At 60.4% G+C, this 54,998-nt stretch carries 57 protein-coding genes (1 of these 57 running past the window's edge); 21 read left to right on the top strand and 36 right to left on the bottom strand.

Annotation, left to right across the window (positions count from 1 at the left end; translation table 11 throughout):
- The 6 genes from ACEUCR_RS19005 to ACEUCR_RS18980 all read right to left on the bottom strand — a co-directional run.
- Positions 1-655: the 5' portion of a hypothetical protein gene (locus ACEUCR_RS19005; protein ID WP_041996004.1), read on the bottom strand. 131 nt of this gene lie to the left of the window's left edge; 655 of the gene's 786 nt are visible here — the first part of the coding sequence; it begins with the start codon at positions 653-655; its stop codon lies beyond the left edge, outside the window.
- A 437-nt stretch (positions 656-1,092) separates the two neighbouring features.
- Positions 1,093-2,255, bottom strand: a protein-coding gene (locus ACEUCR_RS19000; RefSeq protein ID WP_408791852.1) for an IS3 family transposase whose coding sequence is annotated in 2 segments (ribosomal slippage) — positions 1,093-2,000 and positions 2,000-2,255 — 1,164 coding nt in all. Because the reading frame shifts where the segments join, the coding sequence is not laid out codon by codon here.
- Between the two features lie 8 nt (positions 2,256-2,263).
- Positions 2,264-2,590 (bottom strand): hypothetical protein, encoded by a 327-nt coding sequence (locus ACEUCR_RS18995; RefSeq protein ID WP_408791851.1) that lies wholly within the window; start codon positions 2,588-2,590, stop codon positions 2,264-2,266.
- A 96-nt stretch (positions 2,591-2,686) separates the two neighbouring features.
- Entirely contained in the window at positions 2,687-3,349 is a 663-nt protein-coding gene (locus tag ACEUCR_RS18990) for a hypothetical protein (protein ID WP_408791850.1), read from the bottom strand.
- 542 nt (positions 3,350-3,891) lie between these two features.
- A complete protein-coding gene (locus ACEUCR_RS18985; protein WP_408791848.1) occupies positions 3,892-4,485 on the bottom strand; it encodes an MliC family protein in 594 nt (197 codons plus the stop codon).
- Between the two features lie 201 nt (positions 4,486-4,686).
- On the bottom strand, positions 4,687-5,049 hold the full coding sequence (locus tag ACEUCR_RS18980) for a DUF2061 domain-containing protein (protein ID WP_041992061.1): 363 nt from the start codon (positions 5,047-5,049) through the stop codon (positions 4,687-4,689).
- 182 nt (positions 5,050-5,231) lie between these two features.
- Between ACEUCR_RS18980 and ACEUCR_RS18975 the strand changes: the two genes are divergently transcribed.
- Entirely contained in the window at positions 5,232-5,450 is a 219-nt protein-coding gene (locus tag ACEUCR_RS18975; RefSeq protein WP_408791846.1) for a hypothetical protein, read from the top strand.
- A gap of 78 nt (positions 5,451-5,528) precedes the next feature.
- On the opposite strand, the gene ACEUCR_RS18970 is transcribed toward ACEUCR_RS18975, so the two are convergent.
- The 3 genes from ACEUCR_RS18970 to ACEUCR_RS18960 are packed head-to-tail and all read right to left on the bottom strand — an operon-like array spanning position 5,529 to position 8,741.
- Complete coding sequence (locus ACEUCR_RS18970; RefSeq protein WP_408791844.1) at positions 5,529-6,398, bottom strand: 23S rRNA (adenine(2030)-N(6))-methyltransferase RlmJ; 870 nt, start codon at positions 6,396-6,398, stop codon at positions 5,529-5,531.
- Complete coding sequence (locus ACEUCR_RS18965; protein WP_041992076.1) at positions 6,392-6,823, bottom strand: DUF2390 domain-containing protein; 432 nt, start codon at positions 6,821-6,823, stop codon at positions 6,392-6,394. The genes ACEUCR_RS18970 and ACEUCR_RS18965 overlap by 7 nt, the downstream gene beginning before the upstream one ends.
- 4 nt (positions 6,824-6,827) lie before the next feature.
- Positions 6,828-8,741 carry an ABC transporter ATP-binding protein gene (locus tag ACEUCR_RS18960; RefSeq protein ID WP_041992052.1) on the bottom strand — a complete coding sequence of 638 codons (1,914 nt, stop codon included), beginning with the start codon at positions 8,739-8,741 and terminating at the stop codon, positions 6,828-6,830.
- A gap of 222 nt (positions 8,742-8,963) precedes the next feature.
- Between ACEUCR_RS18960 and ACEUCR_RS18955 the strand changes: the two genes are divergently transcribed.
- Positions 8,964-9,374 (top strand): CBS domain-containing protein, encoded by a 411-nt coding sequence (locus ACEUCR_RS18955; protein WP_392443847.1) that lies wholly within the window; start codon positions 8,964-8,966, stop codon positions 9,372-9,374.
- A gap of 86 nt (positions 9,375-9,460) precedes the next feature.
- Here ACEUCR_RS18955 and ACEUCR_RS18950 read toward each other — a convergent pair whose 3' ends face one another.
- Both ACEUCR_RS18950 and ACEUCR_RS18945 read right to left on the bottom strand, forming a co-directional pair.
- Positions 9,461-9,916, bottom strand: a complete 456-nt coding sequence (locus ACEUCR_RS18950; protein WP_408791841.1) for an NfeD family protein — start codon at positions 9,914-9,916, stop codon at positions 9,461-9,463.
- Positions 9,913-10,827, bottom strand: coding sequence for an SPFH domain-containing protein (locus ACEUCR_RS18945; protein ID WP_041992042.1), 915 nt, complete (start codon positions 10,825-10,827; stop codon positions 9,913-9,915). The genes ACEUCR_RS18950 and ACEUCR_RS18945 overlap by 4 nt, the downstream gene beginning before the upstream one ends.
- A gap of 190 nt (positions 10,828-11,017) precedes the next feature.
- On the opposite strand from ACEUCR_RS18945, the gene cysG reads away from it, so the two are divergent.
- From cysG to cysC, 5 genes are all read left to right on the top strand, one after another.
- Positions 11,018-12,436 (top strand): siroheme synthase CysG, encoded by a 1,419-nt coding sequence (gene cysG / locus ACEUCR_RS18940; protein ID WP_408791839.1) that lies wholly within the window; start codon positions 11,018-11,020, stop codon positions 12,434-12,436.
- A gap of 103 nt (positions 12,437-12,539) precedes the next feature.
- The gene (cysD, locus tag ACEUCR_RS18935; RefSeq protein WP_266139794.1) at positions 12,540-13,448 is read left to right on the top strand and encodes a sulfate adenylyltransferase subunit CysD; all 909 of its coding nucleotides are present in this window, start codon (positions 12,540-12,542) and stop codon (positions 13,446-13,448) included.
- A 24-nt stretch (positions 13,449-13,472) separates the two neighbouring features.
- Positions 13,473-14,894 (top strand): sulfate adenylyltransferase subunit CysN, encoded by a 1,422-nt coding sequence (cysN, locus tag ACEUCR_RS18930; RefSeq protein WP_111873250.1) that lies wholly within the window; start codon positions 13,473-13,475, stop codon positions 14,892-14,894.
- Positions 14,895-14,898: 4 nt separating this feature from the next.
- Positions 14,899-16,623 (top strand): SLC13 family permease, encoded by a 1,725-nt coding sequence (locus ACEUCR_RS18925; RefSeq protein WP_392443840.1) that lies wholly within the window; start codon positions 14,899-14,901, stop codon positions 16,621-16,623.
- A gap of 41 nt (positions 16,624-16,664) precedes the next feature.
- Positions 16,665-17,255, top strand: a complete 591-nt coding sequence (gene cysC, locus ACEUCR_RS18920) for an adenylyl-sulfate kinase (protein ID WP_408791836.1) — start codon at positions 16,665-16,667, stop codon at positions 17,253-17,255.
- Between the two features lie 76 nt (positions 17,256-17,331).
- Here cysC and ACEUCR_RS18915 read toward each other — a convergent pair whose 3' ends face one another.
- Complete coding sequence (locus ACEUCR_RS18915) at positions 17,332-19,083, bottom strand: GmrSD restriction endonuclease domain-containing protein (protein ID WP_408791834.1); 1,752 nt, start codon at positions 19,081-19,083, stop codon at positions 17,332-17,334.
- A gap of 134 nt (positions 19,084-19,217) precedes the next feature.
- Between ACEUCR_RS18915 and ACEUCR_RS18910 the strand changes: the two genes are divergently transcribed.
- The gene (locus ACEUCR_RS18910; RefSeq protein WP_408791832.1) at positions 19,218-20,168 is read left to right on the top strand and encodes a transposase; all 951 of its coding nucleotides are present in this window, start codon (positions 19,218-19,220) and stop codon (positions 20,166-20,168) included.
- Positions 20,169-20,396: 228 nt separating this feature from the next.
- Here the strand turns inward: ACEUCR_RS18910 and ACEUCR_RS18905 are convergent, their stop codons facing one another.
- The 11 genes from ACEUCR_RS18905 to ACEUCR_RS18855 all read right to left on the bottom strand — a co-directional run bounded on the left by ACEUCR_RS18905 (position 20,397) and on the right by ACEUCR_RS18855 (position 28,980).
- Positions 20,397-20,894, bottom strand: a complete 498-nt coding sequence (locus tag ACEUCR_RS18905) for a DUF2867 domain-containing protein (protein ID WP_408791830.1) — start codon at positions 20,892-20,894, stop codon at positions 20,397-20,399.
- Positions 20,895-21,064: 170 nt separating this feature from the next.
- Positions 21,065-22,027: a phosphotransferase family protein gene (locus tag ACEUCR_RS18900; RefSeq protein ID WP_408791828.1), complete on the bottom strand. Its 963-nt coding sequence runs from the start codon at positions 22,025-22,027 to the stop codon at positions 21,065-21,067.
- A 74-nt stretch (positions 22,028-22,101) separates the two neighbouring features.
- Positions 22,102-22,353 (bottom strand): hypothetical protein, encoded by a 252-nt coding sequence (locus ACEUCR_RS18895; RefSeq protein ID WP_408791826.1) that lies wholly within the window; start codon positions 22,351-22,353, stop codon positions 22,102-22,104.
- A 618-nt stretch (positions 22,354-22,971) separates the two neighbouring features.
- The gene (locus ACEUCR_RS18890) at positions 22,972-23,823 is read right to left on the bottom strand and encodes a TIGR03899 family protein (RefSeq protein WP_408791824.1); all 852 of its coding nucleotides are present in this window, start codon (positions 23,821-23,823) and stop codon (positions 22,972-22,974) included.
- Positions 23,824-23,936: 113 nt separating this feature from the next.
- On the bottom strand, positions 23,937-24,413 hold the full coding sequence (locus ACEUCR_RS18885) for a DUF3299 domain-containing protein (protein ID WP_041992019.1): 477 nt from the start codon (positions 24,411-24,413) through the stop codon (positions 23,937-23,939).
- Between the two features lie 20 nt (positions 24,414-24,433).
- Positions 24,434-25,681 (bottom strand): ABC transporter permease, encoded by a 1,248-nt coding sequence (locus ACEUCR_RS18880; RefSeq protein ID WP_408791822.1) that lies wholly within the window; start codon positions 25,679-25,681, stop codon positions 24,434-24,436.
- Between the two features lie 58 nt (positions 25,682-25,739).
- The gene (locus ACEUCR_RS18875; protein ID WP_041992014.1) at positions 25,740-26,426 is read right to left on the bottom strand and encodes an ABC transporter ATP-binding protein; all 687 of its coding nucleotides are present in this window, start codon (positions 26,424-26,426) and stop codon (positions 25,740-25,742) included.
- Between the two features lie 4 nt (positions 26,427-26,430).
- Positions 26,431-27,015 carry a DUF2796 domain-containing protein gene (locus ACEUCR_RS18870; RefSeq protein WP_408791895.1) on the bottom strand — a complete coding sequence of 195 codons (585 nt, stop codon included), beginning with the start codon at positions 27,013-27,015 and terminating at the stop codon, positions 26,431-26,433.
- A gap of 40 nt (positions 27,016-27,055) precedes the next feature.
- Entirely contained in the window at positions 27,056-27,340 is a 285-nt protein-coding gene (locus ACEUCR_RS18865) for a hypothetical protein (protein WP_408791820.1), read from the bottom strand.
- A gap of 37 nt (positions 27,341-27,377) precedes the next feature.
- The gene (locus ACEUCR_RS18860) at positions 27,378-27,920 is read right to left on the bottom strand and encodes a YtfJ family protein (protein WP_041992006.1); all 543 of its coding nucleotides are present in this window, start codon (positions 27,918-27,920) and stop codon (positions 27,378-27,380) included.
- Positions 27,921-28,101: 181 nt separating this feature from the next.
- A complete protein-coding gene (locus ACEUCR_RS18855; RefSeq protein ID WP_041992073.1) occupies positions 28,102-28,980 on the bottom strand; it encodes a hypothetical protein in 879 nt (292 codons plus the stop codon).
- A gap of 152 nt (positions 28,981-29,132) precedes the next feature.
- Here ACEUCR_RS18855 and ACEUCR_RS18850 point away from each other — a divergent pair, with 152 nt between their 5' ends.
- Positions 29,133-29,444 (top strand): hypothetical protein, encoded by a 312-nt coding sequence (locus ACEUCR_RS18850; protein WP_408791818.1) that lies wholly within the window; start codon positions 29,133-29,135, stop codon positions 29,442-29,444.
- 84 nt (positions 29,445-29,528) lie between these two features.
- Here the strand turns inward: ACEUCR_RS18850 and ppa are convergent, their stop codons facing one another.
- Entirely contained in the window at positions 29,529-30,059 is a 531-nt protein-coding gene (ppa, locus tag ACEUCR_RS18845) for an inorganic diphosphatase (protein ID WP_041992003.1), read from the bottom strand.
- A 243-nt stretch (positions 30,060-30,302) separates the two neighbouring features.
- Between ppa and mpl the strand changes: the two genes are divergently transcribed.
- Together mpl and ACEUCR_RS18835 are read left to right on the top strand one after the other, a co-directional pair.
- Positions 30,303-31,682, top strand: coding sequence for a UDP-N-acetylmuramate:L-alanyl-gamma-D-glutamyl-meso-diaminopimelate ligase (gene mpl / locus ACEUCR_RS18840; protein WP_408791816.1), 1,380 nt, complete (start codon positions 30,303-30,305; stop codon positions 31,680-31,682).
- Positions 31,679-32,293, top strand: a complete 615-nt coding sequence (locus ACEUCR_RS18835) for a flavin prenyltransferase UbiX (protein ID WP_408791814.1) — start codon at positions 31,679-31,681, stop codon at positions 32,291-32,293. Before mpl ends, ACEUCR_RS18835 begins: the two co-directional genes overlap by 4 nt.
- A gap of 65 nt (positions 32,294-32,358) precedes the next feature.
- Here the strand turns inward: ACEUCR_RS18835 and ACEUCR_RS18830 are convergent, their stop codons facing one another.
- A complete protein-coding gene (locus ACEUCR_RS18830) occupies positions 32,359-32,970 on the bottom strand; it encodes a TetR/AcrR family transcriptional regulator (RefSeq protein ID WP_111873266.1) in 612 nt (203 codons plus the stop codon).
- Between the two features lie 199 nt (positions 32,971-33,169).
- Between ACEUCR_RS18830 and hpt the strand changes: the two genes are divergently transcribed.
- The 3 genes from hpt to ACEUCR_RS18815 all read left to right on the top strand — a co-directional run bounded on the left by hpt (position 33,170) and on the right by ACEUCR_RS18815 (position 35,477).
- Positions 33,170-33,700 carry a hypoxanthine phosphoribosyltransferase gene (gene hpt / locus ACEUCR_RS18825; RefSeq protein ID WP_041994787.1) on the top strand — a complete coding sequence of 177 codons (531 nt, stop codon included), beginning with the start codon at positions 33,170-33,172 and terminating at the stop codon, positions 33,698-33,700.
- An 89-nt stretch (positions 33,701-33,789) separates the two neighbouring features.
- The gene (locus ACEUCR_RS18820) at positions 33,790-34,707 is read left to right on the top strand and encodes an ABC transporter ATP-binding protein (RefSeq protein WP_041994784.1); all 918 of its coding nucleotides are present in this window, start codon (positions 33,790-33,792) and stop codon (positions 34,705-34,707) included.
- Positions 34,704-35,477, top strand: coding sequence for an ABC transporter permease (locus ACEUCR_RS18815; protein ID WP_041994781.1), 774 nt, complete (start codon positions 34,704-34,706; stop codon positions 35,475-35,477). Before ACEUCR_RS18820 ends, ACEUCR_RS18815 begins: the two co-directional genes overlap by 4 nt.
- Positions 35,478-35,535: 58 nt before the next feature.
- Here ACEUCR_RS18815 and ACEUCR_RS18810 read toward each other — a convergent pair whose 3' ends face one another.
- The 9 genes from ACEUCR_RS18810 to thpR all read right to left on the bottom strand — a co-directional run bounded on the left by ACEUCR_RS18810 (position 35,536) and on the right by thpR (position 42,614).
- A complete protein-coding gene (locus ACEUCR_RS18810) occupies positions 35,536-35,883 on the bottom strand; it encodes a putative quinol monooxygenase (RefSeq protein ID WP_408791812.1) in 348 nt (115 codons plus the stop codon).
- Between the two features lie 13 nt (positions 35,884-35,896).
- Positions 35,897-36,754, bottom strand: a complete 858-nt coding sequence (gene panC, locus ACEUCR_RS18805) for a pantoate--beta-alanine ligase (RefSeq protein WP_041994775.1) — start codon at positions 36,752-36,754, stop codon at positions 35,897-35,899.
- 98 nt (positions 36,755-36,852) lie between these two features.
- Entirely contained in the window at positions 36,853-37,647 is a 795-nt protein-coding gene (gene panB / locus ACEUCR_RS18800; protein ID WP_111873269.1) for a 3-methyl-2-oxobutanoate hydroxymethyltransferase, read from the bottom strand.
- Positions 37,648-37,658: 11 nt separating this feature from the next.
- On the bottom strand, positions 37,659-38,156 hold the full coding sequence (gene folK / locus ACEUCR_RS18795; RefSeq protein WP_408791892.1) for a 2-amino-4-hydroxy-6-hydroxymethyldihydropteridine diphosphokinase: 498 nt from the start codon (positions 38,154-38,156) through the stop codon (positions 37,659-37,661).
- On the bottom strand, positions 38,156-39,628 hold the full coding sequence (gene pcnB / locus ACEUCR_RS18790) for a polynucleotide adenylyltransferase PcnB (protein WP_041994769.1): 1,473 nt from the start codon (positions 39,626-39,628) through the stop codon (positions 38,156-38,158). The genes folK and pcnB overlap by 1 nt, the downstream gene beginning before the upstream one ends.
- A 127-nt stretch (positions 39,629-39,755) precedes the next feature.
- Positions 39,756-40,652, bottom strand: coding sequence for a tRNA glutamyl-Q(34) synthetase GluQRS (gluQRS, locus tag ACEUCR_RS18785; protein ID WP_408791810.1), 897 nt, complete (start codon positions 40,650-40,652; stop codon positions 39,756-39,758).
- A gap of 131 nt (positions 40,653-40,783) precedes the next feature.
- Positions 40,784-41,233 carry an RNA polymerase-binding protein DksA gene (dksA, locus tag ACEUCR_RS18780; protein ID WP_041994763.1) on the bottom strand — a complete coding sequence of 150 codons (450 nt, stop codon included), beginning with the start codon at positions 41,231-41,233 and terminating at the stop codon, positions 40,784-40,786.
- 102 nt (positions 41,234-41,335) lie between these two features.
- Positions 41,336-42,094, bottom strand: a complete 759-nt coding sequence (gene sfsA, locus ACEUCR_RS18775; RefSeq protein ID WP_041994760.1) for a DNA/RNA nuclease SfsA — start codon at positions 42,092-42,094, stop codon at positions 41,336-41,338.
- Positions 42,084-42,614 carry an RNA 2',3'-cyclic phosphodiesterase gene (gene thpR, locus ACEUCR_RS18770; RefSeq protein ID WP_041994757.1) on the bottom strand — a complete coding sequence of 177 codons (531 nt, stop codon included), beginning with the start codon at positions 42,612-42,614 and terminating at the stop codon, positions 42,084-42,086. Before thpR ends, sfsA begins: the two co-directional genes overlap by 11 nt.
- An 87-nt stretch (positions 42,615-42,701) precedes the next feature.
- On the opposite strand from thpR, the gene hrpB reads away from it, so the two are divergent.
- From hrpB to ACEUCR_RS18750, 4 genes are all read left to right on the top strand, one after another.
- Positions 42,702-45,167: an ATP-dependent helicase HrpB gene (gene hrpB, locus ACEUCR_RS18765; protein WP_408791807.1), complete on the top strand. Its 2,466-nt coding sequence runs from the start codon at positions 42,702-42,704 to the stop codon at positions 45,165-45,167.
- Positions 45,168-45,290: 123 nt separating this feature from the next.
- Positions 45,291-47,603, top strand: a complete 2,313-nt coding sequence (mrcB, locus tag ACEUCR_RS18760; protein ID WP_408791805.1) for a penicillin-binding protein 1B — start codon at positions 45,291-45,293, stop codon at positions 47,601-47,603.
- Between the two features lie 44 nt (positions 47,604-47,647).
- Positions 47,648-48,046: an SMU1112c/YaeR family gloxylase I-like metalloprotein gene (gloA2, locus tag ACEUCR_RS18755; protein ID WP_408791803.1), complete on the top strand. Its 399-nt coding sequence runs from the start codon at positions 47,648-47,650 to the stop codon at positions 48,044-48,046.
- A 174-nt stretch (positions 48,047-48,220) separates the two neighbouring features.
- Complete coding sequence (locus ACEUCR_RS18750; RefSeq protein WP_408791802.1) at positions 48,221-48,895, top strand: START domain-containing protein; 675 nt, start codon at positions 48,221-48,223, stop codon at positions 48,893-48,895.
- A 526-nt stretch (positions 48,896-49,421) separates the two neighbouring features.
- Here ACEUCR_RS18750 and ACEUCR_RS18745 read toward each other — a convergent pair.
- Both ACEUCR_RS18745 and hemL read right to left on the bottom strand, forming a co-directional pair.
- Positions 49,422-50,183, bottom strand: a complete 762-nt coding sequence (locus ACEUCR_RS18745; RefSeq protein ID WP_041994742.1) for a hypothetical protein — start codon at positions 50,181-50,183, stop codon at positions 49,422-49,424.
- 248 nt (positions 50,184-50,431) lie between these two features.
- Positions 50,432-51,721, bottom strand: a complete 1,290-nt coding sequence (gene hemL, locus ACEUCR_RS18740) for a glutamate-1-semialdehyde 2,1-aminomutase (RefSeq protein WP_408791800.1) — start codon at positions 51,719-51,721, stop codon at positions 50,432-50,434.
- Positions 51,722-51,929: 208 nt separating this feature from the next.
- Here hemL and clcA point away from each other — a divergent pair, with 208 nt between their 5' ends.
- The 3 genes from clcA (at position 51,930) to erpA (ending at position 54,542) form a co-directional block, all read left to right on the top strand.
- Positions 51,930-53,324: a H(+)/Cl(-) exchange transporter ClcA gene (clcA, locus tag ACEUCR_RS18735; RefSeq protein WP_041994736.1), complete on the top strand. Its 1,395-nt coding sequence runs from the start codon at positions 51,930-51,932 to the stop codon at positions 53,322-53,324.
- Positions 53,325-53,380: 56 nt separating this feature from the next.
- The gene (locus ACEUCR_RS18730; RefSeq protein WP_374704018.1) at positions 53,381-54,121 is read left to right on the top strand and encodes a DUF6776 family protein; all 741 of its coding nucleotides are present in this window, start codon (positions 53,381-53,383) and stop codon (positions 54,119-54,121) included.
- Positions 54,122-54,191: 70 nt separating this feature from the next.
- Positions 54,192-54,542: an iron-sulfur cluster insertion protein ErpA gene (gene erpA / locus ACEUCR_RS18725; RefSeq protein ID WP_041994731.1), complete on the top strand. Its 351-nt coding sequence runs from the start codon at positions 54,192-54,194 to the stop codon at positions 54,540-54,542.
- The last annotated feature ends 456 nt before the right edge of the window (positions 54,543-54,998 follow it).

The raw sequence follows: 54,998 nt of genomic DNA, 5'->3' as shown, positions 1-54,998 counted from the left end.
GGTTCAACCATTCCAATCCGCGGACATGTACGGGTCGCTGAATTCGATAGAGCTCCGATCGAAGTTCGCTCATGTGCGAAGCGAGTGGACCCCCCTTGACGTAGCGCTCTTCACAGACTCGACACACGCTCGGGTGGTCCAGCGAGTTCAGTATGTCTTGTTTGTTGTCGTTCCAGTCAAACAGGCATCCACGTGTGGGAGTGTGAGCGAGCTTCTCTTTGGTTGTGGGTGGGAGTGAATTCGACGAGGCGTGGAATGCAACCAGCAACTGGTACAGGTTGCGATACACGAAGGCGTTGAAGCTATATCCATGTTGAATTAACAGTGGGGCAATATCGTACACAGATATCACTACCCGATTTCCTTTGAGCCGACGCATGTAGTACTCATCTTCGAGAGGCGCATCTATGATGGCCACAAGAATGTCGTAATCGTCCGGCTTCGCGATAAGTTCATCTAAGTCATCGTCGCTGTAATTGGTACGGCCACATCCAGGTTCGGGTAAGGACAGCTCGTCGATCGCGGCAAGGTTCTCTATATCGAAAAAGTTGCTCTGCCACGGCTCCAGTCTTTCAACGTCAAGGCGCGGTCGTAGAGGCCCGAGAAATGTTACAGCGATCCTTAACTTCTTTGGTGACGAGACTTGGGAGATCATGCGGCTCCTTCGAGGAGTTTCAGGCTGGCTAACGCCTGAGTTAAGCCGACCAGCAGCGAGGTGGTGTCCAAGTGCGAATATAGCCGAAGGCACGCACTTTGGCGTCGCCCTGATGTGGGTTTGGATAGAGCGAATTGTTAGGTGCCAGGCGGAGAGGTCTGATCGTCGATGTCATAACTGATTGTGACAGGGGACATCAACCTTGTCAGACAAGTCTTCTATCTAGATGGTGGGCGTCCCAGATCTTCTCCGCTAGGCAAGCCGGCTATTGAGGAGGTGGGTGTCCTAGAATTTTGCGATTTTCCATAGGAAATCCATACACTCATAAAGCCCAGCCTAAGAGGCTGGCAACGCATTACAAACAACCCAATCATAACAACCGTAACCAACTCGGCCCGTTAGGACTGTAAACGCCACGAGTTGACAGTTTGTAGTGGTCAACTAAATCCGGACACTCGGTTAGGTCTATCTTCGGCTTTTGCTGGCGGTATCCCGTCATTGTGTTGATGTGGACGTCGCCAGTTGTAGTAATTCATCAGGTAATAACTGATATCCCGCTTCGCTTCCCGCAGGCTCATGTATCCCGTTGCCGGGAGCCACTCTGACTTCAAGCTCCTGAACAGTCGCTCCATTGGCGCGTTATCCCAACAGTTACCACGCCGGCTCATACTCTGGGTCATGCGATAGCGCCACAGTCGTTGCCGATATGCTCGGCTGCCATATTGGCTGCCCTGGTCGGAGTGAAACAGCACGCCGGACGGACAACCCCGCTGCTGATACGCCATCTCAAGTGCTTTCACGGCCAGCTCGGCATCTGGTTTATCTGACATCGCCCACCCCACACCCCGCCGGCTATGCAGGTCAAGCACCGCTGCCAGGTAATGCCAACGGCCACCTGCCCAGACGTAGGTGATATCGCCACACCACACCTGATTGGGATGCTGGACATCAAATTCGCGGGCCAGCAGATTGGGAATGTCCGGTCGTTCAGATTGTGCCACCTTATAACGGTGTGCGCTTGGCTGTTTGGATGACAGCCCGGCTTCCTTCATCAGGTTACGTACTTTGAATCGGCCAATCTGATACCCCAACTCCCGCATCATCGACATCAAGGCGCGGCTGCCTGCCGAGTCCCTGCTCGCTTTGAACAACCGGCGCAACTCACAGCGCTGCTGCATTCGCTCACGGTTAATCGTCCGTCTGCGAGTCAGATAATCGTAAAAACAGGAGGTGGGAACATCGAAAGCGCAGCAGACCAAGGTGATGGGGGCTTGCTCCCTTAATCGGTCTATCAGCGCGTACGTGTGAACTCGTCCGCCATCAAGAGAGCAGTAGCCTTTTTTAGAATGTCCTTTTCACGTTCGAGCCGGTTGATGCGGGCTTCCAGCTCCTGAATTTTTTGCTGCTCCGGAGTCAGCGCTTTGCCGATTGGGGTTGTGCCAGTTCGTTCGGATTGCAGTTGCTGAACCCAGCGGCGAAGCACGGTTTCACCGACATCCAGTGAACGGCTGGCTTCAGGGACAGAATATCCCTGGTCGAGCACCAGGGATGCGGCTTCGAGTTTGAATTCGGCAGTAAATGAGCGACGTAATCTTGTCATTGAACACCTCAGGTCATGGTGGCGACTGTACCACCTAAAATGGTGTCCGGGATGATTAGACCACTACATACTCGGCTTTCGGTTAAGCCTTTGGAAAGCGCACCTGATTCAAATAGCAACCAAGGCTTTTCTTGGTTTTCCTTTGTAACAAACACTACTCCAAAATTTGTATCCTTTAACTGCACAAATATCTCGTTGAGCCAAATTGCTCCACGATCAATGTCCTCGGACGAAACCCAAGGTTCTACAGCTTGAAGTACGCAGGGAAGCCAGTTTGAAAAAGCCATTGCAACCTGATGACTTTTGTTTCCAGACCAGCTAAAGAATGTTTTCATTCTAAAATTTCTCCTTGAGCCTTAACGTCGCCAACACGCGCAGCTTTTTAGTGTAGGCGAAGCCGCAACGAAGAAGTTGTCGCCGTGCTTGCCTGGTTATACATTTCTCGCTGCCCAGTACTCTGACTCTAACCAAGAGCAAAACGACTCAACGTTGAAAATAGCGTCCTGAATTTTTTCCTTAGTAGGAGATATAGTTGGCGGAAACAACCATGATTGTTCTTCTTGTTCTGAAGCTAGTGTCAACTCGGAGTCCTGTGCAAAGTATGGCTTGGGATGCTGACTTAAATCGCTCTTTGAGTGAGATATATTGATTGAAGTCAGGTGCTCAGGGTGTTGAACGCGATTTCTGACCAAGGGGATCTGCTCGATAATTTTCAAATTCGCTGGGCAGGCCGCCATGTCGAGGCCTACTTCCTTGAAGATTTCGTGATAACCGTTAAGCCATCCCTTCTTTTTGAAGTTAACCTCAAAAGTCATCCCATGGTACCTATCTAATCTATCGACCCATGCTTTCAGATATAGTTGAAGCGACGATGAGAGCATCGAAATAGCGTGATGCCCGCAAGTTTCCAAGCCAGATTTAGCGTCTAACCATTCGGATAGGAAAGGCGGCTCACCATCCTCGCTGTAAGGAGGTATATATGGCTCCACTTCATTCTCAATATCAGAAATGATTTTCGTAAACGGAGCAGAAGCTGTTCCATAGAAATAGCGAATAAACGTCGTACGCTCTTTAAGAAAAAACTCAATGTCCAAATTTACCACCTATATGCATAACAGTAATTAGATAGAAGGCGGTACTAAAACATGAATACCGCCTTCTATCTAACTCCGCTTTACTTCGGGTCAGGTTTCTATAAATGACATTTTAAATCAATGGCTTACTTATCTTCCTCTGAAGCCGATTGTATTTCTTTGCCCTCTTCTTTTTACGCAACCATGACGACGGTATAGAAAAGCAGTGTGACCTTGGTCATGGCAAACGCCGGCATGGCTACCGCACTGGATTTCAGCTTCCAGTCTGCTGCTTGTTATCTGCGAGAGGGCTGCCATGGTTCATGGGAGACTCCGACGAGGCGTATGTTGCCAATTGACTATATTAGCTGCCCGCCAGCGAAGGGAAAGGAGGAAAGGGTGAATTGCCGGGCAGGATCAACAAATGAGTGGCAGCCCATCAGGGATGGTGCCCGGGTTGGGAAGGGGATAGGGGAAGGGAAAACGGCGCGAGCGGTCACCTGCTGGTGAGCCTCCGCAGCTCCCAGAGGGAATGGTTGCCCGGCACCTGGCCGGGCAGGGGATCAGTTGCCCGGGATCTCCTTGCAGCTGAGGGTGGGCTCCCCATAGCGCTCCAGCTTGGCATCGCTCCCCTTGGTAAAGAGGGTGAGGTTCTGCCCCTCGTAGCGGGCGCCGCTGGCGCTGGGGGTCAGATAGGCGAGCACTTGCTGCTGGTTGTTCCCCTCGCTCAGGTTGATCATGGCGGCGGGCAGCTTGGCCTCGTTGTAGAAGTAGGTGGAGAGGGTGACATTGTTGGCGCACTGGTAGTCCACCGGGCTTGGTACCCTCAACTGGCCGCCTTTTATCTGCAACTCGGTGATCCGCAGCTGGTAGCTCTCCTCCACGCACTGGCGCAAGTCGCCCGCCTTCCAGCAGTCGTTGCGCCCCTTGATCCAGCCGCGCTGCATGGCACGCTCGCTCTTCTGCTGCTCGGGAGAGAACGCGGCAATCGCCTTGGGATAGAGGGCGGCCAGTTCGTTATCCAGCGCCGCCAGTCCGGCATCCTGGCAGATCAGGGTCTCGGCGGCGCCTTTCGCCTTGGCGCAATCGAAGGAAGGGGTGGCCGCAGCGGCCAGCAGGGGGGCAAACAGCAGGGTGCCAAGCAAGATCTTGTTCATCGTCAGGCTCCAACAATGGGGTGATACCCAGTAACCAGAGCTCACTTTACAACGCACGCTACAACACAAGCTAGAACGCACTCTAGAACTCACTCTGCAACGCACTTCACAACACAATGACGACGCCGGGCCGCCGAGTGCTTTCTTGCGATTCAGCGGCCCGGGATGAGGAAGCCGGTCTGATCCCTTGCTGCCTCTGGGTTATGCCAGGGCCAGGGAGTGGCGGGCGCGCCACAGCCGCTCGTGGAAGAAGAAAACCACGGTATTGATGGCGGGCTCTATCATCGCCATCACGCCGCCGGTGAGCAGCTCGCCGCTCAGCAGGTAGGCAACCCCGAAGGCGACGCTGAAATGCACGACCGCAAAGCTGCTGGTCTTGACCTGCAGGCTGTGGTTGGGCTTGAACTTGTGCCAGCCAAGGTCGTGGAAGTAGAAAGCGACCGTGTTGACGGCGGGCTCGATCAGGGCGATCAGGCTGGCGGTCAGCAGCTCACCGGTCAGCAGGTAAGCCAAGGTAAAGGCGACACCGAAGTGCAGGACGGCAAAGCTGATGGTCTTTTTCATGATGGTCACTCCCTCTGGCGATGAGTGCAGTATCGCCCAAACGCGGAGTAAATGAAAACCATTCTCATCTATCAACTAAATAGAAAAAGCCTATCGACCGAGGTCGAAACCACCAGATTGGGGACTTGCCTGGGGCCATGGCGGCACTAGAGTGTGCCTTTTGCCATGGAAAAGGCGCTTTCATGACCATCAATGCCAACATCTATGTGCTGTTCATCCTGCTGCTGATGATTGTCGTCGGCATCGTGGCCTGGCGACTTGCCCGCCGCAAGAGCAAGCATCCGGTGCTGATCACAGTGCTGTGCATGCTGCTCTGCCTGGCTCCCCCCGTCGCCCTGCTGGCGCTGCTCATTCTGGCGCTTTGGCGGGAGCTCCCCGCAGAGGTTGGCACCCGGCAATAACAGCCCCTCAAGCCGCAACTGCCGCAGTAATAGAAAAGCCCCTCGCGGGGCTTTGTCGTTTTTGTGGAGAATGAACGGTCAGGCCTCGGCCTTGTTCAGCCACTCCACCCTGTACTGGGCACCGGCGCCCTGGGCCAGCTTTGCGCACAGGGGTTTGAGGAAGGCTTCTATCTGTTCGTCCAGCAGCCAGGGGGGGCTGACGATCAGCATACCGGAGCCATTCATGCCCCAGTCGGCAGTCTGGCCGGCCACTTCCAGCTCGGCGACCAGCACGTTGCCGAAGTTCTCCCGCTTGATGGCGCGCAGCATGTCGCGGGACTTGTCCGCCTCTTGGCCCAGGATGGGATACCAGAGGGCATAGATGCCGGTGGCCCAGCGTTTTTGCGCTTTTTTAAGGGTCTCGACCACGGCGAAGTAGTCTTCCTTGAGCTCATAGGGGGGGTCGATCAGCACCAGGCCGCGGCGCGGGGTGGGGGGCAGCAGGGCCACCAGCCCCTCGAAGCCGTCCCTGTGATGGACGACGACGCGGGGGTCGTAACCCATGTTGGCGCGAAGATCCTCCACCTCGTTGTTGTGCAGCTCCATCAGGGCCAGCTTGTCCTGCTCGCGGATGAGGCGGCGCGACAGCTCGGGGGATCCCGGATAATAGTGCAGCTCGCCGCTGTTTCCTTCTTGAGCGGGATTCATCTCCTCGATGACACCGAGATAGGGGGCCATGGCCGCCCACTGGGTCCGCTCGTCCCACAGGCGGCCTATGCCGTCGGCGTATTCCGCTTTCTTCTGGGACCAGTCGCCGCGCAGGTCGTAGAGGCCGCCGCCGGCATGGGTGTCCAGCACGATGAAGGGTTTCTCCTTCTTCTTGAGAGACTCGATGATCAGGGCCTGCACGGCGTGTTTGAGGACGTCGGCATGGTTGCCGGCGTGGAAGGCATGGCGATAGCTCAGCATGTTAGGTCTCTCAAGGGGCCCGTCTCGGCGCCCAGCAAGGTCAGGTAATTCAACAGGTTGTGCCCTGGCTCCCGGCGTGGGGGATGGGCGCGCAGACTCTGCAGCAGCACCCCTTGCTGCAACTGTTCCAGCTCAAGCTCGTGGGCCAGCATGGCCTGATACTCGGCCTCGTCCAGCCGCGCCTTGGCGTTTTGGCGCAGGGTACGCCAGGGGGCGAGCACGGCCTCGGTCTGCACCAGGGCCGGTTGCAGCGCGGTCAGATCCGCGCTGAGGCTGGCCAGATCCAGCCAATGCAGCAGCAGGGCCAGGTTGACGTTGCCGCCCAGGCGCTGCACCTCTAGCCAGTCTCCGGGGCGGGCCCCGTAGGTCTTGCCGCTCCAGTGCCAGAAACCCAGGGGGCTGGGCAGGCCGCTGGCGTCTCGCATCAGATCATTGCTCAAGGAAGGCGGACTCCATGGTTTCCAGCTCTTCACTGAGGCTCATCCACTCCAGCTCCACCGCTTCCAGCTGCTCCTTGAGGGGGCCCTGGGACTTGAGCAGCTCGGAGAGCTTGCCCTTGGCGCTCTCTTCGTAGATGGCGGGGTCGGCCAGCTGGTTCTCGATGTCGGCAAGCTTGCCTTGCAGCTTCTCCATGCTGGCCTCGAGCTTCTCCAGCTTCTGGCGCAGGGGCCGGGTCGCTTGCCGAAACTCCGCCTCGCGCCGCTTCTGATCCTTGCGGGCCAGGGCGGAGTTGGCGGAGACGGCACCATCCGTCGGCTTGGCGTTGGCCTCTTTCTCCTGCTCGCCGAGCCACTTGTGGTAATCATCCAGATCGCCGTCAAAGGCTTCGACCCGGCCGCCGTGCACCAGATAGAAGTCATCCGTGGTGGTGCGCAGCAGGTGCCTGTCGTGGGAGACCACCACCATGGCCCCTTCGAAGCCTTGCAGCGCCATGGTCAGGGCGTGGCGCATCTCCAGATCCAGGTGGTTGGTCGGTTCATCCAGCAGCAAGAGGTTGGGCTTTTGCCAGGTGATGAGGGCCAGCACCAGCCGCGCCTTCTCGCCCCCGGAAAACGGCGCCACCTTGTCGAGCGCCTTGTCGCCGTGAAAACCGAAGCTGCCCAGATAGTTGCGCAGCTCCTGCTCGGGCTTGTCCGGCGCGAGGCGAGCCAGATGATCGAGGGGGGTATCGTCCAGGCGCAGGGTTTCGAGCTGATGCTGGGCGAAGTAGCCGATGCTGACCCCGGCGCTTACCTCCAGCTTGCCCGACAGCGGCGGATTGCTGCCCGCCAGCATCTTGATGAAGGTGGACTTGCCGGCGCCGTTGCGGCCCAAGAGGCCGATGCGCGACCCCGGCACCAGGTTGAGCTTGATCTTCTCCAGGATCACCTTGTCGCCGTAACCGGCGCTGAGGTTTTCCATGGCAATCAGCGGGGTCGGCAGGGCCGAGGGCTCGCGAAACTCGAAGCTGAACTCCGAATCGGCATGGGCGGGCAGTATCTTCTCCATCCGCTCCATGGCTTTCAACCGGCTCTGGGCCTGACGGGCCTTGGACGCCTTGTAGCGGAAGCGGTCCACATAGGCCTGCATGTGGGACATCTCCCGCTGCTGCTTCTCGTACATGGACTGCTGCTGGGCCAGCTGTTCGGCCCGTTGCAGTTCGAAGTCGGAGTAGCCGCCCGTGTACTCGTTGAGCTTGCCGTTCTCGATATGGATGATGCGACCTATGACCGAATCGAGGAAGTCGCGATCGTGGGAGATGAGTACCAGCGTGCCCTGATAGCCCTTGAGCCACTTCTCCAGCCAGATCACCGCATCCAGATCCAGGTGGTTGGTCGGTTCATCGAGCAGCAGCAGGTCGGAGCGGCACAAGAGCGCCTGGGCCAGGTTCAGGCGCATGCGCCAGCCACCGGAGAAGCTGCGCACCGGCGAGCCGAGCTGCTCGTCGGCAAAACCGAGGCCGTGCAAGAGTTCGGCGGCGCGGGCGCGGATGCTGTAGGCGCCTATGGTATCGAGTTTGCCGTGCAGCTCGGCCACCAGCAGACCATTGTCATCCTGCTCGGCTTTAGCCAGCTCGGCTTCCAGGGCGCGAAACTCCTTGTCGCCATCTATCACATAGTCCAGGGCCGAGCAGTCCAGGGCCGGGGTCTCCTGGGCGACGCCGGCTATCTGCCAGCCGACCGGCAGGGAGAAGCTGCCGTTGTCGAGGGTGAGCTCTCCTCGGATGAGGGCGAAGAAGGTGGATTTGCCGCAACCATTCTTGCCCACCAGGCCCACCTTGTGGCCCGGGTGTATGGTGGCGGAGGCGTTATCCAGCAGCTTGCGGCCGCCGCGGATCAGCTCGATTTGACTGGCAACTATCATGGGGGGTCTGCTTGCTCGAGAGTGAAGAAACACGGTGGCGCGCCGCCCGAAGGGGTCTGCGCGCTCGGGAACCGGGAACGAAACTGGCGGGATTTTACGTGAAATGGCGGCGCTTTGCACTGGAGCCGACTGGTGCGGCGCCGATAAAGATGTCATAACAGCAAGCATTATCGCCATCAGGCCGTCTCCTTTCGGGAGTGGCGGCCGGACAAGGAGTCTGCCATGCAGGTTGCAACCATCATGACCACCCGGGTCGTCACCGTCGAGATGGACGACAGGCTGAGCCTCATCAGGGATATCTTCAATCAAGCCCGCTTCCGTCACCTGATGGTGATGGAGGAGGGGGAGCTGCTCGGCATCATCTCGGATCGGGATCTGCTGCGGGCCCTGAGCCCCTATCTGGATTCCGCCGCCGAGCAGGCGCGCGATACCGAGACTCTCAATCGCCGCGCGCACCAGATCATGACCCGCCAGCCCATCACGGTCTCGCCCCACCAGACCCTGGCCTATGCCGCCCGCCTGATGCTGGACAAGAAGGTCTCCTGCCTGCCGGTGCTGGATCGGGGCACGCTGGTGGGGGTGCTGAGCTGGAAGGATCTACTCAAGGCCGCCGTCGAGGAGGGGGCCCTCTAGGGGGACGCCACCTGGGCACTGGCCGCAGCGGCATCATGAAAAAGGGCTCCGAGGAGCCCTTTTTCATGATGCTTGCCCGGCCCTGATTAGGGCAGGGGTTCCACCAGCAGGATATGGGAGTCCGTGCCCACCACCCTGACCCGGCTGCCCGCCTTGAGCGGCGTCTGGCAGCGCACCGTCCAGACGGTGTCATCCAGGCGGACCCGGCTCAGCCCCTGCACGGAGTCATCGAGCAGCACCAGCTCCCGGCCCAGGTAACCCTGCATCCGCTCGTTGATGGGGGCGGCCGCATCCCGGCTGGAGCGGTCGCGCTTGTGCTGCCAGCGCCACCAGGCCCAGGTGGTCACCAGGGATTGCAGGGCGAACAGCAGCAACTGCCACTGCCAGCCGAAGGGCCAGAGCAGCAGCAAGATCCCCACCTCGATCGCGGCGATGCCGGTCCAGAGCAGAAAGCCCACCGACCCCAGAACCTCGATGGCCAGCAGCGCGAACCCCAGCCCCAGCCAGTGCCAGTGGGTCAGCCCCTCCAGCAGGTCTGTCATTTTTTCTCACCCTTGTTGAACAGCTCGGCCATGCCCGCCACCGAGCCAATCAGGCTGCCTGCCTCCAGGGGCATCATGATGATCTTGCTGTTGGGCCCTTCGCCGATGCGGGCCAGGGCTTCCGTGTATTTCTGGGCCACGAAGTAGTTGATGGCCTGCATGTCCCCCTCGGCGATGGCCTGGGAGACCATGTGGGTCGCCTTGGCTTCCGCCTCGGCGGCCCGCTCGCGCGCCTCGGCGGCGAGGAAGGCGGCCTGGCGTTCCCCCTCGGCCTTTAGGATCTGGGACTGCTTCTCCCCTTCCGCTTTCAGGATCTTGGACTGGCGCACCCCTTCGGCTTCCAGCACCTCGGCTCGTTTCTGCCGTTCGGCCTTCATCTGGGCGTTCATGGCCTCCACCAGGGCGAGCGGCGGGCGCACGTCCTTGATCTCGATGCGGGTCACCTTGATGCCCCAGGGGGCGGTGGCGGCGTCCATGGTACGCAAGAGTTTCTCGTTGATGGTGTCGCGCTGGGAGAGCATCTCGTCCAGCTCCATGGCACCGAGCACGGTCCGCATGTTGGTCATGGTCAGATTGCGAATGGCGCTGGGCAGATCGTTGACCTCATAGGCCCCTTTGCGGGCATCCACCACCTGCACGAAGCTGATGGCGTCGATGGTGACGTTGGCGTTGTCCCGGGAGATCACCTCCTGGGCCGGGATGTCCAGCACCTGCTCCATCATGATGATCTTGTGGCCGACCCTGTCCACATAGGGGATCAGCAGGTTGAGGCCCGGGGAGAGGGTGCGGGTGTAGCGGCCGAAACGCTCCACGGTCCAGTTATAGCCCTGGGGCACTATCTTGATGCCTGCCCCCAGGGTGGCTATCACCAGGAAAACGAAAATCCCTAGCACTATCAGTGACTCATTCATGAATAGCTCCTTATGAAACTCGGGCGCTAGCCTATGCCCTGGCCGCAAACACCACAAGCTTAGGTTTGTTCCCGTTGCCAAGGGGATAGTTTTAATTACCAAAACGTCTTAAAAAGCATTTTTTATTATTTTGAGGGATAAGTAACCCTGCCTATAGTCGCCAAAGACAAGCGGTATCGAGAGGGACGAGATGGATTACTTACCTATGTTTGCCCGGCTGGAAGGGCGTCCCGTGTTGCTGGTGGGCGGGGGCGAGGTGGCACTGCGCAAGGCGCGTCTGCTGCTGGCGGCCGGTGCCAGGCTGACCCTGGTCTCCCCGGATATCGCTCCCGAATTTCAGGAACTGGCGGGTCGTTTCACCCATCTGCCGGTGCGCTTCACCCCTGGCCATCTGGCAGGGCAGATCCTGGTGGTCGCCGCCACCGACGATCCCGAGGTCAACGCCCTGGTCTACCAGAGCGCCACCGAGCTGGGTCTGTTCGTCAACCTGGTGGATGACCCGGCCCGCTCCAGCTTTATCTTCCCCTCCATCATCGATCGCAGCCCCATAGTGGTGGCCGTCTCCAGCGGCGGCAAGGCGCCGGTGCTGGTGCGCCTGTTGCGCGAGCGTCTGGAGAGCCTGCTGCCCCGCCATCTCGGCGGCCTGGCCGAGCTCTCCGGCCGGGTGCGGGTCAAGGCCAAGCGGGTGCTCTCATCCATTTCTGATCGTCGCCGCTTCTGGGAGCGGGCCTTTGCCTCCAACACCCTGGCCGGTCTGATCGAGAAAGAAGATTGGCAAGGTGCCGAGGGCTGGCTCAATGAGGGGCTGGACAAGGCCCAGACCGAAGTGGGCGAGGTGGTGCTGGTGGGGGCGGGCCCCGGGGACCCAGGCCTCTTGACCCTCAAGGCGCTGCAACAGATCCAGCAAGCCGAGGTGGTGCTCTACGACCAGCTGGTCTCCCCCGAGATCCTGGATCTGGTGCGCCGGGACGCCACCCTGGTGTCGGTCGGCAAGAAGGCCGGCGCCCACAGCGTGCCTCAGGAAGAGACCAATCGCCTCCTGGTGGAATACGCCAGGGCGGGCAACCGGGTGGTGCGCCTCAAGGGGGGGGATCCCTTCATGTTCGGCCGCGGCGGCGAGGAGCTGGAAGTGCTGGCGGACGAGGGCATTCCCTTCTCCGTGGTGCCCGGCATCACGGCCGCCGCCGGTGCCACCGCCTATGCGGGCATTCCGCTGACTCACCGTGACCATGCCCAGAGCGCCGTCTTCATCACGGGTCACTGCCAGAAGGAGGGCACCCAGCCCGACTGGCAGCAGCTCGCGGCCACCAACCAGACCCTGGTCATCTACATGGGGCTGATGCGCTCCGAGCACATCCAGCAGCAGCTGGTGGGCCATGGCCGCAAGGGGAGCACCCCCATCGCCATCATAGAGCGGGGCACCCAGGCCAGGCAGAAGGTATTGACCGGCACCCTGGACGAGCTGGCCACCCTGGCGGCGCAGGCGATGAGCCCGTCCCTTATCGTCATCGGCGAGGTGGTGGCCCTGCGAGATCGACTCGCCTGGTTTGGCGAGCAGGCAAGCGCCGGGGCAGGCAGCCAGGAGCTCAAGCTGGTGAGCCTGGCCTGAAGGGTGGCGACCCGAATCGATTTGACGCTGCCGCCAGCGGCAGCGAACTGAACCAACACAGCGTCCCGACCAGGCGCGATAGCAATGAACCGAGGACCCAGACATGGACCGTGAAAGATTGACCCACTTGCAACAGCTGGAAGCCGAGAGCATCCACATCATCCGCGAGGTGGCTGCCGAATTTGAAAACCCGGTGATGATGTACTCCATCGGCAAGGACTCCTCCGTCATGCTGCACCTGGCCCGCAAGGCCTTCTACCCGGGCAAGATCCCCTTTCCCCTGCTCCACGTGGACACCAACTGGAAGTTCAAGGAGATGATCAAGTTCCGGGACGAGACCGCCAAGAAGTACGGGCTGGATCTCATCGTCCACAAGAACCCGGATGGCCTGGCCATGGACATCAACCCCTTCGTGCACGGCAGCGGCAAGCACACCGACATCATGAAGACAGAGGGGCTCAAGCAGGCGCTCAACAAATACGGCTTCGATGCGGCCTTTGGCGGCGCCCGCCGCGACGAGGAGAAATCCCGTGCCAAGGAGCGGGTCTACTCCTTCCGCGACAAGTCCCACCGCTGGGATCCGAAGAACCAGAGACCCGAGCTGTGGCGCGTCTACAACAGCCAGGTCAACAAGGGGGAGAGCATCCGTGTGTTCCCGCTCTCCAACTGGACCGAGCTGGACATCTGGCAATACATCTATCTCGAGAACATCGACATAGTGCCCCTCTACTTCGCGGCCATGCGCCCCGTGGTGGATCGCGGCGGCATCAAGATCATGGTGGATGACGATCGCATGCCCATAGGCCCGGAAGATGAAGTGAAGCAGGAGCTGGTGCGCTTCCGTACCCTCGGCTGCTACCCGCTGACCGGGGCCATCGAATCCAATGCCACCACCCTGCCGGAGATCATTGAAGAGATGCTGATCACCACCTCGAGCGAGCGGCAAGGGCGGCTCATCGATCACGATCAGGCCGGCTCCATGGAGCAGAAGAAGCGTCAGGGCTATTTCTAAAAAAATGTTCTAAGGAATCGCAACATGAACAACCACATTCAGACCGCCATCAGCGAACAGGGCATTGAAGCCTACCTGCACGCCCAGCAGCACAAGAGCCTGCTGCGTTTTCTCACCTGCGGCAGCGTGGACGACGGCAAGAGCACCCTCATCGGTCGCCTGCTGCACGACTCCCAGCAGATCTATGAAGATCAGCTCAAAGCGCTGGAGTCCGACAGCCAGAAGCTCGGCACCACAGGGGAGAAGCTGGACCTGGCCCTGCTGGTGGACGGCCTGCAGGCGGAGCGCGAGCAGGGCATCACCATCGACGTGGCCTACCGCTATTTCTCCACCGCCAAGCGCAAATTCATCATCTCGGATACCCCGGGCCACGAGCAGTACACCCGCAACATGGCGACCGGCGCCTCCACCTGCGATCTGGCCATCATATTGATCGACGCCCGCAAAGGGGTGCTGGATCAGACCCGCCGCCACAGCTTTATCGCCAGCTTGCTGGGGATAAAACAGTTCGTGGTGGCGGTCAACAAGATGGATCTGGTGGAGTTCAGCCAGGAGGTGTTCGAGCGCATCAGTGCCGAATATCGCGAGTTCGCCAGGAAGCTCAGCGTCGACACCATCCACATAGTGCCGGTCTCGGCCCTGGACGGTGACAACGTGGTCAACCCAAGCGACAAGCTGGCCTGGTACCAGGGCGAGACCCTGCTCTCCTTGCTGGAAACCGCCGAAGTGGAGCGCGAGCTGGAGCGCCACCCGGTGCGCCTGCCGGTGCAGTACGTGAACCGCCCCAACCTCGATTTTCGCGGCTTCGCAGGCACGCTCGCTTCCGGCATCCTGCGGGTCGGCGACAAGCTTGCCGTGCTGCCCTCCGGCAAGGAGAGTACGGTGAAGCGCATCGTTACCTTCGACGGGGATCTGGACTATGCCCTGCCGGGTCAGGCCATCACCGTCACCTTCGCGGACGAAATTGACATCAGCCGGGGCGACCTGCTGGTGGATGCGGCGAAAAAGCCCCAGGTGACCCAGAACGTGCTGGCTCACATCGTCTGGATGGGGGAGGAGTCCCTGCAACCGGGCCGGGTCTATGACGTCAAGCTGGCCACCAAGAAGAGCCGCGGCCAGGTGGAGGCCATCCGCCACCGCATCGAGATCAACAAGCTGGACGAGCTGGCGGCGAGCGAACTCAAGCTCAACGAGATCGGCCTGTGCGAATTCAGCCTGACCGACCCGGTGGCGTTCGACCCCTATGCGGATATCCGCGACACCGGCAGCTTCATCCTCATCGACCGGCTGACCAACGTCACCGTGGGCGCAGGCATGATAGTGGAAGGGCTGGCGGCCAAGGCAGTGGCAGGGCAATACAGCGAGTTCGAAATCGAGCTCAACGCCCTGGTGCGCAAGCACTTCCCCCACTGGCAGGCGCTGACCATCGCCAACGACAAGGAATAAGCCCATGACCTGGCAACAATCCCTGGTGCTGGGTCTGCTGGCTACCCTCATCGTCCTGCTGATCCAGGGCAAACTCAGGCCGGCGCTGCTCTTCTCGGGCGCCGTGCTCGTCACCTATCTGAGCGGCCTGGCGGACATCAACGCCGTGGTCGGCGGCTATACCAACAGCTCGCTGCTGACCCTGGTGCTGCTGCTGCTGGTATCCTTGGCGGTGGAGAAGACCCGCATCATGAGCTGGTTCGCCAATCAGGTGGGCACCGGCTCCTTCAACAAGGTGCTGGTGAAGGTGTGGTTCTCCACCGCCTTCCTGTCGGCCCTGGTCAACAACACCGCCGTGGTGGCCTCCATGCTGGGGGCGGTCAAGCGCAATCCCAATCATGCGCCGTCCCGGCTGCTGCTGCCCATGTGCTTCGCGGCCACCTTTGGCGGTGTACTGACCCTGATCGGCACCTCCACCAACCTCATCGTCAACAGCTTCCTGGAGAAGATGGGGGCCGAGCCCCTTGGCATGTTCGACTTCTTCATGGTGGGGGCGGGGACCCTGGTGACCGGCCTGGTCGCCGTGCTGCTGTTTGCCCGCCGCCTGCCGGAGCAGGATACCGAGATAGACCGCTCCTCCGGCTACTTCCTTGAGGCCAAGGTGAGCGAGGGCTCCCTCATGGCCGGGCGCAGCGTGAAAGAGAACGGCCTGCGCAGCCTGAAAAGCCTCTATCTTGCCGAGATCATCCGGGGCGATCAGGTGATCTGCCCGGTGCAGCCCGAGCACGAGCTGCACGAGGGGGACATGTTGCTGTTTTGCGGCGACGTGGAGAGCGTGGGCGTATTGCAGGAGATGAAGGGGCTGGATCTCTACGGCCAGCACAGGCTCAACGGCCAGCATCTGGTGGAGGTGATCGTCAGCCACAGCTCGCGGCTGGTGGGTCAGACCATCAAGGATGCGGAGTTTCGCACCCACTTCGATGCGGTGGTGCTGGCGGTGCGCCGGGGCGAGACCCAGCTCACCGGCGGCCTGGGCCAGATTGAACTGCACGCGGGGGATACATTGCTGCTGGCCCCTGGCCCCAAGTTTGCGGGCAACAAGTCTCTATCCCGGGAGTTTGTGGTGGTGAGCGGGCTGGAGGCCTCCACCCGGCTCGATGGCAAGCGCAGCGCCGCCGTGGTGGTGGGCTTTCTCGGGGTGCTGGCACTGTCGGTGTTCGATCTGGTGCCGTTGTTCAAGGGGCTGCTCATCATGCTGGTGGCCCTGCTGTTGACCCGGGTGCTGACCCTGGACGAGATCCGTCGCCGCTTCCCGCTGGAGATCTGGCTGGTGGTGGGGGGGGCGCTCGCCATCGCCGACCAGCTCGAACGCACCGGCCTGGCCCGGGTCATCGCCGACTTCCTGATGGGGGAGTTCAACGGTGCCAGTCCCCTGGTGGCCTTCATCGGCATCTACTTCTTCACCCTGGTGCTGACCGAGCTGATGAGCAACAACGCCGCTGCGGCCCTGGCCTTCCCCATGGGTTATCAGCTGGCGCTCAGCATGGATGTCTCCACCATGCCGTTCATTCTGGCGGTGCTGTTCGGGGCGAGTTCCAGCTTTCTACTGCCCTATGGCTACCAGACCAACCTCATGGTCTATGCGGCGGGCAACTACAGGATGCCGGACTACCTCAAGCTGGCCCTGCCCGTCTCCATCGCATACAGCATCGGAGTCTTGATCATGGTGCCCCTGCTGTTTCCGTTTTAAGGCGTTATCTGGATGCGTGAGCACCGAACAAGGAGTTTTAGATGAGCAATATCGTGTGGCACCAGCATGTCGTCGACAAACGTAGCCGCTCTGAACAGAAGGGACAGAAGCCCCTGGTGATCTGGTTCACTGGGCTCTCCGGGGCGGGCAAGTCCACCCTGGCGGGGGCGCTGGAACAGGCGTTGGCGGCGCAAGGCAAGCACACCTATCTGCTGGATGGGGATAATGTGCGTCATGGCCTGTGCGGCGATCTGGGCTTCGACGATGCCGCCCGCCAGGAGAATATCCGCCGGGTCGGCGAAGTGGCAAAACTCATGGTGGATGCGGGCCTCATCGTGCTCACCGCCTTTATCTCGCCGTTCCGTGCCGAGCGGGATCTGGTGCGCAATCTCTTGGGGCCTGACGAGTTTGTCGAGGTGTTTGTCGATGCGCCGCTCGCCGTCTGTGAAGAGCGTGACCCCAAGGGGCTCTACAAGAAGGCGCGAGCCGGGGAGATCACGAATTTCACCGGTATCGACTCCGCCTACGAGGCCCCCGAGCAGCCGGAAATCCACCTGCTGAATGCCGGCAAGTCGGTGGAAGTGCTGGTGGATGAGTTATTGACTGCCCTGCGGCAGCGGGAGGGTGACTGAGGTTGATTGTACAAACCGAATATTGATAAACAAGGGGGCGCTTGCCCCCTTGTTTATTGTTTTTTCAACTTATGCGTTATGCTATAACGCGCTTTAGTAACTTCTTAAACTCCATTACGAGCATTTTTTCTCTTTCTTCTATAAATTGTCTGAAGTTGTCTAATGTAAGGTCAACATCTGGGATATAGTGTTTTTCCATATATGCCTTTCGATCCTTTTCATTAGGAAATTTTTCTTTTATCCAAGCATCAAATTCCTTCCCAGATTTTTCTTGGTTAGGAATGCCCTCAAGTAGCTGTAAATTAGCTAGGTAATTATAGTTGTCGAGATAGAATTCGATGTCACCTGGCTTTATCCCTCGTTTCTCAAGCCGCTTTCGAGTAAATAATTTTTTGGGGAATATGTGGTCTTGGTGGAATTTGTTTCTAAAGTCAAGTGATGGATAGATATATGCAAGCACAGAATAAGTATATGCTTGTGCATATTGATAATACAATAGATTGTCTATTTCATCATCATCAAATGATATTGCTTTAGCCCCACCCTTCAGTTTATTGATTATATCAATAAGTGGAAACCCATCTTCAGAGGCGTTGATAGCCTCACGAATAGGCCTAAGGACATTATCGGGTTGCCCGCTAAATGTTCTTTTCAAAAGTACCATCACAAGCCAATTAAAGATCTTTTGCCGTTCATGTTGATATTTTGCTGACGCAGAAAAATTCTCTGGACTGCCTATTTTATATAGATATCCTGCTATAGGTATCAATGCATTATTTGAGGTTAGTGTCTCTCTGTGATAACCAAAGCTTGAAATCAATACAATAGCAGATCTGATAGCTTTAGTTATGTCGTCCCATTGTTTCTCAATGGAAAGCATATTGTCCTGGTTGAAGTTATCTACTTTAAATGCTATATCCCTAAAACCAGATATAACGAGACAACTTTTCAATACAAAATCTTTGTTAATATTGAAGCCATCGCCTATTGAGTTTATTTCATCTACAAATGCTGTAATTTCCTCTCTGGCATCTTTTTCCTTCCATTGTGCGGTCGCTATAGAGAGTAAGAGATCAGAGTAACTTAATTGTGTTCCTCCGCTATTAACGCGAATGAAAATATTTAAAACCTTATCTAAACTCCCATCTTTTTCCAAAAAGAAATTTATAGATTTATTTTTATGGACAACTTCCCATAATTTATATAAAACTTCGTTTGCAAATTCAGCTTTATCTTCTTCGACCTTGAGCAAACCATTTTTGATTAGATATTTATTTATGTCAGCAGGTTTTTCGAGGTCAAGAATATCACCCACAATAAACCAAAAATGATCATCATCGGATTGCTGACGTTCATTTTTTGTTAAAAATTTAAAATCATATACAAAGTCAGCATCCTCTGACCGTGAGAGTAGATTAAGGCAAAGTTTTCTTTTCGGGAATGCAGTATCATTATCCCATCTCTTTCGAGGGAGTTTATAGGAATAAGTTCCTTTTAGTCCTATATATAAAGATGTAAGGCGCTGTTGACCATCTAATATAGCGGTTATTCCACTCTCGCCACTTATATCTGCTTTTGGATTATGTGTGTTGTCTCGCTCGTGGTATTCACGAACAAACTCATAGAACTGAAAATTCTTGATATTCTCCTTCTCAACCTCCCAAAATAAAAATGAACTTATGGGGTAATCCCTCATCAATGAATCAAAAAGCCGTTCTATCTGATCCGTCCCCCAAACAAATTCACGCTGAATGGCCGGAAGTAGATAAACTTTCTTATGTACACTGTCAATCGCCTCTTTTATCGTTATCGGTTCTACAAATGCCATTCAAATTTCTCCGCCTTATTGTTATGACGATTCAATATTATCGGCAGCAAGCACCGAAATCTGGGACACCCATCAATTTGACAGCAGCGTAGCATGCAGCTTCGCTTGATGGGTAGCCCGTAGAGGAGTGTGCCATGACCATCTCGCGTTCACGCCAGATCAGCCTGCAAGATACCCCCTACTACCATGTGGTCAGTCGCTGTGTGCGGCGGGCCTTCTTGTGTGGGCAAGATGCGCATTCTGGGCATAGCTATGAGCACCGACGCCAGTGGGTGATTGACAGGCTTGGCCAACTGTCACGTCAGTTTGCCATCGGGGTGTGCGCCTATGCGGTGATGAGCAACCACTATCATCTGGTACTCAAAGTCGAGTTTGAAACCGCCGCCAGGTGGAGCGAGCGAGAAGTAGCCGAACGTTGGGCTGCGCTGTTTCAATGGCCGCCGTTGGTGCGGCGTTGGTATCAGCATGAATCCCTGATTGCGCCCGAGCTTGAAGTGGTCCGGGGGCTTATCGCTGAGTGGCGTCAGCGGCTGCACTCCATCAGCTGGTTTGTGCGACTGCTCAACGAGAGCATGGCGCGACAGGCCAATCAGGAAGATGGCTGCAAGGGTCACTTTTGGGAAGGACGTTTCAAAAGTCAGGCCTTGCTGACGGAGCCGGCTCTACTGGCCTGCATGGCCTACGTTGATTTGAACCCGATCCGGGCTGATCTGGTCGACAGGCCGGAGCAAAGTGAGTACACCAGCATCAAGCAGCGTCTTGATGATGAGACGTCTGAAGTCTCATTGCCTCCGCTGCTGTTGCCGTTTTCCAGCCCAGATCAGCCCGAGGGGTTGCCGTTTACCTTCACTGACTATCTGATGTTGGTGGATTGGACCGGTCGGGCTATCAGGACGGATAAACGGGGCCATATTCCGGAAGCGCTAGTTCCCATTCTTCAACGGCTGGGCCTTGATAAGGATCAGTGGTTAAGACAAGTGACACTGTTTCGGCGGCGGGGTATCAGGGTGGTGGGTGACAAGGCGCGCTGCCTGCGTTACGCAGAACATTGTGGCCAGCGACGATGTCACCAACCTGCATTCTGAGCTGCGGTACACCACTTTGACTCCCCTGCATCGCCTTTGATGTCATGGCTGGCGCTGGCTGAAAAGCCGCTTTTTAAGCCAAAATCTCGAGCTTTTCTCCTTCCTGGCCCAAAGCCCTCAATCATGGCGCCATCACGGCAACCACAGCCAGTCACGCCAAGGTCTGCTCAAAATGGTGGGTGTCCCAATAATGTTACCACGCGTGCCAAGTCCCTCTTTAACGCATTGTTATGCCTGTGCCAACGTTTTCAAAGAACCAGGAACAATAAGCTTGTGAACTGGAGCGACAAAAAACATGTACACTTTGCCAAACCAGTTATGAACATGTACGACTGTAGTTGCATGGACGGTGATTTGATCGCCCACAACATCCAACAGAAACGACACTCTAACATCAAGATGCTTGTCACTATCCTCCAAGACTATTTCCCTGTCACTGTTACTGATTAACGTAAAAATTCCTATTCGCCCACCAACGCTAACATTGGTTGCACTTTCATTGGCTACCGTATCCTGAAGCCGCCCTAAGTCCTTTAAACCAAGCAATGATACAACGCGATTTCTTGTCGCCATCAAAAATGAAACCCACGCCGGTGTTTGTTTCGAAATTTCAAGGTAGACATCAAGTGCAGTCTGATTATTGTTGGGGATTTCACGTGAAAAGCTATCAGCGAAATAGGCTCCGTTAGCATAATCAAACAACTTAGAATGTTTGGGAACTGCCATGTTCTTCTCCAAAGGCATAACGCCCGCTTAAGTGGTGAGCAACGTAATGCGGTGTTTTCGCACACTACCGTAATCACTAAAACCAACGCATAGCAAAAATGCCACGCGTTGCGAATCCGTCTTAAAGCGTTTGTTATGTGCACTTTATAGTTTTTGTGAATAATTAAGTTCTATTTCTTGTGTCGAATTGAATTGGTTAAACATGACAAATATCTTGTAAATGATTCTGTAAAATCATCTACGTCATCTTCATTACCGTCTGTAGCATTCAGAACAATAGATGCATAACTTAAAGTATGATGTGCATAGCAAACTGGTTCTGCAGTTTCCCAAGCTCTTTGCAATTCTGATTCAGGTAAATAATGGCGCCAATTTGACAAATAATTCTTGATTAACCTCCGCTTCAAACTCGTTTCTGAAAACTGATAAATGAAATTACCGTCCATAAATGGATGAGTAATGCAAGCATCACTCCAATCAAAAAACAAATAAGATTCGGCAGTTCTTGCCATGTTACCTTCATGTAAATCGCCATGAACAAGGCAATCTGGCAAAGAATATTCTTTAAGCTTGTGAACTGCTATTTCTAACTTCGACAAAAGGTTATCAAAAACAATATTTTTATCGTTTAAAATCGCTGCAATCTTGGGTTGGTTAAAATGCCAAATGAGTTGTGTTGATAAATTTTCGATACTTCGTGATTGGCACCCTGATTGTCGTAACTTATTAACGTGCTCAACAGATAAACTCTGTGCCTCCCCCCATATCTGGTATGCATCATTCCACACTGTCAAATCTACATCTTCATCCAGCGGTTCCCCAAAATCACTAGTTAGTTGCCAACGTCGATCTTTATCAATAGCTAAAACATCCGGCACTTTATCCTTGAAAATATGAGCGAGAAGGTTACAGACACCCGCTTCATTAGAGAACAGTGGCAATGATGCTGTTGCTTTAAAATATACATTTCCTTTTTCTGTTGGAATGCGCCACACATCACCTAAAAACCAATCTTCGACAATGATTAATTCATCAACTCTCTTGTAATTTAGTTGTTTAAGTGTATTCTCGATCCAGTATTTTGCATCAAGTTTCCAATCAGAAAGGTGTTTAGAACACGGTTGAGTACTCATTCAAAGTTTGCCTTTAACGATGCGCTTGTCAATATGCGCTATTCCAATGGTATGGTGCATTATGTCCAAATTTTCTATTGAGCGTTTAAAGTCACCACTCTTTGCGCACGATAAGTTGAGAACGATTCAAAACAAACCGCAAAACCGTCAGGCTTGTTGTTGACAAAACTGATAAATCCGTGGAAATAAGGCAGCGAAAACAGTTGAGCAATAACAGGGGGATCTAGTTCAACCGAGAATCCAAATAGGTACTCTCTGAACAAAGTCTCGAATATACCTTTATCCTCAATGCTTTCTGTTTCTGTACGCCTAATTGTAATTTTCATATTCATTTCCACCAAAGCACATAACAGTGATTAGATGGAAGGCGGTACTAACACGTTCATACCGCCTTCCATCTAACTCCGCTCCACCCTGATACAGGGCATAAGAAATGATATTTTAAATCAATAGCTTATATATCTACCTCTGAAGCTGAACGCGTTCGCTTGACGTCCTCTTTTTACGCAACCATTACCACTATTTAGAAAGACAGCGAAAGTATTGACCATGGCGATCGCCAGCATGGCTACCGCCCCTGAATTACAGCCTCCAGTTTGCTGCTTTTTACCTGCGATATGGCTCCGGTCTGGATCATGGCTGACTCCGACGAGAGGTGATCCTGATGGCTATGTTACCGAACGGAGCCAGCTAGGGAAGAGTGAATTGGTGGTTTCTCGGTCAAGATCAATAAATTGAGTGACCATGGGGGGCTAACTCGGAACGGCCAAGTTGTCGATGCTGCCACTGGGTGAGAGTGCCAGGCACGGCGCTGTCGCGCGGCTGGTCTGTCAGTGGCTCGAGTGCCTGACGCGCCAGCACGAGCGGGATCGTATGTCAGGCAGGGGGGCAAAGGGATGGGGACCGTTGTCCTGTGACCTGGCAAGGCGCGGGCCCCGCCGTCGTCAGGCGGGGAGGTCCGGTTCGCTGGCGGGGGCCGTCACCTGGGTCTCTATCTGCAGGTGGGCGGAGATCAGGGTCTTCAAGTCCTGCAGGTACTCTTCCAGCGGCGCCTCCGTCAGCAACTGGGCCAGTTCGTTGCCCACCGGGGTGAGGCGGTAGTAGAGCAGGGTGACATTGTTCTGCTTGCGGTGCAGGCGCCACTGCTGGTTGCCGAACGCCAGTTCCACCCCGTCCGCAGGCAGGGGGCCGGATTCGAGCTCGCCACGGTGCAGCAGGCCGAGCTCGAACAGTTGCAGCAAGGCGTTGTAGGGCAGGCGGTATTTGCCGAGGGCGAGCCGGGTCACCCTGGCGCGGGTCAGCAGGCTTGCGCCCTTGTGCAGCCCCAGCAGCAGGCGCAGCTCGTCGCTGCCTGCGTAGTGGCAGGAGAGGGCGCACAGGCGCTGGAACAGCTGGGCCTCGCGCTGGGTCATCTCCTTGAGGGTGGCCAGGGAGCGGATGGAAAACCGGCCCGGGGTGGCGACCTCGATGGCGAAGATGCGCCCCCACAGCTGCTGCATGGGCACCATGCTGATGTCTTCGGCCAGTTGCAGGAAGCGGGTCAGCCAGTCGCTGTCCATCTCGCCGCCGGCGGCCGTCTCCTCGCAGTGGCGCGACGCCATCACCATGATGGCCTCCAGGTTGCGCTGGCGCGCCGCCTGATCCGCCAGCAGGCGAAAGCTGGCCCTCTGTTCGAAGGTGCTGTCGCTGTTGCGGGTCAGCATGCCGTCGATGCCGCGGCTGCGGGCCAGGCGCAGGGTCTGCTCCTGGCTGCTCAGAATGGCACTCTCTTTCTTGGGGGTGGGCAAGTCGGCCATGACGGCTCCATTGGCTGGGATACTGGGGCCAGATGTTACGCTAGTTGCTCCTCGGGGTAATCCCCTGGCTGGGGGCGCCGGGGGCCGTTTTTGCCTGGGAAGGGGGCTGGCCCTCACTCCTCGTAGACGGTGACCTCGACGGCCTCCATGCTGTAACCCGTGTTGGCCATCTCCTGGCTGGTGCTCACCGTCCTGATCTTGCCCTTGACCCAGATGGCATCCCAGAGATCATCCACCGGCGCTCCCTTGGGAAAGCTGACATAGACCACCTGGTTGGTGGGCGGGGGCGGCACATGGATGCAGGCGCCGAAGTAGGGCACCAGCAGGAAGGCGGTGATTTTTTTGGCATCCCCCTCCAGGGGCACGACGAAGCCGGGCAGACGGATCTCTTGGCCATCCAGGGCCTGGTTGACCTCGCCGATGGGCTGCGGCACCGAGCTCATGTCCCCATCGTGGGGCACGGGAGGGGGCGGCAGCACGCTCTGGCCCGGGGGCAGCAAGGCGTCCCAGTCCAGGGTCTTGTAGGACTCGGCGCCCTGGCTGGGCAGCGCCAGCAGGCAGGTCAGCAGCGCCATCACTCTCAATATCATCTCTCGTCCTTTTCGGTTTATCACACGCGAATGCTCATGCCGTCGCTCAGGCTGTAGCGGTAGGCACGGGCCGCCGGCAGTAGCCCCATCAGCACGCCTGCCAGCCAGACCAGCCCCAGCAGCTGCCACTCATAGCCGCTTGGCAGCGCCAGCCTCAGTTGCAGGCCATAGTGGCTGAGCAGCCAGGGGGAGGCAAGCCCCTGTCCCAGGTAGAGCACGGCGACCCCCAGCGCTATGCCTAAGCTGGTGAGGGCCATGGCCTCCATGGTCAGCAGGGCGAACAGATGGCCCGGGCCTGCCCCCAGGGATCGCAGGATGGCCAGCTCTCGGCGCCGCTCGTTGAGCCCCGCCAGCAGGGTGGTCAGCATGCCGATGAGACCCGCCACCACCACGAAGGCGGCGATGACGCCGAGGGCGGTCTCCGCCACGCTCATCATGGCCCACAGCTCCTGCAGGGCGGCGCCGGGCAGGATCGCCATCAGCGGTTCCCTGGGATAGGTGTTGATGGCGCGCTGCAACTGGAACGCCAGGATGCGGTTGCTCAGGCCCACCATGAAGGCGGTGATGGTCTTGGGGGTGAGATCCTGGGCCAGCGCCTGCTCGGCGGTCACGTTCTTGCTGTGACGGCCTGTGTCCCAGCCCAGGTGTATCGCCTCTATGCCCGCCAGCGGCACATGGACGGTGCGATCGATGGGGGTGCCGGTCGGCGCCAGTATCCCCACCACCTTGAAGGGCAGGTTGTCATGCTGGCTGAAGGAGGTGTTGCCGGCGCCGTGGGCGATGATGATGGACTGATCGAGCCGGTAGCCCAGCTTCTGTGCCACCTGGGCGCCGAGCACGGCCTCGAACGGCGTCTGGAACGGGCGTCCCTGGGCCATCACCAGGGCTTGCTGGCGCCCGTACTTGAGGTACTTGAAGTAGTCGCCATTGGTGCCAAGGACCCGAAATCCCTTGTGGGAGTCGCCAAGGGAAAGCGGGATGGTCCAGGCGATGCCGGGCCGCTCCTTGATGGCCTGATAGGCATCCCAGCCCACGTTGTTGGTGGGGTTGCCGATGCGAAACACCGAATAGAGCAGCAGGTTTACCTGGCCGGAGCGGGCGCCGACGATGAGATCCGTGCCGGAGACTGTGTTGGCAAAACTCTCGCGGGCCTGCATGCGCACCCGCTCCACCCCGAGCAGCAGGGTGACGCTGATGGCCACCGCCAGCAGGGTGAGCCCGGCGGTGAGGCGGCGGGCCCAGAGACTTTGCAGCGCAAGTTTCAGCATGAAAACCTCCGCAGTGAAGGGGAGAAGGCCGGACGGGCTGCGGGATGATGGCGTGTCGTCATGCGGCCCTCCGGTTGAGCTGTTGCAGGTTTTCCACCCGAGGGAAGAGGGGCTCCAGATAGGGGTCGTGGCTGACGAAGACGAGGGTCGAGCCCTGCTTGTCGCACTCTTCGAACAGCAGCTTGATGAAGGCGGCTCTGTTGTCGGTATCCAGCGCCGAGGTGGGCTCGTCGGCGATCACCAGCTGGGGCGAACCGATCAGCGCCCGGGCGGCGGCGACCCGCTGTTGCTGGCCGATGCTCAGGGCATGAACCGGCCGGGTCAGGGCCTCCTCCGGCAGTTGCAGCTCGGCCAGCAGGCGGCGGGCCTCCTGTTCCGGGCTCCCTTGCAGGCGGGCCCGTTTCTCGGGGGAGAAGGTGAGGGCGGCGGTGACATTGTCCCGCACGCTCAAAAAGGGCAGCAGGTTGAACTGCTGGAAGATATAGCCCAGATGGTCGGCGCGGAAGCGATCCCGCGCCCGACCGGAGAGCCGGGCCAATGGCTGGCCCAGCACCTCCAGGGTGCCCTGGTTGGCTGTCTGGATCCCCGCCAGCAGGCCGAGCAGGGTCGATTTGCCCGAGCCTGAGGGCCCCTTGATGAAGACGCGCTCCCCCCGGTCGATGCGCAGGGAGGGGAGATCGAGTACGGCATCCTGACCCGGCCAGGCGAAGGCGAGGTCCCGGATCTCAACCACGGCAGTTGTCATGGCGTTACCAGCTCAGCTTGTTGGCGGAAGGGGTCAGCTCGGCGGCAGTCTGACCGGCGGGCAGTATCCCCTGCACGCTCAGCTTCTCCAGGCTGGGGTAGACGGAGAACAGACTGGCCTCCAGACCGGTGAGCTTGGCCGGCGTGGCGCAGGTGTAGGTATACATGGCTCCGAAATCGGCGTGACCCGATTCGTCATGCTGGTGTTCATCGTGATCTGCGCCAGCCTTGTCATGGTCATGGTCGTGATCATGCTCATGGTCGTGATCCTCTTTGGCGGCTTGCAGCTCCTGATGGGTCAGCTTGCAGCCGGCGGCCGGGTCCAGGCGGAACAGGGCGTCAGGTTGCTGGAGGCGGGCGACCGCCTTGGCGTATTGCGCCTTCTCTTCATCGCTCCTGGCGGCGTGCTCGAAGCCCACCAGATCGGCGGCAGGGGCCTGCAGTTCTATCATCAGCTGGTCGCCATCGACGACGAAATTGAGGTGACCATGGCCATGCTCATGGGCGCCGTGGCCGTGGCTTTCGTGTTCGTCGTGATGGGCGTGGACGGCAAAGGTGGCCGCAGCCAGCAACAGGGTAACAGCTTTCATCATTCATCCTTTTGAAACAATAAAGTAAGAGTCGTGTGGTTTAAGGGAGCAAGGATGAAGGAGGGGCGCGGATCGGCTGGGTCAGTGTCGCCGCCAGGGCGGCACTTTCACGGCAAGAGGGGATGGCCTCGGCGTGGATCCCGGGGGCGGCGAGGAGGAATGGGGTCGGCGGAATGGCCAGCTTGCCGTCCAGATGGAGGGCGCAGACGAGGCAGTGGTGGTTGTGGCTGGCGAGTTCGGCTTCGAGTGGGTGCTGGGCCAGGGCGGGTTGCAACCACAACCAGCCAAGCAGCAATATCCAGACTCTTGTGTTGACGCGACCCATGATCCCTTGATGAGGGGGCCCTGGGCCCCCGTCTGATTCAGAGATGGGACTTGATGAGCCCCATCACTTCGGTGATCTCATTGGCAGTGAGCTGGCCATCTTTGGCAAACAGCACCTTGCCCTCTTTATCCAGCAGCACGATGGCGGAGCTTTCCGGGGTCAGGCCCCAGGCGTTGCGCGCCATGCCCTTGGCATCGAGCACGATGGCGGACCAGGGGAACTCTTTCTTGCTCTCCTCGGCGCTGCTCTTGACGAAACCCGATGTGCCCCAGATGGCATCGTTGCTATTGATGATGGTGACCGTCTGGTAACCGTCATGGGGCAGCTTGGCGGCCTTGATTGCCTCTATCATGGGGGCGTTCAGCGCCTTGGCACTGGAGCGACCTGCGATGTGCTGGATCAGGAATACCTTGCCGAGCAGTTGTTTGCTTTGCCAGGGACGGTAGCCGATCGTCTGGCCGTTGACCATCAGTTCACCTTCTTCGGCGATCTGCACCAGAGGCACCTGGGCCGATGGCTTGATGTTGTGAGCCAGTACCAGGGTCGGCAGCAGCGCCAGAGTAAGCACGAGATGTTTCATCCGGATGACACTCCTTTGTTATGTTATAACGATTTCATGGCCAAGGAAATGGGGCGCTCTCCATCCTAAACTGATCGGATCTGTTTAAAAAGTGTTAAATAACAGATGGGTTGGCGAAGGCGTGCCGCACTCAAGGCCATGATAGCACCGGGCTCGACCCAGGGTGGCTGGCACTATCCCTTCAGTAGAGGGGTTCGCTGATGAGGGGAATGCGGGCCATGGTCATCTGCTGCACCATCAGGGGGGAGCCGGTGAGCAGCACATGCTTCTGGTTGTTGATCACGACCACATCGCCGGGCAGGCCGCTGTCTGCGGTGATGGCAAGCCAGGCGGGAGAGACGCTGCCGATGCTGGTATCGGGGTAGATGATGCTGAGCATGAACTGGGGGGCGAGCTCGGTGAGCAGGCTGGCCATCAGGAGTGCCTTCTCGTCGCTGTCGGCCTGATTATCCTTGAGGGCCTGCAGCGGGGGGTGGAAGCTGTCCAGCTGCTCGGACGGACTGGGGATGACGTCCAGCCACTCCTTGATCAAGCGCACCGAGGCGGCAAGGTCCGGCGCGGTGAACTGGCTGGCCAGGGGCTTGAGTGCCCCCTTGAAGTGGTAGAAGAGCTGGGAGTAATTGGGACGCACGCAAGGCAGCTTGATGTTGGCGGGATGAACGCAGGGCACCACCATCATCTGGGTGAAGGCATCTTCCTGGTATTGCTCGTAGGCTTGCCAGAATTCCCTGGACTCCGGGCTGTTGTCCCGGGTGGTGAAGGCCTGCTCCAGGCTGAGGAACTTGGTGGCCGTGCTGGGGCTGTTCTGGTTAATCTGGCTGAGGCTGTTGTAGAGCCGCGGGCTGATATAGGCGTAGAGCGTCTCGATGGGATGCTGGAGGGAGAGATCGAGCAGTCCCATCTCGTGCCGCTGCCGGGCCAGGGTGCTGTCATCTGTCTGCAGCTGGAAGTGGCGGGCTTGGCCATCGGCGGATTGCCACTGCCAGTCGAGCCTGACCTCGGCGGCGTACACTGACTCCGCCAGCATCATGCCGAGCACCAGCCTGGGTATGGATCTCATCATGGTGCGCCTCGCCAGTGTGTCCTGATTAACAACTAGGTGACTTGATACGTTTTTGACGCATGTTCCGAACTTTTTTCGGGTAAAAATCCACTAACAGATTGATTGGCATTTAAATTTAATGCCGGAAATAAGTAACAGAGGAAACCGTCATGGGCCGATTATGGGGATTGTTGTGGCTGTGCAGCCTGCCGCTCTGGGCCGGGCAGATCATCATCACCAAGAGCGATGAGAAGATAGATGCCTTCGCCCTGCGCGATGAACTGGCCAGGGAGCATGAGTGGCAGGAGTGGTTGCGCCGCCAGGAGGCCCTGACCTGGCTGGAGGCACTGCCGGTCAACTGCGAGCTCAATCGCCAGCGCGGTGGCGGTTATCGTTGTGGGGATGACTATTATCGTCCCTACCGGCAAGGGGGACGCGACATCTATATCAAGGGGGATCCGGGCAGGGGCGAGAGCCCCTGAGCAGGCAGAGAGGGGATGTGCTCCGGTGAAACATAAAAGGCGCCCGATGGGCGCCTTTTATGGACTTGTCGAGGGAGACGCGGCTTATTTGGCGGCGTAACGCTCGGCAGAGCTCAGGATTTCGGCTTCGGCGGCAGCCTTGTCGCCCCAACCTTCCACCTTGACCCACTTGCCCGCTTCCAGCTCCTTGTAGCGCTCGAAGAAGTGCTGGATCTGGGCTTTCAGCAGCTCGGGCAGGTCGTTCACATCCTGGATGTGGTCGTACTGCTTGGTCAGCTTGGAGTGCGGCACGGCCACGATCTTGGCATCTTCGCCAGATTCGTCGGTCATCTTCAGCACGCCGACCGGGCGGCAGCGGATGACGGAGCCAGCCAGCAGCGGGTAGGGGGTCGGCACCAGCACGTCGACCGGATCCCCGTCCAGGGACAGGGTCGCGTTCACGTAGCCGTAGTTGCACGGATAGAACATGGGGGTGGACATGAAGCGGTCAACGAAGATGGCACCGCTGTCCTTGTCGACTTCGTATTTGATCGGATCGGCGTTTTGCGGGATCTCGATAACAACATAGATATCTTCGGGCAGGCTCTTGCCGGCCGGTACCAGGTTCAGGCTCATGGGGATTCCTTCAATGAGAGTCGAGTCGAGTTTGCAGGCCGATATTATAGCGATGTCCCGTCAAATGACCATATATGCGCGCCATGGCGCTCGGTTTGCCGTGACAGGCCCGGATTTTGCGGGCAAGGGGGCCTGCCCTGATCCCATGGCGGCAGGCTACTGTCGCAGGATCTGCGCCAGCCTCTGCTAAATTGCCGCCATCTTGCTAGAATGCCTGCTCTCTCTACAGCAAGGGCAAGCGGTATGCATATTCACATCCTCGGGATCTGTGGCACCTTCATGGGGGGGGTGGCGGTGTTGGCCAAGCAGCTGGGTTATCGGGTGACCGGCTCGGATGCCAACGTCTATCCCCCCATGAGTACCCAGCTCGAACAGCAGGGCATAGAACTGACCGAGGGTTATGACCCGTCCCAGCTCGATCCTGCGCCTGATCTGGTAGTGATCGGCAACGCCATGAGCCGGGGCAATCCCTGCGTGGAGTATGTGCTCAATCGCAATCTTCCTTACATCTCGGGTCCCCAGTGGCTGCTGGAACATGTGTTGCAGGATCGCTGGGTATTGGCGGTAGCCGGCACCCACGGCAAGACCACCACCGCCAGCATGCTGGCCTGGGTGCTCGAATACGCCAGGCTGGAGCCCGGTTTCCTCATCGGCGGCGTGCCCGGCAACTTCCCGGTCTCGGCTCGCCTGGGCTCGGCCCCCTTCTTTGTCATCGAGGCCGACGAGTACGACAGCGCCTTCTTCGACAAACGGTCCAAGTTTGTCCACTATCGGCCGCGCACCCTGATCATGAACAATCTGGAGTTCGATCACGCGGACATTTTCCCCGATCTTGCCGCCATCCAGCGGCAGTTCCATCATCTGATGCGCACTGTGCCGAGCAATGGCCGGGTGCTCTTCCCCCAGGCCGACGACAACCTCACTGCCGTGCGCAAGATGGGTTGCTGGAGCGAGGTGGAGCTGGTGGGTCAGGACGACGCCAGGTGGAAGGCGGTCAAGCTGGCTGATGATGGCTCCGCCTTCGAGGTGTGGCTCGATGGCGAGAAGCAGGGCGAGGTGCACTGGGAGTGCATCGGCGAACACAATGTCAGCAACGGTCTGATGGCCATTGCCGCCGCCCGTCATGCCGGCGTGACAGTGGAGCATGGCATGGCCGCCCTGTGCGCCTTCCACTCTCCCAAGCGACGGATGGAGCTCAAGGGAGAGGTGGCCGGGATCCGCGTCTATGACGACTTCGCCCACCACCCCACCGCCATCGAGACCACCCTCGGCGGTCTGCGCGCCAGGGTTGATGCCGCAGGCGGCCAGGCCCGCATCCTGGCGGTGCTGGAGCCCCGCTCCAACACCATGAAGCTGGGGGTGCACAAGGAGGAGCTGGCCGCCTGCTTCGACGAGGCTGACCAGGTGTTCCTGTTCCAGCCGAGCAACATCGACTGGGATCTTGGCGAAGTGACCGCCCACATGAGCCGCCCGGCCAAGGTGTTTGTCGATCTGGAGACCCTGATCGGTGAGCTGGTGGCCGAGAGCCGCGACGGCGATCATATCCTCATCATGAGCAACGGCGGGTTTGGCGGCATTCACGACAAGCTGCTGGCGCGTCTGCAGCAGCGGCAACCGGCATGAAGCGCATCACGCTCGCCCTGACCGGCGCCTCCGGGGCTCCCTATGCGCTGCGACTGCTCCAGTGCCTGGTGCAGGCGGACTATCAGGTGTTCGTGCTGGCCTCGTCGGCGGCCCGGGTGGTGCTCAAGACGGAGCAGGGCATCGACTGGCCCGTCTCCCCCAAGGCGCTCTCCGAGCAGCTCTGCCGCGAGTTTGGCGCCAAAGAGGGGCAGATCGTCGCCTGCGGCAAGGAGGAGTGGTTCTCCCCCGTGGCCTCCGGCTCGGCGGCCCCGAAGCAGATGGTGGTCTGCCCCTGCTCCATGGGGACCGTCTCCGCCATCGCCCATGGCGCCTCCGACAGCCTGCTGGAGCGGGCGGCGGACGTGGTGATCAAGGAGCGGGGCCAGTTGATCCTGGTGCCTCGCGAGACCCCCTTCTCGGCGATCCATCTGGAGAACATGCTGAGCCTGGCCCGTCTCGGGGTGACCATCATGCCTGCCGCACCGGGTTTTTATCATGAGCCGAAGAGTATCGAGGATCTGGTGGACTTCATGGTGGCCCGCATTCTGGATCATCTGGGGGTCGATCATGGACTCACCGCCCGCTGGGGGTATGCGGGCCCGCAAGCCTGAGGGCGGGTGAAGGAGAGTGCGAACAAAAACGGCGCCCAGGGCGCCGTTTGTCGTAGTGAGGGGGGTCAGGCCTGGATGGGGGCCGTCACGTACTTGAACAGAAACTCGGTCACCTCGTCGCGCGCCGGGCGCTGGGGGGAGTTGATCATCTGCATCATGACGTAGCCAAAACCGGTCAGGGAGCGGGCCAGATCCTGGGCGCTCAGCACGCTCTGGATTTCACCCTGGTCCATGGCGGACTGCAGCGCCGGAGTGATGCGCTCCAGCGCCTTGTCCAGCAGCATGGCATAGCGGGGCCACACCTCTTCCCGTACCGAGGAGCTCCACTCCAGCCAGATGTTGGCGTGATCCGGCTTGTCATAGGCCGCATCGACGAACAGCTGAACATGGCTGTGAATGCGTTCCCGGACCGGGCGGTTGCCCGCATAAGCCTGTTCCAGCATCTGGTGCACGAACTGCTCTATCTCGGTGAGCACCTCATCCACGAGTTCTTCACGGGTGTTGAAGTAGTTGAAAACGGTTGCAACTGACACCTTGGCTTGTTCTGCTATCTCGGCATGGCCTGCCCGGCCGATGCCGCGACGAGAGAATACCTCGATGGCACATTCCATGAGTTGAGTGCGACGGGCCTCCGGTGAAAGCCGGGTTCTCCGTCTTATTTCTGCGCGTGGTTCCATGATTTTTTCATCTAATAGTTATTGATTATGGTGTTTATAGTATGGTCACCGATAATGCCCGGGGGCGTGCTAACTCTAACAATTTAAATAAGCCGATAAAAGCATCACGTATGCCTGACGACCCCTGGCTAGGGTGGTAGAATCAACGGTTTTGATATCAATGAAGGGGCGGCCTCTGCTGACCCCAATGGAGTATGTGATGAAACACAACGTCGAGGTGATGATTTCCGAGGCCGAGGTGGCCGCCCGGATTGCCAAGCTGGGTGAAGAGATCACCGCCCGTTATCAGGGCTCGGATGAGGTGGTGATGATTGGCCTCTTGCGCGGCTCCTGTGTCTTCCTGGCGGATCTCTGCCGCCAGTGCCAGCTGCCCATCACCCTGGACTTCATGACCGCATCCAGTTACGGATCCGGCATGCACAGCACCCGTGACGTGCGCATCCTCAAAGACCTGGATGACGACATCAAGGGCAAGGATGTGGTGATCGTCGAGGACATCATCGACACCGGTTATACCCTCAACAAGGTGCGCGAGATCCTCTCCCTGCGCGAACCCAAATCCCTGGCCATCTGCACCCTGCTGGACAAACCGTCCCGCCGCGAGGTACACGTGCCGGTGGACTGGATCGGCTTCTCCATTCCCGACGAATTCGTGGTAGGCTGCGGCATCGATTACGCCCAGAAGTATCGAAACCTGCCCTTCATCGGCAAGGTGGTACCGCAGGAGTAATGTCGCTACATTGCTCATGCCTGCAGGCGGCCTAGGCCGCCTTTTCTGTCTCATAGATTCGAGATGGCACTTCGCCATCAGGGGATGTCATGAACGCACTGGAAATCAGCGGACTGAGAAAGACCTATCAGGGGGGCGTCGAAGCCCTTAAAGGCATAGATCTCACCGTCAAGCAGGGGGACTTCTTCGCCCTGCTCGGCCCGAACGGGGCGGGCAAGTCCACCACCATCGGCGTGATCAGCTCCCTGGTCAACAAGAGCGCCGGCAAGGTCAAGGTGTTTGGCCACGACATCGACACCGACCTGGAGCTGGCCAAGGCCCAGCTCGGCCTGGTGCCCCAGGAGTTCAACTTCAGCCAGTTCGAGAAGGTGAGCCAGATAGTCACTCACCAGGCGGGTTTTTACGGGGTGCCGAGGGCCGAGGCCAAGGTGCGCGCCGAGAAGTACCTGCGCCAGCTCGACCTGTGGGACAAGCGCGACATGGCGGCCCGTACCCTCTCCGGCGGCATGAAGCGCCGTCTGATGATAGCCCGCGCCCTGATGCACGAACCCAAGCTGCTGATCCTGGACGAACCGACCGCCGGGGTGGACATCGAGATCCGCCGCTCCATGTGGAGCTTCCTCAAGGATCTCAACGAGCAGGGGGTCACCATCATTCTCACCACCCATTACCTGGAAGAGGCGGAGATGCTGTGTCGCAACATCGGCATCATCGACAAGGGGCGCCTCATCGAACACACCAGCATGAAGAACCTGCTGGGCAAGCTGGGGCGCGAGACCTTCCTGCTGGATCTGGTGCCCGGCAGTCAGGTGCCGAGCCTGCCCGAGTTCAACGGCCGCATGCTGGATGAGCACACCCTGGAGGTGGAGCTGGAGAAGAGCCAGTCCCTCAACAGCCTGTTCGAGCAGCTCTCCACCCAGGGGGTGAAGGTGCTGAGCATGCGCAACAAGGCAAACCGGCTGGAAGAGCTGTTCGTCAACCTGGTAGAGGAGGGACGCAAAGCATGAATCCCATGACCTATTACATCGCCTTCAAGAGTATCCTGGCCAAGGAAGTGAGCCGCTTCACCCGGATCTGGATCCAGACCCTGGTGCCGCCGGCCATCACCATGAGCCTCTATTTCGTCATCTTCGGCAACCTCATCGGCTCGCGCATCGGCGAGATGGGGGGCTTCAGCTACATGGAGTTCATCGTGCCCGGCCTCATCATGATGTCGGTCATCACCAACTCCTACTCCAACGTCGCCTCCTCCTTCTACAGTGCCAAGTTCCAGCGCAACGTGGAGGAGCTGCTGGTGGCCCCCGTGCCCAACTACATCATCATCGCCGGCTACGTGGGCGGCGGGGTAGCCCGGGGTCTGTGTGTCGGCCTCATCGTCACCCTGGTGTCGCTCTTCTTCGTGCCGCTCCAGGTGCATCACCTGTTCAGCGTCTGCCTGACGGTGCTGCTCACCTCCATCCTGTTCTCCCTGGGGGGGCTGATCAACGCCGTGTTCGCGAAGTCGTTCGATGACATCAGCATCATACCGACCTTCATCCTGACGCCGCTCACCTACCTGGGTGGGGTCTTCTACTCCATCACCCTGCTGCCGCCGTTCTGGCAGGCCGTCTCCCAGGTGAACCCCATCATCTACATGGTGAACGCGTTCCGCTACGGTTTCCTCGGCATCTCCGACGTGCCGCTCGGCACCGCCTACCTCATCATCATCGGCTTCATTGTCGCCCTCTACGGTCTGGCCTGGTGGCTGATCTCCCGCGGCACCGGGCTGCGCCACTGAGTGACAACCAATGAAAAAGGCGCCTTCGGGCGCCTTTTTCTTTGTCTGGTGCAGAGCCTCAAAGGGCAGGGGCGTCATAGTCCGCCGGTTCGTCACTGTAGACGCAGACGTTCCACTTGGCCGCCAGGCCGTCCTCGGCCAGGCAATATCGCTCGAAGAAGGCCTTGATCTCGGCGCGCTGGCAGTGGGCCTCGAAACAGGCCATGTTCTGCCAGATCTCGTTGAAGACGATGGGGAAGCTCTCCCCCTCGGCAAAGGGGCTCTGGATATGGCGGGTGACTCTGTATTGCAGGCAGCCATCTTCGCGCAAGGTGTTGGGTTCCAGCCCCTGGAGCACGGCGAACAGGGCCTGTTCCTGGCCGGGCTTGGGCAGGAACTGGGCGATGCAATAGACCTTCTTGGACACGGTATTCTCCTGATCAGGGGTGAGTGAGGGGAGCGACGCAGTTGTCGATGAGGCGGGCCTTGCCGAGGAAGGCCGCCATCAGGATCACCAGGCGCTGGCTGGCGGCGCTGGCCGCTTCGAGGGTGTCGGCATCGACGATGTCGATGGCGTCCGTCCTGAACCCGGCTCCGTCGAGACGGGCGCTGGCGGTGGCGACCAGGGCGGCCAGATCCCGGTTGCCCCCGGCGATCTGCCCGGCTATCCAGTGCATGGTGCGCGCCAGTTCGGGGGCGATGGCCCGCTCCTCGGCGGTCAGATAGCCGTTGCGCGAAGAGAGGGCCAGCCCGTCCTCGGCCCGCACCGTCGGCACCCCGACGATCGCGATGGGCATGGCCATGTCGGCCACCATCTTGCGAATGAGGGCCAGCTGCTGGTAGTCCTTCTGGCCGAAGCAGGCCACATCCGGTTGCACCAGGTTGAACAGCTTGGTGACGACGGTACTGACCCCGCGAAAGTGACCCGGGCGCAGCGCCCCTTCCAGCAGGGAAGAGATGCCGGGTACCTCGACGAAGGTCTGGCTGGCGAGCCCCTCCGGATACATGATCTCCGGGGTCGGGGTAAAGACCAGGTCGACACCGGCGGCCTCGAGGGCGGCGCAGTCCTGCTCCAGGGTGCGCGGATAGTTGGCGAGATCTTCGGCCTTGTCGAACTGCATGGGGTTGACGAAGATGCTGACCACCACTTTCTCACCGTGGCGGCGGGCCTCATCGACCAGGGTCAGATGGCCCTGATGCAGGTTGCCCATGGTGGGGACGAATGCGATGGCGCGCCCTTCGCGGCGCCACTGGCCGATCTGTTCACGCAAGGGGAGGGGGTTGTTCACGACCAACATCGGCGGTTCACCTTCAGAGGAGTCAAACAAGAGAGGGGTAAATCGGTCTGACGGACGATGGGAGACGGGGCGCCGGCCCCGTCTCGACACGGTCAGGCTCAGTTGAAGCAGTGTTCGGGGCCCGGGAAGGTACCCTCGCTCACCTGCTGGATGTAGAGCCGTACGGCGGCGTGCATGTCACCGGTCTCGGCCAGGAAGTTCTTGGTGAACTTGGGCACATAGCCGGAGGTGATGCCGAAGGCATCGTGCATCACCAGGATCTGGCCGTCGGTGGCCGGGCCTGCGCCTATACCGATCACCGGAATGCGCAGCGCCTTGGTGATGCGCTCGGCCAGGGCGACCGGTACGCACTCGAGCACCAGCAGCTGGATGCCCGCTTCTTGCAGGCAGAGGGCCTGACGGTAGATCTCCTGGGCGTGGAACTCGTCACGGCCCTGCACCTTGAAACCGCCAAACACGTGGACGGATTGCGGGGTCAGCCCCAGGTGGCCACAGACAGGCACGCCGTTGCGGGTCAGGTGGCGGATGCTCTCGCACAGCCAGTCGCCCCCTTCCATCTTCACCATGCGGGCGCCGGCGGCCATCAGGCGGGCGGCATTGCCATAGGTCTGCTCCGCCGTGGCGTAACTCATGAAGGGCAGATCGGCCACCACCAGCGCCTTGTCGGCGCCGCGGGCCACGCAGCGGGTGTGGTAGACCATGTCATCCATGGTGACGCCCAGGGTGTCGCTGCCCCCCTGCAATACCATGCCGAGGGAGTCGCCGATGAGCAGCACCTGGGCCCCCTCGTCGTCGAACAGCTTGGCGAAGGTGGCATCGTAGGCGGTGATGGCGGTGATTTTATGACCGTCCTGCTTCATCTTCAGCAGGCTGGCGGTGGTGATCTTGCTCACTTGAATGGCTCCTAGGGGTGGGCTGCCGGGGCTATGATGGCGAGATCATTGCGCGGGCAGCGGGCGACCAGGTCGTTGAGCGGGGTGCCGCAGGGCAGCACCAGAGCGGGCGCGATCTCGGCCAGGGGCAGCAGCACGAACTCCCGCTCCTTCATGCCGTAGTGGGGGACGGTCAGCCGCTCGCTCTGGATGCACTCGTCACCATAGAGCAGCAGATCCAGGTCCAGGCTTCTCGGCCCCCATCTCTCTTCCTTGCGCACACGTCCTTGTTCCAGCTCGATGCTTTGCAGTTGATCCAGCAGGGCCAGGGGGGGGAGCCGGGTCGTCAGGCGAATCACGGCGTTGACGTAGTCCGGCTGATCGGCCGGCCCCATGGGGCGGCTGCTGTAAAAGGAGGAGGCCTGTTGCACTGCGCTCTCTGGCAGGGCCGCCAGTGCGCTGACGGCGCGGCGAGCCTGGCCGAGGGGGTCGGCCAGGTTGGAGCCGATGGCAACATAGACCTCGGTCATCATTCTGCCGCTCTGGGCTTGCGACGACGGGGGCGGCGACGGTTGCGGCCATTGCCGCTGCGCTTCTCGCCCTGGGGTTTGTCCGCGCTCTGGCGATCGCTGCCGCGGGTCGCTTCCCGTTGCAGCTGGGGGCGCACGTCCGGGTTGGACTCCAGATAGCGTTCCCACCAGCTGGCCAGCTCGCCCAGGCCCCGTTCGACCCGGTTGCGCAGCAACAGGAAGTCGAAGGCGGCGCGGAACTTGGGATGTTCCATGGCGCGCTCAGGGTGACGCCCCTGACGACGAGTCAAGCGGCTCTGCAGGGCCCAGATGTCGCGCACGTCCGTGGTGAAGCGGCGCGGCACAGCGATGATCCGTACCTGGGCGTCGAGCACCTCGTTGATGGCCAGCATGAAGGCGTCATGCCAGGGCAGGCCGCTCTCGTTCTCCAGCACCCGGGCCCGGGCCTCGACACAGCCCCACAGCAGGGCGGCGTAGAGGAAGGCGGGGGTGACCCGCTTCTCTTCGCGCACCCGGGTGTCGGTATCGGTCAGGGCGTGTTCGATGAACTGCTCGAATGGCGAGTTGCCGTGGGGGGTAAACAGGGCGGCAACCTGGGGGAAGAGTTGCTGGAACAGACCGTATTCCCGCAGCAGCTTGTAGGTGGCCAGACCGTCCCCTGCCAGGAACAGCTTGAGGGTCTCCTCGAACAGGCGGGCCGCCGGAATGTCTTGCAGCAGCGGTGCCAGCTCCCTGATGGGGGCGGCAGTGCGCGGGCTGATGTGCATGTCCAGCTTGGCGGCGAAGCGCACGGCGCGCAGCATGCGCACCGGATCTTCCCGATAGCGGGTCTCGGGGTCGCCGATCAGCTCCAGTTTGCGCTCGGCCAGATCCTCTATGCCCCCCTCGAAATCGTGCAGGGTGAAATCCTTGGCGCTGTAGTAGAGGGCATTGACGGTGAAGTCGCGGCGCTCGGCATCCTCTTCGATGGTGCCGTAGACGTTGTCCCGCAGCAGCATGCCTTCATCGCTCTGGGCCGAGATATGGCGGCTGTTGTTGACCTGGTGATGGTGACCCCGGAAGGTGGCGACCTCGATCACGTCGCGGCCGAACACGATATGGGCCAGGCGGAAGCGGCGACCGATGAGGCGGCAGTTGCTGAACAGCGCCTTGATCTGCTCCGGGGTGGCGTTGGTGGCAATGTCAAAATCCTTCGGCGTCCTGCCGAGCAGAATGTCCCGGACTCCTCCGCCGACCAGATAGGCGTCATAGCCGCCCTTGTTGAGGCGATAGAGGACCTTGAGGGCATTCTCACTGATCTCTTTGCGCGAGATGGGGTGCTGGTCACGGCTCAGCGTGCGTCTTGGTCCGACGCTCGGCTGGGCGGCAGTCTGGACAGGCTCTTGAGTCGCGATAGACTCTTCGCCCTCTTCCTTGCCGAGCACCTTGCGGCAAAAGTTTGCGATCTGGGAAAAAATGGTACACCTCTTCATGACTTCAGATTGACGGAAGGCCGACTTGAAAACAGCGGCCTATCCTGGTTCAGCTGGATGGGTGGCCGAAAAATAGCGGCCTATCATAGCTCAGCCTTGACCAAATGAAAAACCGCGCGGTCCGGGGTCAGGTTCCCGGTGCCGGTTGTGGCGTTTTCGGCACCCGACTCAGCCGCCAGTGGGCTATGGCCCAGGCGATGATCTCATGGATCGGGCAGGCGGCCAGCGTCTCGGGCGGCTGCTGGCCGAGAAAGCGCAAGGCCTGGATCAGGGTGGGTCTCACCTCGTCCAGGCACAGGGCCGGGGCATGGTTCTGCTTGGACAGCTTGTTGCCATCCCCCAGTACCGCCAGCGGCAGATGCACCCAGGCGGGCACCTCGGCCCCGAGCGCCTGGTAAAGCGCGATCTGGCGCACCGTGGGCTCGAGCAGATCGGCGCCGCGCACTATTTCTGTGATGCCCGCATCCATGTCATCCACCACCACCGCCAGGTTGTAGGCATAGAGCCCGTCCCGGCGACGGATGATGAAGTCCTCCTCTGCCAGGGCGGGGGCCACCTGGATGGTGCCGAGCAGGCCATCCTGGAAGCCGTAGACGGGGTGGCGCTGGCGGATGCGGGCGGCGCAGCCCTGGGGGGCCAGCCCCAGCTCGCGGCAATGGCCGTTGTAGAGGCCGCCCCTGGCCGCTATCTCGCGCCGGGTGCAGCGACACCAGTAGAGATCCCCGTCCCGATAGAGGCGCGCGATGATCTCGTCGTAGCGGTCATGGCGCCAGCTCTGGTACACCACCTCGCCATCCCACTCCAGGCCGTAGGCCTCCAGGGCCTGCAGGATCAGGCTGGCCGCCCCGGCCATCTCCCGCGGCGGATCCAGATCTTCGATGCGCACCAGCCAGCGTCCCCCACGGGACCGGGCCTGCAGGAAGCTGCCCAGCGCCGCGACCAGGGAGCCAAAATGGAGCGGACCGGACGGGGAGGGGGCGAAACGTCCCACATAGGGGGCACAGATGGCTGGATTCAGGGGCATGACGACAGAGACGAGGTAAGCATGGAGGCGCCATTCTCGCGCCGGGGTGGTAAAAGCTCAATAAAAAAGGGAGCAGTGTGCCCCCTTTTCTATTCCGACCGGGCCAGGGCCCGGATGGTGCAAACGGTGGATCAACCCGCCATCTGTTTCTCTTTGATCTCGGCCAGCGTCTTGCAGTCCACGCACAGATCGGCGGTAGGACGTGCCTCGAGGCGGCGGATGCCGATCTCGATGCCGCAGTGTTCGCAATAACCGAAGTCGTCATCGTCCAGCAGCAGCAAGGTCTTCTCGATCTTCTTGATCAGCTTGCGCTCACGATCGCGGGTGCGCAGTTCGAGGGCAAATTCCTCTTCCTGTGCGGCGCGGTCCACGGGATCCGGGAAGTTGGCAGCCTCATCCTTCATGTGATCGACGGTGCGGTCCACTTCCTGCATCAATTGATTGCGCCAGGCACCCAGGATCTTGCGGAAATGAGCCTTCTGTTGGTCATTCATGTACTCCTCACCCGGCTTCTCCTGGTAAGGTGCGACTCCCGCAATGGCCAGGGGGCCCAGAGATTTCCTGATTTCGCCTGTTGGCATGCCCTGTCTCCTAATTCAGCACGCAATCGTGCCATCCATAAATTGAGGGCGGTATCTATAGCAGAAGGGTAACGGCTAGGCAAACGAGCAGTGCCAAATATGTTATCCAATCCCACTTTTATCAGCCACACTCGGGTCGCACAAAACAGATTCAAATGGAATAAATCCATCAGGTTCCATGCGCTGCACCCCAAGATGGGGGCGGTAGCATAAAATTTCAACCCCTGCCAACCGAGCCTGCTCAACAAGCTGACTATAGTGCGGATCTATCCAGGTTGCCGGGCGAACCCGAATGATACCCGTGTGCAGCACCATGAACAGCAGCACGGCCCTGTGGCCCGCCGCCTTCATGGCCATCAGCTCGCGCAGGTGCTTGGCGCCCCGTGCCGTCACCGCATCGGGGAAGTAGCCAAGGCCGGCCCCCTCCCGCTCGTCGAGCAGGGTCACCGACTTCACCTCTATATAGCAATCCGCCCGGCCCTGGCCCTGCAGCAGGAAGTCGATGCGGCTGTTCTCCTCGCCATACTTCACTTCGGCCCTGAGGGTGTCATAGCCAGCGAGGGGGGCGAGGGCGTCTCGCTCGAGCAGTTCTCGTGTCAGCGTGTTGGCCCGGGCCGTGTTGACGCAGATGAGGTGACCGGCCGGGCTCTGGGCTATCTCCCAGCTGTGGGGCAGCTTGCGCTTGGGGTTGTTCGAGGTGGAGTACCAGACCCGGGTGCCCGGATCGGCGCACCCTGTCATGGCTCCTGTGTTGGCGCAGTGAATGGTGAGCTCCTGGCCATCATCGAGCAGTATGTCGGTGAGGAAGCGCTTGTACCGGCGCAGCAGCAGGCCGGATTGCAGGGGGGGATCAAATTCCATCTGTGTTCTTTGCTCGTGGTCGCAGGGGCCAGCAGGCCAGGGGCTCATAGCTGACCCCATCCGGGGTAGAGGTGGATTGATAGAGGCAGAACCGGGTGGCCTGCAAGAGAAAGTCGGGAGCCGGGGTGGCGGGGGCCTCCCCCGCCTTGCGCGACAGGGTGACATGGGGGGTATAGCCCTGTTCGCCATTGCCAAGGCCGATGCGCTCGCCGTGGCGGCGCAGTGCCCTCGCCAGCACGGTCAGCTCGTTGGGCCACTGTCGTGGGCCAACCCAGGCCGCCTTGGCCCGGGGAAACCAGCCGGTGCGATCCAGGGCGATGGTCAGGGGCGGGCAGTGCTGGCGCGCCCCCGCCGCGAGCAGCTGCTCGCGCTGCTGCTCGCTGGCTTCGCCGAGGAAGGCCAGGGTCAGGTGCAGGTTGGCCTGGGGCACCCCCTGGCCTGGCCAGGGGAGCCGATCGCGCCAGGTGACGAGGGGCAAGCTGATCTCGTCGAGGGGCAGGGCAAAAAAGAGTCGGGACATGCATTTGGGTTCACGCTGATGCCAGGGCCCCATTCTATGGCAGAATAGGCGGCGTTTTTAAGCCAGTTACAGAAGGTTTTCGCCGCTTTGTCCCCATTACCCATAGTTGCCGTGTTGCCCGAACTGTTTGCCGCCCTGGAGGCGGGGACCAGCGTGATCCTGCAGGCGCCCCCCGGTGCGGGCAAGTCGACCCTGCTGCCCCTGGAGCTGGTGCGCCAGCAGCGGCTGCCCGGGCGCATCATCATGCTCGAGCCCAGGCGCCTCGCGGCGCGCAATATCGCCAGCTTCCTGGCGCGCCAGCTCGGGGAGAAGGTGGGGGAGCGCATCGGCCTGCGGGTGCGAGGGGAGAGCCGGACCAGTGCGGCCACCCGGCTCGAGATAGTGACCGAAGGGGTGCTGACCCGGATGTTGCAGCAAGACCCCGAGCTGACCGGCGTGTCCCTGGTGATCTTCGATGAATTCCACGAGCGCAGCCTGCATGCCGACACCGCCCTGGCCTTCGCCATCGAGAGCCAGCAGGGGCTGAGGGAGGAGCTCAGGCTGCTGGTGATGTCGGCCACCCTAGAGGGCATGGCCCTCGAGGCGCTGTTGCCGGACGCCCCCGTCATTCGTGCCGAGGGGCGCAGCTTTCCCATCGAGTACCACTACCGTCCCGCCAATCGCCAGCAATGGCTGGAGCCCCAGGTGGGCGCCGTGGTGCTGGAGGCGCTGGCGGCCCGGCCGGGCAGCGCCCTGGTGTTTCTGCCGGGGCAGGGGGAGATTGAGAGGCTCGCCCAGTGGCTGGAGGGGAGGCTGCCGGACGACGTGCGCCTCGCTCCCCTCTATGGTCGGCTCGACATGGCGGCGCAGCAGGCCGCCATCGCCCCGGCGCCGGCCGGTCAGCGCAAGCTGGTGCTCACCACCAATGTGGCGGAGACCTCCCTCACCATAGAGGGGATCGGCATGGTCATCGACAGCGGGCTGGAGCGGCGCGCCAGCTTCGACCTGAGAAGCGGTGTCACCCGGCTGGAGACCCGTCAGATCGCCAAGGCATCCGCCACCCAGCGGGCGGGCCGGGCCGGTCGCCTCGGCCCCGGCGTCTGCTACCGGCTCTGGAGCGCCGAGGTGCAGGAGCGTCTTCCCGAGCAGAGTCCCCCCGATATCCTGACCCAGGAGCTGACCGGTCTGCTGCTGGATGCCGCCCAGTGGGGCGCCAGGGTGGAGAGCCTGCCGCTGCTGGATCAGCCCCCGGCGGCGGCCCTGGCCAGCGCCCGGCGGCTGCTGGTGACCCTGGGGGCCATGGCGCCGGGGAGCGAGCAACAGCTGACCCCTGGCGGCAGGGCCATGGCGGCCCTGGGAACCCATCCTCGTCTGGCTCGCCTGTTGCTGCGGGCCCGGGAGCTGGAGGCCGAGGGTCTGACAGGGATTGTCGCCGATGCCGCTTATCTGGTGGCACTGCTGGAAGAGGATCTGCGAGGATCCGAGCGCCTCGGCGTGCTGTTTCATCGCCGTCAGGGCGCCCTGCGCCAGGGGGCGGCCCGCTGGTTCGAGCGCCTCGGGCTCAGGGCTGGCGCCGCGCAGCCCGGTCCCCAGGGGCAGTGGCTCGGCCTGCTGTGCGCCCTCGCCTGGCCGGACCGGATAGGCAAGCTGCGCAGCGGCCATCGTTATCAACTCAGTGGTGGGGTGAGCTGCGATCTGGTAGAAGGTCATCCCTGTCAGGGCGCCCAGGCGTTGGTCGCCGTCGAGATGGGGCAAAATGATCGCGGCAGCCGCATCTTCATCGCCGAGCCCGTGATGCTGGACGAGCTGGTGCGCCAGCTGCCCGAGCTGGTGAGCGAACGGCAGTGGTTCGACTGGGACGAGCGGGAGGAGCGGGTGCGGGCCGAGCGCCAGCAGGTGATCGGCGAGCTGGTGCTCGGCCAGCGGCCCCTGGAGGATCTCTCCGACGAGCAGAAGGGGCGCTGTCTGCTGCAGGGGATCCGCCGCAAGGGGTTGCACGTGCTGCCCTGGGACGAGGGCAGCGAGGGACTGCTGGCCCGGTTGTGCTGCGCGGCCGACTGGCTGGCGGACGAGGGCTGGCCCGCCATGGACGACGAGAGCCTGCTGGCGCGCCTCGAGGAGTGGTTGCTGCCGGCCCTGAGCGGCATGACCCGGCTGGAGCAGCTCAAGAGGCTGAACCTCTCCGAGCTGTTGCGCCAGTCCCTGCCCTGGCCCCTGCCCAGGCGGCTTGACGAGGCGCTGCCGAGCCACTTCACCGCCCCCACCGGCAGCCGGGTGCGGATCCGTTATCAGCCGGGCCAGGCCCCGGTGATCCCGGTGCGGATCCAGGAGATGTTCGGTCAGGCCAGCACCCCCTGCGTGGCCGATGGCCGGGTGGCCCTGGTGGTGGAGCTGCTCTCCCCGGCTCAGCGGCCGTTGCAGATCACCGCCGATCTCGGCGCCTTCTGGGCGGGCTCCTACGAGCAGGTGAAGAAAGAGATGAAGGGGCGCTATCCGCGCCACTACTGGCCTGACAACCCGCTTGAGGCCATGCCGACCCGGGTCACCAAGAAAAAGATGGGATTGCAGGAGTAGCCGACGGGGCAGTGATCGGTCGGCACGACCAGAACAAGATGGCGGTGGCACAGTCCCCCTCCACAACAGGCATCGCAGGCCGCTCGCATCAGCGGGATGGCGAGGAGAACGACAAGAGGATTTATGGCAACCCAACGACGCAAGCGCACGCCCAAGAAGGCGGCGCCCAAACGCACCCTCTGGCGCACCCTGTTCTGGCTTGGCTTCAAGCTATCCCTGGTGGTTGCCGCCTTCCTGGTGGTCTTTGGCATCTATCTGGATACCAAGGTGCGCGAGCGCTTCGACGGCGAGAAGTGGCAGCTGCCGGTCATGGTCTACAGCCGCCCGCTGGAGCTCTACCCGGGGCAGCGACTGTCGCGGGATCAGATGCTGCGCGAGCTCAAGATGCTGAGCTACAAGCCGGTGCGCCAGCCCCATACCCCGGGCGAATACAGGGTGGAGGGCAATACCATAGAGCTGGTGCGCCGGCCGTTCGACTTCTATGACGGCGCCGACAAGGCGCGCGCCATGCGGCTCTCCTTCAACGGGCCCCGGCTGGACAAGATCCAGTCCATGGAGAACCAGCGCCAGCTGGGGTACGCCCAGATGGACCCCGTGCTGCTGGACAGACTCAATCCCGAAGGGCGGGAGGATCGTCTGCTGGTGCGTCTGGCCGAGGTGCCCGACAGCCTGCTCGTCACCCTGCTCACCACGGAAGACAGAGACTTCTATCAGCATGGGGGGGTGAGCCCTGTGGCCATCATGCGCGCCATGGCGGCCAACCTGCTGGCGGGACGCACGGTGCAGGGGGGCAGTACCCTGACTCAGCAGCTGGCCAAGAACTTCTTCCTGACCCGGGAGCGCAGCCTGTGGCGCAAGCTGCAGGAGGCCTACATGGCGGTGCTGATTGACTACCGCTACAGCAAGGACGAGATCCTGGAGGCCTATCTCAACGAGGTCTATCTGGGGCAGAACTTCTCTCAGGGGGTCTACGGCTTCGGGCTGGCCTCCTACTTCTACTTCGGCGTGCCGGTCAACGAGCTGGACATCGATCAGGTCGCCCTGCTGGTGGGGCTGGTGAAGGGGCCCTCCTATTACGATCCCTGGCGCTATCCGGAGCGGGCCAAGGCGCGTCGGGATCTGGTGCTGAAACTGCTGGCAGACCATGGCAGCCTGACCCAGCCCGAGTACCAGCTTGCCAGCAAGCAGCCACTTGGCATTATCACCCGGGGCAAGATGAGCTATGGCCGTACCCCGGCCTTCATGAATCTGCTCAAGCGTGAGGTGCAAAGCCGCTTCGGCGGGGATCTGCTCAGCCAGTCCGGCCTCAAGATCTTCACCAGCCTGGATCCCATCGCCCAGCACGCCGCCGAGCAGGCGGTGGAGTCGGGGCTGGCCACCATAGAGAAGCAGCGGGGCAAGAAGAAGCTGGAGGCGGCCATGGTGGTCTCCGACTGGCGCAAGGGGGAGGTGGTCGCCCTGGTGGGGGGACGGGATCCCCGCTACGCCGGCTTCAACCGTGCCCTGGATGCCCGTCGCCAGATAGGCTCCCTGGTCAAGCCGGCCGTCTATCTCACCGGCCTCTCCAGCGGCCTGACCCTGGGCACGCCGCTCAAAGATCAGCCCATCCGCATTCGCGGCAAGGATGGCCAGCTGTGGACGCCCCAGAACTATGATCGCAAGTTCCGCCAGAGCGTCCCCCTGATGGAGGCGCTGGCCCACTCCCTCAACGTGCCCACGGTCAACCTGGGCTTGCAGGTGGGACTGGACAAGGTGGTCGACACCCTGCACAAGCTGGGGGTCGAACAGGAGATCCAGCCCTATCCTTCTCTGGTGCTGGGGGCGGTGGCGCTCTCGCCCATGGAGGTGAACCAGATGTATCTGCCCATCGCCAACCAGGGCCTGACCCAGCCGCTGTCGGCCATTCGCGCCGTGGTGGGAGGGGATGGCAAGCTGGTGTATCAGCATGATCAGAGCGCCAAGCGGGTCGCGGATCAGGATGCCAGCTGGCTCACCCTGTTCGCCATGACCAAGACGGTGAGCGAGGGCACGGCGCGCTCCCTCACCGCCCGCTTCCCGGGCATCACCATGGCGGGCAAGACGGGTACCACCAACGAGCTGCGGGACTCCTGGTTCGCCGGCATGGACAACAGCGAGCTGGTCAGCATCTGGGTCGGTCGGGATGACAACACACCGGCGGGTCTGACCGGCTCCAGCGGTGCGCTCCAACTGTTCAGCGGCTATCTGGGCCAGCGGGGGGTCAACAGCCTGACCCTCAACATGCCCAAGGGGGTGAGCTGGGCCAGCTTCGCCCGCACCAGCGGCACCCGGGTCTCGGCCAACTGCCCCGGCAGCCTGCAGGTACCGGCCAGGCTGGCCAGTCTGCCGGCTCCCGCCAGTTGCGGTGGCAGCCCGGACAGCGCCCTGGATCAGTGGTTCAGCGGTTTCTTCAACTAACCTGTGATGGGCTGCGACGGCAGCCCATTTTTGTCGGAGTCTGCATGCGTTCACCCCTGCTTGGCGGTATCCACCATCTGGCCATCATCGCCAGCGACTATCAGGTCTCCCGGCGCTTCTATCACGAGGTGCTGGGGCTGCCCATCATCAACGAGACCCTGCGCGAGGCGCGTCAATCCTGGAAGCTGGATCTGGCCCTGCCAGATGGCAGCCAGATAGAGCTGTTCAGTTTTCCGTCCCCCCCGGCGCGACCGAACCGGCCGGAGGCATGCGGTCTGCGTCATCTGGCGTTTCGGGTGCCCGCCCTGGCGCCCGTGCTGGCCCATCTCGAGTCCCATGGCATCGCGGTGGAACCGGTCCGGGTCGATGAACTGACCGGTTGCCGCTTCACCTTCTTTGCCGATCCCGATGGCCTGCCCCTCGAGCTGGTGGAACAGCCCTGAGCGGTATATAAGGAGCATTGAGTGACATATGGCGCCCTGGATGGCAGCTGTGCCAGCAGGGGAGGCGGCCGCCAGATCGGCTCACTCAACCCCCCATTCGAAACAAGGGATAGCCCCGGCAGGCAGATCAGGGCGTGACCCTGCCCAGGGTCGACACAGGATCAGGAGAAGCGGATGACAAGAGGGAGCTTGAGGCGCGGAGCCGCCCTGCTGGGGTGGCTGATGCTGAGCCTGCTGCCGGGGACCGGGGCCTGGGCCGCCTCCGACTGGACGCTGGTGCGAGAGCAGGGCCCTGTCCGGCTCTGGGCCAGAGCCAATCCCCCCGGCCCCTTCCAGGCCCTCAGGCTGGAGATGCGGGTGGCGGCCAGGCCTGCCGCCCTGCTGGCGGTGCTGCGGGACACGGTCAATCACAGGCAGTGGCTGCCGGGCAGCCGGGAGGTGCGACTGCTCGCCAGACCAACTCCCCTGGAGGATCTGGTCTACACCCGCTTGGCGGCGCCCTGGCCTGCACAGGACAGGGAGCTCATCACCCGCTCCCGCCTCGAGTGGCTGCCCGGTTGCGGCCTGCGCCTGCGGGTCTGGGCCGACGCCGATGCGCTGCCTCCTACCCAGGGACTGGTGCGGATCCGCGCAAGCCAGGGGTTGTGGCAGGCGACGCCGCTCGGGGCGGGGGAGAGCCTGATTCGCCTCGAAACCTACACCCACCCCGGGGGCCAGCTGCCGGGTTGGCTGGTCAATCAGGTTGCCGCCAGGTCCGCCTTCGAGAGTTTCGTGGCAATAAAGCGTTTGATGGAGGACGGCAAGAGGACCGGCCTCATGGTGGCCCAGCTCTGTCCGTCCGGGCAGTGACGGTCTGATCCATGTTAAAAAGCGAGCCGGGATGAACCGGCTCGCTTTGGGCTTGGGCTCATCGGCAACAGTGGTCGTCGCGAAATGACCAGGGGTGAGTCGATGAGGCGAGGGACGGGCCCCCGACCACAAGTAATAGCAGAGCCGTTCGGATTCTTCCCCTCTATTCCTGCATGCAATGAGATCGCCCTGATATTGGGATTCTTCCACTCTATTTCTGCATGCAATGAGATCGCCCTGATATTCGGGTTCTTCCACCCTTATTCCTGCATGCAATGAGACCGCCCTGATATTCGGATTCTTCCACTCTATTTCTGCATGCAATGAGATCGCCCTGATATTCGGATTCTTCCCTTCTGTTCCTGCATGCAATGAGATCGCCCTGATATTCGGGTTCTTCCACTCTTATTCCTGCATGCAATGAGATCGCCCTGATATTCGGATTCTTCCCCTCTATTCCTGCATGCAATGAAATCACCCTGATAACGGGCTCCTCCCCTGATTGATGCTCGTGGGCGTCATGGCGCTACTTGTCTGGCGGTGCCGGGCGCTGGCTGGCCTGCACCAGGGCCGCCTCCGCCCGGGCGCCGAGGAAGACATAGAGGCCAAGGCCCACCAGCAGACCCACGGCGCAGGCCATCACCCCCACCGCGGGCCAGAGCAGCTCGGTCTGGCCGAGGGAGCCCTTGAACAACAGCAGCAGTCCCTCGATGGAGACGGCGATCAGGATGGCGGCGATGAAGCGGGTGATGGTGCGGCGGATGGCGCTGTGGCGAAAGATGTCCTTATGAAGCAGCACCTCCTCTTCCAGTATGGTCTTGCCCAGATCGAACACCGCCAGCGCCAGAGTCAGGAAGATGATGGCGCTGAAGGCCCCGAGCCGGTTGCGGCTCTCGCCACAGGCGAGCAGGTAGAGCTCGTGCAGGCCATGCCAGATCAGGCTGGCGACGATGAGAAACAGCGCCACGCTGAGCAACACATAGACCAGCTTGAACCAGGGGGTGAGCCTGCGGCGTTGCTTGTCCCCCATCAGCCAGGCGATCAGCCCCTGCAGGTCGAGGGTGATGAGGCGCCCTTCCCCCTGCAGCTGAAGGTGCAGCTCGCCCTGGGCGGTGGGGTAGGGGGCCAGTATGGTGACGGGTCCCTCCTGGCGGGCCGTGGTCAGTACGAAGGGGTAGCGTGCCAGCGCCTTGTCCGGGTGCTGGAGCAAACCGAGCATCAGCAGGTGCAGCTCGGGCTCGTACTCCTGATAGCGGCGAATGAGGTCGATGGGGCTCATATTGGCCATGGGTACCTCCAGAGGATTGCCGAGAAACAGTGTCTTGCACCGAGACTGCAAGTTATGGGCCCATATTGATGGTCCGAGATGACGCCTGTGTGGCGGTCGGGTGATGAGATCCTGTGGCAACTTGGGGCAAGGCGCAGGTTTGGCACCAGTTTGGTGCAAAGGGGCAGGGCAGAAGGGCCCGGGCGTTCGCCCGGTTTAGCGTTAAAGAGGGGCCGAACGGCCCCTTTTTAGACAGGGTTCGGCGCGGCTCAGGCCTGAGCCAGCCTGGCAAAGCAGCGATCCGCCGCCGCCAGGGTGTGGGCTATCTCCTGCTCGCCGTGGGCCAGGGAGAGGAAACCGGCCTCATAGGCGCTCGGTGCCAGGTAGACACCCTCTTCCAGCATGAGGTGATAGAAGCGCTTGAAGCGTGCCATGTCGCAGCGCTTGACCTGATCAAAGCGGCTGATCTCGGCCTCGTCGGTGAAGAAGAAGCCGAACATGCCCCCCACATGGGTGATGGCGAGGGGGATGCCGTGTTTGGCCGCTGCGGCCTTGAGCCCTTCGGCGACGGCAGCGGTCTTCTCGGCCAGTTGCTGGTGCAGGCCGGGGGCTTGCAGCAGATCCAGCATGGCGAGCCCGGCCGCCATGGCGACCGGATTGCCGGAGAGGGTGCCGGCCTGATAGACGGGGCCGGTCGGCGCTATGTGCTGCATCACCTTCTTCTTGCCGCCGAAGGCGCCCACCGGCATGCCGGCGCCGATGATCTTGCCGAGGGTGGTCAGGTCGGGATCCACCCCGTAGTGGGCCTGGGCGCCGCCCAGGGCGACCCGGAATCCGGTCATCACTTCGTCGAGGATCAGCAGGGCGCCAAATTGATCGCAGATGGCACGCAGTCCTTGCAGGAAGCCGGGCAGGGGCGGAATGCAGTTCATGTTGCCCGCCACCGGCTCGACGATGATGCAGGCGATCTCGTCGCCATACTGCGCGAAGGCGTCCCGTACCGAGTCCAGATCGTTATAGACGCAGGTGAGAGTGTGTTTGGCGAAATCGGCGGGGACGCCCGGGCTGTTGGGCTGGCCCAGGGTGAGGGCGCCGGAGCCTGCCTTGACCAGCAGGGAGTCGGCATGGCCGTGGTAGCAGCCTTCGAACTTCACTATCTTGTCGCGACCGGTATAGCCACGGGCCAGACGAATGGCGCTCATGGTCGCCTCCGTGCCCGAGTTGACCATGCGTACCTGCTCCATGGAAGGCACCAGCTCGCGAACCTTCTGGGCCATCCGCACTTCGATCTCGGTGGGGGCGCCGTAGCTGAGGCCCTTTTCGACCGCGGCAATGACGGCGGCCTTGATGGTCGGGTGATTGTGACCCAGCAGCATGGGGCCCCAGGAACCTATGTAATCGACATAGGCCTTGCCATCCACATCATAGAGATAGGCGCCGTCTGCGCGCTCGATGAAGAGGGGAGTGCCCCCCACGCCGTTGAAGGCGCGTACCGGTGAGTTGACGCCGCCGGGAATGGTCTGGCAGGCCTGTTCAAACAGCTGATCTGATTTTGACATGGATCATCCTTAATGGGATTTTGACCGTCACTGCAGGGGGCGAGGCGGATCCAGGCTCGGCAGTCGCGCCTCGACAGGGTATGCTCATGCTTCTCGCAACCCGGCGCACTCAGGTGCCCAGTGACATTTAAACGGGCCGACTATAGCAGAAAGCCCTCTGGTGGGCAGCAGGCCGGGTCTTATCCAACCGTAGGCAACGGGTTTTCTCATGGCGCAAGACAGTCTCTTCTCATCTGATCCGGTACCGGCCGGCTCCCATCCTCGACTGGTGCTTCGGCTCATTCAGCAGGACAAGATGCCGCTCTGGGTGCTGCTGCTTGCCGCCATCGTCGGCATCCTGGCTGGCCTGGTATGCGGACTGTTTGAATCTGGCGTCAGCTGGGTGATCGCGCAGCGCGGTCTGCTGCTGGCGGATCGTCCCTGGTGGCAACTGCTGCTGATGGGGTTCGCCATCAGCGCCCTGCTCGGCATGGTGGGCTATTTTCTGACCCACACCTTCGCTCCCGAGGCCGGAGGATCCGGCATTCCCGAGATTGAGGGCGCCATGGAGGACCTGCGGCCGGTGCGATGGTGGCGGGTGCTGCCGGTCAAGTTCTTCGGAGGCATCTGCACCCTGAGCTCCGGCATGGTGCTCGGCCGTGAGGGACCCTCGGTCCAGATCGGCGGCAATGTCGGCAAGATGGTGGCCGATCTCTTCCGGCTGCCCAAGGAGCATGGTCATGCCCTGCTGGCCGCCGGGGCCGCCGGCGGGCTGGCGGCGGCCTTCAACGCGCCTCTGGCCGGCATATTGTTCGTGATGGAAGAGATGCGTCCCCAGTTTCGCTACTCCTTCCTTGCCATCAAGGCGGTCGCCATCTCGGCCGTGATGGCAACCCTGACCTTGCAGAACATGAAGGGGCAGCACCCTGTCATAGCCCTGCCCCACTATGATGCCCCGGCCCTCAAGGCTCTCTGGCTGTTTCTCTTCATGGGGGCGGCATTCGGGGTGCTGGGGTTTGTCTTCAACAAGCTGGTGCTGGCCTGTCAGGATGGCTATCTGGCCCTGCATCAGAACAAGCGCCACCGCTTCGTTGCCATCGGCATGCTGGTGGCGGGCACCTTCGGCGTGCTGTCGCTCTTCGTCCCTTCGGTGACGGGAGGGGGCACAGATCTGATCCCCCAGTTGATGGACGGCGGATATGCGATGGCCACCCTGTTCGTCATCTTTTCGGTGCGGCTGGTGGCGACCCTGGTCTGCTTCTGCTCGGGGGCGCCAGGCGGGGTGTTCGCACCGACCCTGGCGTTGGGGACCCTGTTCGGGCTGGTCTTTGGCTATATCTTTCACGCCGCCTTCCCCGACCTTGGCATAGAGCCGGGGGCCTTCGCCATCGCCGGCATGGGAGCTCTGTTCGCGGCAACCGTGCGCGCCCCCGTGACCGGGATAGTGCTGGTCACCGAGATGACAGACAACTATCAGCTCATACTGCCCATGATGATCACCACCATAGGGGCCACCATAGTGGCGCAGTGGCTGGGGGGACGACCCCTGTATTCCCAGATCCTGGAGCGCACCCTGCGCATGGCCGAACGGCTGCGTCTCGCCGACACCAGCAAGGCGGGCTGATTGTTGCGGTCGATGCTCATATATAGTCAGAACAGGGGAGAGCCAGACGAGGTGATATGCCCATGACACAGAAGTGGCTACTGCTTGGGGCACTTGCCCTGGGATTGCTGGGCGGATATCTGGTCGGCAATCGCCAGGAACTGGCCCAGAGCAGCCTGCTCGAGGTACAGCAGCAGACCCTGGCGCGCCAGACCGAGGCTATCGCCAGGCTCGAATCGGAACTCGGGATAAAGGATACCCGGCTCGCCACCCAGCAGGCTGCCTTCGAACAGCTGCAGCAACTGCTCAAATCCCAGGAGACACAAACCCAGGAGTTGAAACGCCAGCTGGCCTTCTTCGAGCGGATCATGCGTCCGCAAGGGGAGCAGAGCGGCGTGGTCATCGACAATCTGACGGTGCAAGAGAGCAACGTGGCCAACCGCTACCACTACCGCCTGGCACTGACCCAGCCATCCAAGCAGCGGGAGCTGTTTCGCGGCCAGGTCCAGATACGCATAGAAGGCAGCCAGGATGGTCAGCCCAGGAGTCTGGGGGAGCGGGATCTGCAGATGAAAGCGGGAGCAGGACGCTACTCTCTGCGTTACTTTCAGTTGCTGGAAGGGGATTGGCAGTTGCCGGAAGGATTTATCCCGGACCGGGTGCGGATCACCATAGGGAAAAACGGCCGTCAGCCCGAGCAGGAGCTGCTGGTAGAATGGAGCCAGGTGCTCAAACCCCTATTGGGCGCCCCGAGCGAGCAGACCCCGGCAGGGGCGACCACCACCCAGCCGGGCGAGGTTGGCTTGGTGAATACTTGAACTAAATGGTCGGGTATTGGATAATTTCGCGGTTTCCATGTTTGTGGATGTCATGGTTGTGAGGTCAGTAATGAGTGCAGTAGCAGAAGCCCCGTTGCCAATCCAGATGACGGATGCGGCGGCAAAGAAGGTGAAGACCCTGATCACCGAAGAGGAAAACCCCGAACTCAAGTTGCGGGTATATATCACGGGCGGTGGCTGCTCTGGCTTCCAATATGGTTTTACCTTCGATGAGAAAATCAATGAAGGCGACACCGTGGTGGAGAAGAACGGCGTCACCATGGTGATCGATCCCATGAGCCTGCAGTACCTGGTCGGCGGTAGCGTCGACTACAGCGAGGGCCTGGAGGGATCGCGTTTCCTGGTAACGAACCCCAATGCCACCACCACCTGTGGTTGTGGTTCCAGTTTCTCCATCTAACACACGCTGTCAGGTAAAAGGGCCCCCAGGGGCCCTTTTACACATCTGCATGGCACATGAACAGGATGCAGTTCAGGTCTCGACAGCCACCATCCTGACCTGGTTCAGGTCAGGGAACGTTGAAATTCTGACCCTATTGAGCCTCTGTGCGGCGAATCCCACCAATGTTTGCTCAATGTTTAAACGAAATTGTGATTTATCAAAAAAACATGCAATTTATGCTTGTCATCACACTCCTGCCCCCTATAATGCGACCCCATCAGCACGGCGCAGTGCGCGGCTGGTCTGGCTTGCAAAGCAACCCAGTGAGGGGTATAGTTTCAGACCCTGCTCTTTAACAATTTGAATCAAGCAATCTGTGTGGGCACTCACAGCATCGAGCATCAAAATTAATTTTTGATTTTCAATGTCTGGTGAAGTGACCAAGACGATTTCTTAGCAATAAGAAGTCGAACA

The sequence above is a fragment of the Aeromonas bivalvium genome (assembly GCF_046078285.1).
GTDB classification, from domain to species: Bacteria; Pseudomonadota; Gammaproteobacteria; order Enterobacterales; family Aeromonadaceae; genus Aeromonas; species Aeromonas bivalvium.
The sequence above is the reverse complement of the archived record's forward strand: the minus strand, read 5'-3'. Positions and strand labels throughout refer to the sequence as shown.

Coding starts and splice junctions, on each gene's coding strand:
- ACEUCR_RS18890 (WP_408791824.1), bottom strand. CDS start 23,823: ATGGCCGACTTGCCCACCCCCAAGAAAGAGAGTGCCATTCTGAGCAGC.
- cysN (WP_111873250.1), top strand. CDS start 13,473: ATGAACAACCACATTCAGACCGCCATCAGCGAACAGGGCATTGAAGCC.
- hpt (WP_041994787.1), top strand. CDS start 33,170: ATGAAACACAACGTCGAGGTGATGATTTCCGAGGCCGAGGTGGCCGCC.
- ACEUCR_RS18925 (WP_392443840.1), top strand. CDS start 14,899: ATGACCTGGCAACAATCCCTGGTGCTGGGTCTGCTGGCTACCCTCATC.
- ACEUCR_RS18815 (WP_041994781.1), top strand. CDS start 34,704: ATGAATCCCATGACCTATTACATCGCCTTCAAGAGTATCCTGGCCAAG.
- cysC (WP_408791836.1), top strand. CDS start 16,665: ATGAGCAATATCGTGTGGCACCAGCATGTCGTCGACAAACGTAGCCGC.
- ppa (WP_041992003.1), bottom strand. CDS start 30,059: ATGAGCCTGAACCTGGTACCGGCCGGCAAGAGCCTGCCCGAAGATATC.
- folK (WP_408791892.1), bottom strand. CDS start 38,156: ATGACCGAGGTCTATGTTGCCATCGGCTCCAACCTGGCCGACCCCCTC.
- sfsA (WP_041994760.1), bottom strand. CDS start 42,094: ATGGAATTTGATCCCCCCCTGCAATCCGGCCTGCTGCTGCGCCGGTAC.
- ACEUCR_RS18905 (WP_408791830.1), bottom strand. CDS start 20,894: ATGGCAGTTCCCAAACATTCTAAGTTGTTTGATTATGCTAACGGAGCC.
- ACEUCR_RS18975 (WP_408791846.1), top strand. CDS start 5,232: ATGACCATCAATGCCAACATCTATGTGCTGTTCATCCTGCTGCTGATG.
- ACEUCR_RS18750 (WP_408791802.1), top strand. CDS start 48,221: ATGACAAGAGGGAGCTTGAGGCGCGGAGCCGCCCTGCTGGGGTGGCTG.
- mpl (WP_408791816.1), top strand. CDS start 30,303: ATGCATATTCACATCCTCGGGATCTGTGGCACCTTCATGGGGGGGGTG.
- gloA2 (WP_408791803.1), top strand. CDS start 47,648: ATGCGTTCACCCCTGCTTGGCGGTATCCACCATCTGGCCATCATCGCC.
- ACEUCR_RS18820 (WP_041994784.1), top strand. CDS start 33,790: ATGAACGCACTGGAAATCAGCGGACTGAGAAAGACCTATCAGGGGGGC.
- pcnB (WP_041994769.1), bottom strand. CDS start 39,628: ATGAAGAGGTGTACCATTTTTTCCCAGATCGCAAACTTTTGCCGCAAG.
- ACEUCR_RS18915 (WP_408791834.1), bottom strand. CDS start 19,083: ATGGCATTTGTAGAACCGATAACGATAAAAGAGGCGATTGACAGTGTA.
- ACEUCR_RS18855 (WP_041992073.1), bottom strand. CDS start 28,980: ATGAGATCCATACCCAGGCTGGTGCTCGGCATGATGCTGGCGGAGTCA.
- hemL (WP_408791800.1), bottom strand. CDS start 51,721: ATGTCAAAATCAGATCAGCTGTTTGAACAGGCCTGCCAGACCATTCCC.
- ACEUCR_RS18980 (WP_041992061.1), bottom strand. CDS start 5,049: ATGAAAAAGACCATCAGCTTTGCCGTCCTGCACTTCGGTGTCGCCTTT.
- thpR (WP_041994757.1), bottom strand. CDS start 42,614: ATGTCCCGACTCTTTTTTGCCCTGCCCCTCGACGAGATCAGCTTGCCC.
- ACEUCR_RS18965 (WP_041992076.1), bottom strand. CDS start 6,823: ATGCGAGACGCCAGCGGCCTGCCCAGCCCCCTGGGTTTCTGGCACTGG.
- ACEUCR_RS18900 (WP_408791828.1), bottom strand. CDS start 22,027: ATGAGTACTCAACCGTGTTCTAAACACCTTTCTGATTGGAAACTTGAT.
- panC (WP_041994775.1), bottom strand. CDS start 36,754: ATGTTGGTCGTGAACAACCCCCTCCCCTTGCGTGAACAGATCGGCCAG.
- mrcB (WP_408791805.1), top strand. CDS start 45,291: ATGGCAACCCAACGACGCAAGCGCACGCCCAAGAAGGCGGCGCCCAAA.
- ACEUCR_RS18880 (WP_408791822.1), bottom strand. CDS start 25,681: ATGCTGAAACTTGCGCTGCAAAGTCTCTGGGCCCGCCGCCTCACCGCC.
- ACEUCR_RS18910 (WP_408791832.1), top strand. CDS start 19,218: ATGACCATCTCGCGTTCACGCCAGATCAGCCTGCAAGATACCCCCTAC.
- ACEUCR_RS18885 (WP_041992019.1), bottom strand. CDS start 24,413: ATGATATTGAGAGTGATGGCGCTGCTGACCTGCCTGCTGGCGCTGCCC.
- ACEUCR_RS18895 (WP_408791826.1), bottom strand. CDS start 22,353: ATGAAAATTACAATTAGGCGTACAGAAACAGAAAGCATTGAGGATAAA.
- ACEUCR_RS18850 (WP_408791818.1), top strand. CDS start 29,133: ATGGGCCGATTATGGGGATTGTTGTGGCTGTGCAGCCTGCCGCTCTGG.
- ACEUCR_RS18955 (WP_392443847.1), top strand. CDS start 8,964: ATGCAGGTTGCAACCATCATGACCACCCGGGTCGTCACCGTCGAGATG.
- gluQRS (WP_408791810.1), bottom strand. CDS start 40,652: ATGCCCCTGAATCCAGCCATCTGTGCCCCCTATGTGGGACGTTTCGCC.
- erpA (WP_041994731.1), top strand. CDS start 54,192: ATGAGTGCAGTAGCAGAAGCCCCGTTGCCAATCCAGATGACGGATGCG.
- ACEUCR_RS18730 (WP_374704018.1), top strand. CDS start 53,381: ATGCCCATGACACAGAAGTGGCTACTGCTTGGGGCACTTGCCCTGGGA.
- ACEUCR_RS18865 (WP_408791820.1), bottom strand. CDS start 27,340: ATGGGTCGCGTCAACACAAGAGTCTGGATATTGCTGCTTGGCTGGTTG.
- ACEUCR_RS18875 (WP_041992014.1), bottom strand. CDS start 26,426: ATGACAACTGCCGTGGTTGAGATCCGGGACCTCGCCTTCGCCTGGCCG.
- ACEUCR_RS18945 (WP_041992042.1), bottom strand. CDS start 10,827: ATGAATGAGTCACTGATAGTGCTAGGGATTTTCGTTTTCCTGGTGATA.
- cysD (WP_266139794.1), top strand. CDS start 12,540: ATGGACCGTGAAAGATTGACCCACTTGCAACAGCTGGAAGCCGAGAGC.
- ACEUCR_RS18830 (WP_111873266.1), bottom strand. CDS start 32,970: ATGGAACCACGCGCAGAAATAAGACGGAGAACCCGGCTTTCACCGGAG.
- cysG (WP_408791839.1), top strand. CDS start 11,018: ATGGATTACTTACCTATGTTTGCCCGGCTGGAAGGGCGTCCCGTGTTG.
- ACEUCR_RS18835 (WP_408791814.1), top strand. CDS start 31,679: ATGAAGCGCATCACGCTCGCCCTGACCGGCGCCTCCGGGGCTCCCTAT.
- ACEUCR_RS18970 (WP_408791844.1), bottom strand. CDS start 6,398: ATGCTGAGCTATCGCCATGCCTTCCACGCCGGCAACCATGCCGACGTC.
- ACEUCR_RS18745 (WP_041994742.1), bottom strand. CDS start 50,183: ATGGCCAATATGAGCCCCATCGACCTCATTCGCCGCTATCAGGAGTAC.
- clcA (WP_041994736.1), top strand. CDS start 51,930: ATGGCGCAAGACAGTCTCTTCTCATCTGATCCGGTACCGGCCGGCTCC.
- ACEUCR_RS18960 (WP_041992052.1), bottom strand. CDS start 8,741: ATGATAGTTGCCAGTCAAATCGAGCTGATCCGCGGCGGCCGCAAGCTG.
- ACEUCR_RS18860 (WP_041992006.1), bottom strand. CDS start 27,920: ATGAAACATCTCGTGCTTACTCTGGCGCTGCTGCCGACCCTGGTACTG.
- ACEUCR_RS18985 (WP_408791848.1), bottom strand. CDS start 4,485: ATGAACAAGATCTTGCTTGGCACCCTGCTGTTTGCCCCCCTGCTGGCC.
- dksA (WP_041994763.1), bottom strand. CDS start 41,233: ATGCCAACAGGCGAAATCAGGAAATCTCTGGGCCCCCTGGCCATTGCG.
- ACEUCR_RS18950 (WP_408791841.1), bottom strand. CDS start 9,916: ATGACAGACCTGCTGGAGGGGCTGACCCACTGGCACTGGCTGGGGCTG.
- ACEUCR_RS18995 (WP_408791851.1), bottom strand. CDS start 2,590: ATGAAAACATTCTTTAGCTGGTCTGGAAACAAAAGTCATCAGGTTGCA.
- ACEUCR_RS18870 (WP_408791895.1), bottom strand. CDS start 27,015: ATGAAAGCTGTTACCCTGTTGCTGGCTGCGGCCACCTTTGCCGTCCAC.